Here is a 44,622-nt window from a genome sequence, read left to right as displayed (position 1 = left end):
AAATAAGATATTATGCTCCTTTACATGATATAGGAAAAATAATGATACCAAAAGAAATATTATTGAAAAAAGGTCCTTTAACAGAAGAAGAATGGAAAGTTATGGAAAAACATACAATATATGGTGGCGTTTTAATTGGAGATTCTCCAAAATTCAAAATAGCAAAGAACATTGCAATATATCACCATGAAAAATATAACGGTGAAGGGTATCCATATGGACTAAAAGGTGATGAAATTCCAATATGTGCAGCAATAGTTTCTGTTGTAGATGTTTATGATGCTCTACGTTCAGAAAGACCATATAAACGTGCATTTTCTCATGAAGAAGCTATAAATATAATATTAAATGGAGATAATAGAACTAACCCTCAGCACTTTAACCCTGAAGTTTTAAATATACTGAAAAAATACGAAAATGATATTAAAGATTTATGGGATATTATTAATAAAAGATCTTCTAAGTTATTGATTTTGATTAAAAATATTGAAAAACAGAAAAAAAATAGGACATAATCAATAACTATTCTTAAAATAAAAAAGGAAAATTTAAATCTTGTATACCAATATTGCGAAATTGAATTAGTAGAATGTCATAATAAATAATTCCCCGTTACGGGGAATTATTTATTATTTAAAAACTACTCATCTAATAATCTTTTTGCAATTTGATTTGCTTTTTGAGGATTTGCCTTTCCCTTTGTTTCTTTCATAATTTGACCAACAAAAAATCCTAAAAGTTTTGTTTTTCCATTTTTATATTGCTGATATTGTTTAGGATTATTTTCTATTACTCTTTTTACTATTTCTTCAATTATATTATCATCATCAATTTGTTCTAATCCCTTTTCATTCACAATTTCTGAAGGCATTTTTCCAGTTTTAAACATTTCTATAAATATTTCTTTTGCTATTTTAGTTGATATTTTTCCGCTATCCAATAATTTTTCAAGTTCTTCGTAATGTTCAGCTTTTATTCTTACATCCTTTAACTCAAAATTATTTTTATTCATTTCTCTCATTAAATCTGTAATTATCAGATTACTTACAAATTGTGGATTTTTAACATTTTTTACAGCATTTTCAAAGTACTCAGCCAATTCTCTATCTCCGGCAAGAATATCCGCATCATACTTTTTTATTTTGTATTGCTTTACAAATCTTTCAGATTTTTCATCTATCATTTCTGGCATCATATTTTTAATTTCATCTATTTTTTCTTTTGTGATTATAATAGGTGGAATATCAGGTTCTGGAAAATATCTATAATCCGCTTCTTCTTCTTTTGAACGCATGGAAAATGTTGATCTTGTTGAAAAATTCCAGCCTCTTGTCTCTTGAGGTATTCTTTCACCTTTTTCCATTAATTCTATAATTCTTTTTCTTTCATATTCAAGTGCTTTTTCAACAAATTTAAAAGAGTTTATATTTTTTATTTCAACTCTATTACTGTGTATATTTTTCTCTGTATCAGTTATTGATATATTTGCATCACATCTTAAAGCACCTTTTTCCATATCTCCAGAAGAAATTTCAGCATATCTCAGTATATTTCTCAATTTTTCCATGAATTTTCGTGCCTCTTCAGGAGATTCAATATCAGGTTCTGTAACTATTTCTATTAAAGGTATACCGCTTCTATTATAATCAATATAGCTATAAGACGCATTTTCCAGATTCTCTCCTTCATGAAACATTTTCCCAGAATCTTCTTCGAGATGCATACGTCTAATACGTATTTTTTTCCCATCTACTTCTATATACCCATTATTTGCAAGTGGATAAAAGTATTGGGTAATTTGATATCCTTTTGGAAGGTCTGGATAAAAATAATTTTTTCTATCAAATCGTGAAAATTTATTTATTTTTGCATTTAATGCTAATGCAGCCTTTATTCCAAGATTTAAAGCTTCTTCATTAAATATTGGCAATGCGCCAGGTTGCCCGGTACAAACAGGACAAATATTGGTATTAGGTGAGCTTTCAAAGGCATTAGCAGAACACAAACAAAATGCTTTTGTTTTAGTTAATAATTGAGTATGTATTTCAAGTCCTATTGTTGTTTTGTATTTCATTTAAAGCACCTCCGGTAAATCAAGTATACCAAAAATATTTTCAAGCTGTTTTGCCGCTCTTAGTAATTTAGCATCTTCAATAGGTTTTGATATAAGATGAATTCCAAAGGGTAAATTGTCTATTTTTCCTGAAGGGATGCTAATAGCTGGTGCTCCAATCATATTTGCAGGAATTGTAAATAAATCCATTAAATAATATTGCAAAGGTGATTTTAATTCTCCGAATTTTGGAGGTAGTATTGGTGATGTAGGAGTTAATACAGCATCATAGTTTTCAAATATCTTTTCAAAGTCATTATTCAATAAATTTCTTATTTTAGCTGCTTTTGCATAATAGGCATCATAATATGCTGAACTTAGTGTAAAAGCTCCCATGAATATTCTTCTTTTTACTTCCATTCCAAACCCATTATCCCTTGTTTTCATATATGTGGTTTTAATGGTTTTTTCTTCCTTTCTTAATCCAAATCTTATTCCATCATACCTTGAAAGGTTAGAACTTGCTTCTGATGGAGCAATAATGTAATATATAGAAACAGTATACTTTAAATGAGGAATAGATACTTCTTCCACTATTATTCCAGCATTTTTTAAAGATTTTATATTATCTTTAAACATATCTAATACTTTTTTATCTATTCCCTCTAATTCAAATATTTCTTTTGGTATTGCAAGTTTTAATCCTTCAATTTCTTTATTCAGATTAGAGGTTAAATCCCATTTTATATCCAATGTAGTTGAATCATTTTCATCCCTTCCGCTCATAATTTCTGCTACAATAGCAGCATTTTCTACATTTCTTGACAATACACCTATCTGATCCAGTGATGATGCAAATGCTGATAATCCATATCTTGAAATAACTCCATATGTAGGTTTAAATCCAACTATACCACAAAATGAAGCTGGTTGCCTGACAGAACCACCTGTATCAGATCCTAAAGCAAAAGGAACTATTTTTGCTGCTACTGCCGCAGCTGAACCACCGCTGGATCCTCCGGGAATTCTTTTTAAATCCCATGGATTTTTTACTGCACCAAATGCTGATGTTTCATTTGACCCTCCCATTGCAAATTCGTCTAAATTTGTCTTTCCCATAACTGTAAATCCAGCATTTAATAATCTTTCAACAGCCGTTGCTGTATAAGTTGAATTATAGTTTTCAAGTATTTTTGATGCACAGGTGTTTTTGGTTCCTTTTACCTGTATGTTATCTTTTACCAAAAATGGTGTAGAATAATATTTCCCGTCTTTATTCCCGTCTATTTTGGTAAATTCTATAATAGCATTTATTTTATTATTTATCTTTTTCGCTTTTTCTAAATCAAAGTCAAAGTTTTTCATAAAACGCCTCCTTATTACCATCTTGTTGTTATATTAATTCCACCTACTTTAGGAATTAAATCCAACCTTTTTAGAATTTCACGTTTATCTTCTGTCAAATATATTCTGGATATCTGAATTAAATTACTCTCCATGAATTTATAAGCAGGATATCTTTCAAATACTTCATCAAAACCTAAAATATCCCCATTGTAATCAAGAATTGAAACATCTGTTGATAAAAATTCTTTTGGATGCATTAATGCAAGTTTATATGGGGTGTCTATTACAAATAAATTTTCAAAATTATCCATAATATAGGAAAGTTCTAATTTATCTTCTTTATCTATATTGGAATTAATTGCAGCTTCTATATTATTTTTTAATTGTTTTAAAACATTTTCTGCTACACTTACACTAATTACTGAAGGATCTAAACCAGTAGTTGAAAATGGTATCTCTATTAATAATTTCCACAGATCTCTTGATTTTAACCTCTTTACAAGATTATATGCTTTTGCGATTTTATCAGCTTTCTGCATCAATTCGGGATTAATTAAATTGTTTTTGCCTTTTTCATATACCTGTTCATATATAATTTCTATTTCATTAATTATTCTTTGATCAGTTAATGATGTAAATTTATCTAAATCTTTAACCCTTGATTTTAAGTCTAAAATATCATCTGCAAGACGTAATATCTCCTGAATCATTTGGTCAGCTGCTCTGGATGTTTTATGAAAATAAACATTTTTATACATCATGAATCTTGCAAACAAAACAGTATATATATTATCTATAATCTTTATGTTATAACATAATTTCTCTTTGTTTTTTTCTTTTTTTATAAATGCATTTCGTATTATTCTATCAAGATCACCTGTTCCAAAATCTCTTGTACCAGCGTAGTATGAGTCTCTTAAAACAAAATCCAATCTATCTGCTCCAAGAGGCCCCTGAACTATGTTGAATTCCGGGCTTCCGCCAGTATTTTCGGCTTCAAATAATTCATTTATCATGTTCATAATATGTTTCAAAGCTTCTTTTATATCAGCTTCTTCATCTTTTATTTCCTTTTTTACTGTTAATGACAAATCTTTTAAGAAATCATTTTTTGTTCTTGCATCATTTAATTTTTTATATACATTGTATGTTTGATCAATTAATTTTGTATTGAGTATTTTTTTTCTATATTCATCATGTCCATCTTTTAGTCCCATTCGTTTATAAATCACATCATCAAATTGGTGACTGTATGGTCCGTGTCCCAGATCATGTAATAATCCTGCTAACCTTAATATTCGTGTTTTTTGATGATTATTTTCAAAAAGTTTTTTTGCGTATAACCCTGCTATATGCATAACGCCCAAAGAATGTGAAAATCTTGTATGTGTAGCGCTTGGATATACGTATTCCGCACCAGCCAATTGACTTAAATATCTTAGTCTTTGCACCAGTGGAGTGTCAGCTATAACTATTTCCAGAGGATATATAAAGATTTCAGAATAAATGGGATCCCTGGAAACTTTAAAATATAATTTTTCCATAATTTAACCCCCTATTATAAATTGAATATCAAAAATTAATAACCATATAAATGAAATTAATATTAATATTAAACTGATGTAAGCGGATATTTTCCACTTTTTATATGATGTATATGTATCTGAAACAGATGTGAGCCAGCCAAACGTAAATCCAGTAATTAGTCCTCCAATATGTGCAAAATTATTTATTCCAGATGAGGTAAATCCTAAAAAAAGGTTTATTATAATTACAGGTAATAACGCTGTTCCTGTCATTGGCTTCATCATAGGTGGGGTATCTTCTCTGAAACCTGCCCCAAATAGCAAACCAATTAAACCAAATATTGCACCACTTGCTCCAACAGAGAATGCGTCTGGCATAAATATCTGTGTTAGCAATGAGCCGCCAATTCCAGATGCAAGGTATATGGTTATAAATTTATAAGGTCCATATACCCTTTCAACAATATTTCCAAGATAATATAATGCATACATATTAAAGGCTATATGCAGAAAACCGCCATGAACGAACATGGACGTAATAAATCTAAAATATTGATGTGATATGGTAATTAATTTACCATATTGTGCTCCTGCAAAAATTAAGGTATATACATTTGAAAATGCACGAAATCCACCACCAAATACGAACATCATAACAAAGACCAGAATATTTATAGTAAAAATTTTTTGTGTTATGTTATCAAAATTAAAGATTTTTTTAATAAATTCCATTTCTCCACCTCGTTTTAATTATACTTTTGTGGCAATTTAATTATTATCTTGAATGGTACATTGCTGCTGCAGACGCACCTAAAATACCTGCATCTTCTACAAGAGTAGACAACATCACTTTAAAGGTATTTTTGAAAGATGGCATTAAATATAAATTAGTTTTTTCTCTTATAGGATTAAGTAAGTCTCTTCCAGCTTTGCTCATTCCCCCTCCAATTACAACCATTTCCGGATTGAATATGTGAGCATAATTTGCAATAGCTTTTGCAAGAGCATCAGTAATTTTATCAACAACCATTTTGGCTACAGGATCATTTTCTTTTAAAGCCATAAAAACATGTTTTGATTCTATTTTTTCAATATCGCCAGCCAATTCTACGATTTTATTATTTGGTATTTTTATAGAAAATTCTTTTGCCCATCTTGCAGTATTTTTAGCTGATGCAATCGCCTCAATACAACCTCTTGAGCCACAACCACATAATGGCCCATCTGGATCGATTATAACATGTCCTAATTCAGCCCCGATTCCATCTTTTCCTGTAATCAAAAATCCATGCGAAATAACGCCTCCTCCTATGCCAGTGCCTAAAGTTAATGCGACGAAATGTTTTAATCCCTGTGCAGAACCAAAATACCACTCGCCAAGTGTAAATGCATTTGCGTCATTTTCAACAAATGCAGGTATTTTAAAAGTATCAGATACTACTTTTGCTAGTTTGAAATTATGAAATGGTAAATTAGGAGAATATCTGACAATTCCCGCATCTCTGTCGATAGAACCCGGAGACCCTATTCCTATTCCTTCTATTTTATTTATGTTATCTCCTGCAACAATTTCTATACTCTTTAATATATTTTCTACAACTTTTTCAATACCTTTATTTGTTTCAGTTGGAATAGTAACTTTATTTATGATACCTTTAGCTTTTGAAACAAGTCCAGTTTTTATTTCAGTTCCTCCTAAATCAATCCCTATTAAATACATATTTTCTCTCCTTTCTTAATCTATTAATTATAATTTTAACATAAATTTATAGTATAATAAAATAAAATATACAAATTGAGGTGATTTTATGAATATTGGTATTATTGTTGCTGCAGGGAAAGGTAAAAGGACAAACCTTTCTTATCCTAAACAATTTTACCAGATTTTAGATAAAAGTTTGTTAAGAATTACATTAGAAAAATATGAAGATTCTAATTTAATAGATAAAATTGTTGTTGTTGCTAATGAAAAATATATGGAAGAGACGAAAAAGGAATGTTATAATATTAACAAATTGTGTGGTATAATAGAGGGGGGGGAGTCGAGACAGAATTCTGTATACAATGCTTTAAATTTTCTATATAATAAATTTGGATTTAAGGTTTCTATAGTTTCAATTCACGATGCTGCAAGACCTTTTATTTCTATAAATAAGATTGATGAGAGTATAAAGGTAGCCAAAAAGTATGGGTCTGCTGTATTGGCATTATCTGAAAAAAATTCTTTATCTCGTGTTGTTGATAATGTAATTGACAAAATATTGGATAGAAATGAGGTATATTTACATCAAACTCCTCAATGTTTCGATTTTCAAAAGTTATATAAAGCATATACAAATTTTGAGAATGAACTTAAAGGTTTTACTGATGATGCCAGTATTTTTCATAAAGCGGGAAATTTTGTGAGAGTAATATCAGGAGAAGAATATAATATAAAAATAACAACGGAATTCGATTTAAAATTTGCAAAATGGTTAATAAAGGAAGGTAAAATAAATGTTTAAAATCGGGGCGCATATGAGTACATCTAAAGGATTTCACAATGTTCCACAGGCAACAAAAGAAATAGATGGTAATACTTTTCAAATATTTTCCCACAATCCCAGAACATGGAAAGTTAAATATCCTAAAGATGAAGATATACTGGAATTTAAAAAACAAATGAAAAAGTTTAATATATCTTTTGATGATGTGTTAGTTCATTCTGGTTATTTAATTAATCTTGCAACACCAAATGATGAAAATTGGCAAAAGTCCATAAATTTAATAAAAGAAGAATTGAAAATTACCATATCTCTTGGAATAAAACATTTCAATGTTCATCCAGGTTCGCATCTTGGAGAAGGGGAAGGATTTGGCTTTGATAGAGTTGCAAAAGCTCTGGATATAATATTAGAAGATTTGAATAATACAGACGTAATAATATTACTTGAAAATGTAGCTAAAAAAGGTGGAAATATTGGCTGGAATATGAAACAACTTGGTGAAATAATAAAAAGATGTAGTTTTCCATATAAAATAGGGATAACATATGATACTTGTCATGGTTTTGATTCAAATTATGATATTAGAGATAAAGAGGGTGTGGAAAACTTATTAAGTGAAATTGAAAATTATATAGGGTTAGAAAAATTAAAAATGATACACTTAAATGATTCGAAGTTTCCGTTGGGTGCAGGCAAAGATAGACATGAATTTATTGGTAAAGGTGAAATTGGAATAAACGGTTTTAAGACTTTCTTTTCTTTTAATGAAATAATTAAAATACCTATGCACTTAGAAACACCAGGTGATGATAAAATGCATGCAAAAGATATAAAAGTGATAAAAAAGATTTTAAATATATAGGAGGGATGGAGTATGACAGATAATTTCGAAATCTTCGATGTTGAAGAAGAAAAACCTCGAAGAAAAAAGAATTATTTAAAAAGAATTTTTTGGCTGGTTGTAGTGTTATTGATTTTGGGTTATTTTAGTACCAGTATTTATCAGGTTGGACCATCAGAAATGGGATTGGTGTTGACTTTTGGAAAATATACCTCGTCAACAGGACCAGGAATACACTGGAGATTGCCATACCCCTTTCAATCACATAGAATTGTTGATATTAAAACATTAAAGAAAATTGAAATCGGATTCAGAACAGTTAATTACAGAGGAAGAGTTGAATATCAGCCCGTTACTGAAGAATCATTGATGATTACAGGCGATGAAAACATTGTAAGTCTTGAAGCTGTAGTTCAATATAGAATTGCTGATCCAGTAAAGTTTGCATTTAGAATTTTAAATGGCTTTGATATGGTGAAATTTGCCACGGAAAGCGTATTGAGAGAAATGGTAGCGATTAATCCAATTGATAATGTTTTAACTTCTGAGAGAGATAGAATTGCGATGGAAACGGCAGCAAAAGTGCAAAAAATACTGGATGAATATGGTGCAGGGATTAAGGTAGAAAATGTTTATTTGCAGGAAGTAGCTCCACCCGATGAAGTTGTAAAGGCTTTTGATGATGTTAATAGTGCGAAGCAGGATAAGGAGAAATTTATAAATGAAGCGAATAGATATGCAAATGATGTAATACCAAAAGCACAGGGACAGGCACAGAAAATTTTAAGAGATGCAGAAGCTTATTCATATGAAAGAGTAGCAATAGCAACTGGTGAGGCAAAGAGATTTAAAGCAATGTTAAAAGAATATAAAGCAGCTAAAGATATTACAGAAAAAAGAATTATCCTGGAAGCTATTCAAGATTTGATTCAAAATTCAAAAGAAAAAATTATTGTGGATAGTCCGAATACTCTTAAATTACTTAACTTACCTGAGATAGGTGGTGGTACAAAATGAAAAAAACAACAAAATCAATCATTTTGAGTTTAATAGCAATTATTGTAATATTATTTATTTATACATCATTATTTATTGTTAATCAGGAGCAACAAGCAGTAGTACTTAGATTTGGTGAAATTAAAAAAATTGTTACGGAACCTGGTATAAGTTTTAAAACACCATTTATAGATAATGTGGTAAAATTTGAAAAAAGGCTTATGTTATATGATATAGATCCTGAAAGAATCATTACAGCTGATAAAAAAACAGTTATAGTTGATACATACACTATATGGAGAATAAATGATCCCAAGACGTTTATAGAAAGTATGAGATCGGTACAGTTGGCCTTAACAAGAATAGATGATGTTGTTTATTCAAATGTAAGGGATTTAGTAGCTAAATATACATTAAATGAAGTATTATCCAAAAAAAGGGAAGAAATGTTGACAGAAATCACAAAAAGAAGCAGTGAGAATTTAAAACAGTTTGGAATTGAGATTGTTGATGTTAGGGTTAAAAGAACAGATTTGCCTCCAGATATATCCAAATCTGTATATAATAGAATGATGGCTGAAAGATATTCAATTGCAGCTCAAATAAGAGCTGAAGGACAAAGAGAATCAGAAATTATCAAAGCAGAAGCAGATAAAAAAGTCAAAATAATATTATCAGAAGCACAAAAAAATGCTGAGATAATACGTGGTACAGCCGATGCAAGCGTTATAGCAATTTATGCAGATGCATACAACGCGAGTCCAGAATTTTTTGAATTAAAGCGAATAGCAGATATATATAAGGATTCATTTAAAGATAATATTTTATTATTATCACCTGATTCACCAATACTAAAATATTTGTATGAGGAGAAATAAATGAAAAATAGCATTTTAATTGTTGTGTTGTTATTATTGTTTTTATTAAGTTCATGTTTTTATCCACAAAAAAGAGTAGAGATAAAAATTGAAGGTGACATTGTGTCACCTTCTTTTCCCGTTAAAATAACTGCAAATATAGATAATTACAAATTAAAATTTTTTGATGATCAAGGATATGAAATAACTTTTAATAAGAAAGGAAATTTATATTATTTTACCGATTTAAAAAATGGAAAAAATACGGTGACAATAAAATTATTTGTAGATAATAAGGAAATTTATAAAAAATATATAATTTTATATTTTGATAATATTGCTCCAGATATTGTTTTTTTTAATTATTACATTAAAAGTGGGAATTTAAATATAACAGCATCTTCACCTGCTACAGATTTAAAAGAATTTATATTGGAAGGGAACAATAAAAAATATACATTTAATATAAGTTTAAAAATACCATTAGAAAAAAATAGTGGAGTACTTGAATATAAGTTATATGCAGTGGATAAATATAATAATAAGTCAAAAGATAAAATAATTAAAATAAATACAGATATTGATGAAAAACCAAAAATTTTGAATAACAATCTAAAAATATCATTATTTGGAAAAACAAATATAAAGGTTTCAGACGATTGGACACCAGATGAAGATTTGAAAATAATTCTAAAAACAGGAAAAAACATATATTCGTTAATTAATATAGATGAGGTTTTATTGGATGGTTCAAAAGAGGCAACATTAATAGTTATTGATAATGGTGGAAATTATAGTAAAAAAAGGATGAATGTTGAATTAGAAAAAAACATTCTACCTATTGCAACAGGTAATCCAAAGTTAATAGATTTTTCGGTTGATACATTTGGTTGGAATTATGAAACGAATGTTGATTCATATATTGTTGAAGTTCCATATAAGTATGGATGGAAACAGGCATTAGATACAAAAGCAGCATATGCCAGATTAACCAATGCTAATATAGCAATGATAAGAAAAAAAAGTAAATACGGAACATTGAGTTTTCCATCTCAACCAACGATAAGATTTTCTGGAACTTTTGTTCATCTTGTAAGAAATATCCTTGATTCTTCTGAAGAGAATTTATATTTGCCGCAAATAAATTCCGAGTTTTTAATAGGGGGAGAAACTACACTTGGAGAAAAAAGTGTGGTTATGGTTGAATCTGGAAGTGTCTTGAAATTTGTGTCAAATTCAAAATTAATAATAAAAGGTTTATTTTTTATTATGCCGGGAGCTGGGAAATCTCTTATTAGCGGGAATGGAGAAATTATTGTTGATGGAGGAATTTTCATAGCTTCAAAAACGATTTTTGATAATGTTAAAATAATAGGAAATAAAGCTAAATTAATCTATTTAGAAGATTCCGAATTTTTAGATGGTACAGATTTGTTATCTGTAAATGATTTCAGAATTTGTTTATATAATACATTGGGATATAAAAGTGATTTAAAATTTCACAATACAGAAGAAGTGTATATAAAAGATAGCACATTTAACATATTAACATTTGAAAATGTTAATATGTTTCAATCTGATTTATCTTATTTTAATACTTTAAATATAAATGGATTAACAAAAATTCTCTTAAATAAAACAAATACCTCTAATCTAAGACAGAGCAGATTCTCATGGTCAAAGATCATGAATTCAAACATTGAAAAAATGGAAGTTTCGGATTATTCAAGGAGTATATTATTTCAAACAAATATAGCTACACTTACTACAAATACAGGTGTGGTGATTAAATGAAAGTTGATATTGAAACCCTTTTTAAAGAATTAAGTCTTAAATCTCCAAATAAATTTCATTTACCAACACATGGAACAACATTTCTTTTAGAAATAGCAAAATTGTTGAAAACAGAAAAAGTAATATTAGAATTTGGATCAGGAATAGGAAGTATTTCGATTGCATTAGCTAAAATCTATAATAATATAAAAGTAACAGGTTTTGAGATTCAAAAAGAGCCATATATTTATTCTGTGAATAATTTAAAGAGAAATTTTTTGGAAAGTAGAGTAAATTTCATAAATGACGATATATACAATATTACGAAATATGTTAAAAGAGAGTCTGTGGATTGTATTATTACAAATCCACCCCATTACTCAGAAAAATCATTAAAAAGCCCATATAATGATAGAAAAACAGCAAGAACTTTTAATGAAAAAAATCTTGAAAAGTTTTTTTATGCAGCATATTATGCTTTGAAAAATAAAAAAAGAATGATTTTTGTATATCATCCCACATATTTTGTAACCTTTTTAAATATGGCTCAAAAATACAGGTTTTCATTACAGGAAATATATATTGCATATGGAAATAAAAATAAAACTGCGCAATTAATAGGTGGGATATTAAGAAAAAACGGGGGAGAGAATTTAAAAATAAATCCACCAGTATTTTTAAAAAATAGCAATGAATAAAGGAGGAAACTATGTTAATAACTTTTGAAGGTATAGAAAGTTCTGGAAAATCTACTTTATCTAAAAAGTTAGCAGAATATTTTAAATTGAAAAAATATAATGTTATATGGAACAGAGAACCAGGTGGAACTGAGCTTGGCGAAAAGATCAGGGAGTTGTTATTGGGAGATTATAATATATGTCATATAAGTGAGGCATTGTTATTTGCAGCGAGTAGAGCACAATTGGTGGAGGAATTAATAAAACCAAATATGGAAAAAATTATTATTTTAGATAGATTCGTAGACTCATCTATAGTATATCAGGGATATGCCCGCGAATTAGGTTGGAAAGAAGTTTTTGAAATAAATAAACATGCATTAGATGGTATTATCCCGGATTTAACAATTGTTGTTGATATATCTGTTGAAACATCTTTTAAGAGAATGAAAAATAAGAAAAAAGATAGGATCGAAAAGGAAAATAAAGCTTTTTTTGAAAAGGTTAGAAATGGATTTTTAAGGTTAAAAAATTGGTTTCCCGAAAGAGATATTGAAATAATTAATGGCGAATTGGATTTGAATGAAGAATTTGATATATTATTGAAAATAATAAAAAAATATATATAAACAAAGAAACAACCCGCGATATCTGGGTTGTTTCTTTTTATAAAGAGCTTTTTAAAAATCAATTTCTACTGGTATTAATGTTGCATATTCTGAGTCAGTATAACTGGATAATATACTATATTGCTCATATCCTTCTGGGACAATTATATCAAGAACATAAGGTCCAAAATCTCCTGCATTTTCTGGATATCCTCCAAGTGTCCATTGAGTATTTTCTGGAGTTACAGCTCTATAATGATCTGCTCCATAACCATCCTGAGAACCAACCATAAAATATGCATAAATTCTATTATCTTTTATTTCAAGGAATTTTTTCATTACAATTACAGTTATAATTTTTTCTCCAGGATCAGCTTCCACCTGAACACCTTCTGGAATTTCCTGACCATCAACTGTAGCAAGCAATTGACCATATGATGGCCATCCAGCAACCTTTATAAAATAATCCCATGGATGTTTTTTATCAAATTGGACTCTTGCGCCATCTTTATATGTTTTTGTTAATCCTCCATTTTTCGTATCAAGGTATATATTAATTAGTTGATGTGAAAAACCTTTTGGAGCTCCCCATGGATTTGTCATTTCTCCAAATTTGAATTTGAATACAATTGAATCATCTGCATCATATACTTTTACCCACTCTATATCCCATAAACCTTTAAATGGTTTAAAAGCATTGTCCTTTGGATAAATATATCCACCCGGACCATCTTCATCACCAACAGGATCCTTAAAGGTCTTTATTAATTTTCCACCAATCTCTTTTGGTATTGTTATGTGGACAGGACCTGAATTTGGAGCAAAATCAACGTCTTTAGAGTTATTTTTTTCTGTATGAGCCATAACAACTGCAAGATTGAATTCATCTCCGCTTTTAATTCCAATTAAATCAAATGGTATTTTAAATTCTACTATATTTCCATTAACTGCTATTAAATCCGGAACCTTTCCACCTATCATCCAGCGCTCTGTGCCACTTGCATTATAATAATATAGGTCTTTTCTTGCCGGGTACTTTTGTATATTAAAACTAAATCTTTTTGCAAGTGCAAAACCCAGATCAGTTATTTTTTCTCCAGATTTTGAATAGGCAGTTTTTGTATTTAGACGTTTTGCATTTGGAGTATCGGTATAAATTTCAAGTTTGTAGTATTTTCCCGCTAAATCATCGATAGATTTTTTTAATTCAATAGCTACATATATGTTTGCATTATCCCTTCCTACATAAAAGCCTGAAATCAAATCCCCTTCTTTGTACATTACGCCAGAATCATCATCTGAATAATATGCGCTTTTCGTCATTTCTTTTTCATCAATAATTCCATCTAAAGTAATTTCTACTTTTCCAATATTTCCTTTTGAAGCAGTAGATGGTTTCTTATTTGCTATGAATAAATATCCAGGAATTTTTTCTTCTGAAATACCTACTTTTCTATAAATCTGTATTAATAATTTTTTGAATTGCATATCAAATAATACTTCATTTGAACCTGCATCCTGGTCACTTCCATACCACCAAAACCAGTCACTACCTTCTGCTGCATATAATATGTCAAGAGCTTTTTTAAATTCTTTTTCTGTTAATTTATCTTTATTTTCCATTAAAACTTTTCTGGCTTGAGCTAATCTTTCCCATCCTTCATTTTCTTCTTTTTCACCATACCATGTATCTAAACTTCCTCCTACCCATGAACCTTTTGGTAATTGAGTTAATTCATCTTTAATATCATAACTTTCTATATATTCACCTGGAGTTACCAATTCTATATACGGATCATTTGATAAAGCCTGATAAAATAGTTTTCTAAAATCATTTCCATTATTAGGATAATGTTCCCAGGCATTTTCTCCATCAAGAGCAATTGTAACAACCATATCTCCCACATCATTCATCTTTTGAATTTTATGCAAGGCACTCAAAAAGTCTTTAATTGCATTTTCTTTTGACATATTTGAATATTTAAATCCAATTCTATCAGATAAGTCGGTATCTCTAAAAAATACTATAACACTTTTCCCATCCACCGTTACTTTATATGGTTTATATAATTGTTTGGGATCTCCTGTATTAATTCCTGCCTTTTGTAATATCTGTTTATCTGTTATTATCCATTTTATTCCATCGTCTGCAAACATAGGGACAAGAGGTGTGCTTACAGCCTGCTCTGAAGGCCACATACCTTCTGGTTTTTTGCCAAATATTTTTGTGAAATATTCTAAACCTCTTTTGATTTGTGCTTTTGCATCTTCAGGCCATCCCATATCAACCAATAAAGGGAGTATTGGATGATAATATGGTGTTGTAGTTATTTCTACCTTTCCTTCATCCCACAATTTTTTATATTTATCCACTATTTCAGACATAATTTCATATTGTTTTGATATTACATATTTCAAATCTTCTTTTGTATAATCTCTATCTTTTTCCATTAATGCTTTCAACTTTTCATCTGAATTTATATACTCTATATTTATCCAGTATAGATTCCATACCACTTTTAAATCCAACCAATCTTGGGAAGTAAATTTTTCATTTTTATCTCTTTTTTCTCTTAATTCTTTATATCTTGGGTGAGAATCAATAAATTGTGGATTTATATCAAAAAAATGCCATTTTACAAATTCTTTTTCTTCATCAGTTAAAGTATCTTTTAATGACAATTCTAAATATTTATCTTTAGCATTATTATTAACGTAATCCATTAACTGCATCAAAAGGACTGGTGTAATATTAAATGTAACACTTCCAGAAGTCAAATATTTGTCAACCAAATCTGCCATATATGGATAATCATTTATAGCATGTGCTCTAACCCATGGCATTTCAGCATTTAAACTTCCTGGAATTTTATATGATGGTTGATGATGATGCCATACAATAGCAACTTTTAATGGTTCTTTATTCTCATCACCTTTTGGAATTGAAGATAAAAAGTTTTCAATTGCTTCATCAGAAATGTTTTTTACTTCAGGTGTTTCTGATGAATTTGAAGTTTCTTGTGGTGGAATATCTCTCCATGAAGCAATCTTATCTATTTGCAATTGTTCAGTATCTGTTACTATTAATACTCTATTTGAAATTTCTTCGCCATTTTCATCTTTTTCAACAGTATCCCAATTTCCTCTTGTATATTTGTATTCCAATCTTTTTCCTACTTCAGTATCCAGTGTATAAACAGCTTTATTCCCTTTTCTTTCCATTTCAAGCTGTCCAGGATCCCAATTGTTAAAGTTGCCAACAATATATATAGAATCAGAGATGGGTGTATTTTGTGGAAGATTTACTTCAAATATAACTTTTGCTTTTTCACCTGGTTGAGCTTTTGTTTTTATTTCGGCTGGAACATCTGCCCAACTTCCAACAACATCTTTTATAGTTTTAGTCTCATCAGCAATAACTTTTCTATTTTCAATTTCTTCACCGTTTTCGTCTTTTTCAACAGTCCCCCAATTTCCTCTCGTGTATTTGTATTCAATTTCTGTATCCTTTTCAACATTTAAAACAACTGTCCCAATATTTCCATTTCTTTTTAAAAGATAATTATCATCTTTTGGATTCCAATCATTAAACGATCCAACAATATAAATATTTTCACCTTCTGGAGTATTCTCTGGTAAAGTTACTTCAAAGGTTAATTCAATAAGAGATTCGCTAGTTTTTTCTGCGTTCTCCACATCAGTAGCATTAATTTCAGATTTTATTTCACCTGGTGAAACTTTTTGTTCTGTTTGAGCACTACAACTAATTAAAAATATCGATAAAACTATAAATACAACTACAAAAAAAATCTTAGAGAACTTTTTACTCATAGTAAATGTAACCCCCTTTTAAAATAATATAATTTTTGTGTTTATATATTTATAACAATAACCATTTGAAATTATACACTAATATGATATAAAATTTCAAGTTTTTTATAAATATCATATATAAAAAGCTAAATGAGATTTTTACGATGTCTAAAAAATCAAATTCACTCAGGCAGCTCGATTGCTTATCCTTAAAATTATTCATTCTCAGCCGTCGCATCGATTTTTCATCCATGAAAAAGCTTCACTCAAAAAAACGTCCTGTTTTTTTGACGGCTTACATTCACGCTTAGATTTTTTAGGATAAAAAATCTAAGGGAAAAAGATTTATAATTATATAATAAAAATTATTTATCCTATAACCCACCGTAGGTGTGTTAAGGGCAATCTTCGAGCCTTCGTTTCATTTGAGACTTTTTAGACAACCTATAAGATTTTTATTTTTGAAAAAATTTCATTATGTGGTAAAATTCTTTTAGTTAGATTTTCTTAAAATGAATGGAGGGAAATTTATGGAAATAATCAATAATATAAATAAAATGAAGAACATTAGAAATGAGTTAATAAAAAAAGGTAAAACTATAGGTTTTGTTCCAACTATGGGATATTTGCATAAAGGGCATTTATCTCTTGTAGAGCAAGCAAGAAAAGATAATGATATTGTTATAGTAAGTATTTTTGTAAATCCAACACAATTTGGTCCAAATGAAGATTTTGATAGATATCCGAGAGATATGGAAAGAGATATGGAAATGCTAAAACCATTTAATGTGGATTACATTTTTCATCCATCTGTGGAAGAAATGTATCCAGAAAATTATTCAACTTATGTTGAGGAAATAAAATTGACAAAAGTTCTTTGTGGAAAATCAAGACCTGGACATTTTAAGGGTGTAACAACTATTGTTTCTAAATTGTTTAATATTGTAAGACCTACCAGAGCATATTTTGGTCAGAAGGATGCTCAGCAATTTAGAGTTTTAAGAAAGATGGTTAATGATTTAAATATGGATGTCCAGATGATTGAAATGCCTATTATCAGGGAACATGATGGATTAGCAATGAGTTCAAGAAATATCTATTTAAGTAAAGAAGAGAGAATACAGGCACTTGCGTTGAATAAATCATTAAAAAAAGCAAAAGAATTATATGAAAACGGTGAAAAAAGTGCCAAAAAAATTAAAACTGAAATGCAAAAAATTTTTAATGAATATCCTTTAGTAAAGGTTGATTATATTGAGATTGTTGATGAATATACTCTTGAAAATGTTGAAAATATTTCTGATAAAGTTCTCATTGCAGTAGCTGCTTTTGTTGGAAAAGCAAGGTTAATTGATAATATTATTTTGGGATAGGAGGATATAAATGTTTAGAATATCTATGAAGGGGCTGTTGAATTTAGTATCTATTTCTATTTTAGGGATTTTAATAATTGTTATAATTTATTTTTTTCAATTTGATCTGGGGGAAAATATTTCTAACCCTATTACAGAAAGTATAATGAATAATTTAGAAAGTAAAGGAGATTATATTTCTCTATATTTTGAAAATGAAGTAGAAAAATTAAAATTAATGCCAAAACAAATTTCTTATAATTCCACTAAAACATCCAATATACTACAATATTTAAAAAGCAAATTAAAAGAATTTCCAGAATTCGAGGAATTTTTCATAGCAAATTCTGATGGAGAAAGTATTTCAAGTTCAAATATATTTACAAATATTTCGCGATATAGATATTTTCAAGAAATATATACCAATAATAAAAAATGGGCAATTAGTGATATTTTCACTTCTAAAATATCTGGAAATACTGCTATAATAATTGCAGTTGAACACTATGAAAATGGTAAAAAATACATTTTTGGCGGTTCGCTAAACTTAAAAGAATTATTTTTAAGTACAAATGCTTTTAAATTTAAGAAAAAAGGGGAAATATTTTTTGTAGATAATCTTGGTAGTTATTTTAGTGTTAACAATGATGGAAGTATTAATTCCAGTACATTTGCCAAGAATTTTCGAGATAATATAATAAGAGATTTAAAAAATTCAGATGGTTTCATGAAAATAAGTAAAAATAAAAAAGATTATTTGCTTTTTGTAAGCAAAATCGATTATATAAACTGGAAAATGGGGTTTTATGTTGAAAAAAAACTTATATTTCCATCCTTTACAAAATATTATTTAATTGGATTAGGGTTGTTTTTATTCCTGAGCTTTTTGGAAATACTTTTTAATCATATTATATTGAAAAAAAGATTTTATAAATCAATTGATATAATGAAAACAGAATTGAAAAAAATAAATGAAATGAACTTTGATTCTACAATAAATGTAAGAGAACCCATGTTTGTTGATTTTTCGGATAACTTGCAGCTAACAATGGTAAATTTAAAAGAACAATTTAATAGTTTTTCCAGACAGATTAATAATCTGGAAAATAATATAAATAAAACAAGTGCTTTAATTCAGGAAGAAGTATCAAGGATAAATGAAGAAAACAATACTATTGAAAAGCTTTCAAAAACTTTTGAAGCAATATCACAATCTGTATATGATTCACAAAAGGTTTCCGATAATTTTAAAAGCAAATTGAATTCTTATGATAAAGAGCTCGAAAAATTGCGTCATAATCTATTAAAATCAAAGGCTAAAATTCCTTATTTCAATGAATTGATTTCTAAAATAACAGATATTTCTGAAAAAGTAAGTGAATTATCTTTTAGAGCAGAAATATTATCTTTAAATGCCGCTTTAGAAGCATCAAAAGAGAAAAATTCATTAACATTTGCAGTAATTGCATCGGATATGAGAGATATGTCTTATGTACTAAAAGAATATAATTCAAAAACACATTCTCATATTTTTCATATCATTGAAGATTTAAATGAATATAAAAATACATTAGATGAATTATTTAAAACCATAGATTTAAATATTTCTGAAATTAGAACTGTTTCTACAAGCTATAATGATATAGAAAATTTTATTAAAGAATATTCTATATCATCTGCTCAGGTAAAAAATGCACTTAATTTATTAAAGCTTATCATAAATAAAAATAAAAATATTATGGATAGTATAGTAGATAATTTTAAAGATATAGAAAAAAATTATGATGAGTTAAAGAAAATGTTTATTTCAAGAAAAACACCAAAAAACCTTGAAGATATATTTAAAAAATTAGAAGCCATAGAAAAAAAGGAAGAATCAGGAAGTGAAACTAATGAAGAAGAATCCGTTTAAAGAATTAAAAAAAGTAATACTTTTAAAAGAGAAAATTGAATATTATGTTGTTTTTAAAGCAGATGAGATAACTTATGCATTAAAAACAGATAATATAAAAGAGTTTATTCCTGCTTCTGAAAAAAAGGATTTGCCAAATACTCCAGAATTTATTGTAGGAGTGGTAACCCAAAATAATCAACCTATTACATTAATTGATTTAAATAGATTATTAAGTGAAAAATTCCAAGAATACAATAAAGATAATATTATAATAAATTTTGAATTTGAAAAGAAAAATTATGGTTTTTTTACGAATAAAATTATTGATGTAATCCCCGTAGAACAAATGGCGTTAAATGATGTTGGAGATGAAATGCAGGAATTTTATTTTGTTGAAAACACTTTTTCTTTAGAAAATGAAATTGTTTTGATAATCAATGTTGAGAAGATTTTAAAAAATAAATAAAAAAAATAAAATTCCGGCTTTTGCCGGAATTTTTATCTAAGTAATTGTGTAACCTGTTGAGGTAATTGATTAGCTTGAGAAAGCATAGCAGTACCTGATTGTAATAAAATTTGTTGTTTTGTGTATTCGGCCATTTCTTTAGCCATATCAGCATCTCTAATACGACTTTCAGCAGCCGTTAAGTTTTCCTGAGCAACTCCTAAGTTCTTAATAGTATGTTCCAACCTATTCTGAGAAGCCCCTAATTTTGCTCTAAATGCAGATACTCTATATACTGCAGCGTCGAGAGCGCTAATTGCAAATTCTGCATCACTTTGTGAACTTATCTTTACATTAGAGGAAATCCCCAAATCATCTGCCTTCATACTTTCAAAACCTAAAGTAATAATCTGACCTTCATTTGCACCAATATGGAATTTTATAGGATCGACATTTGACGTAACAATACCATATACAGCTACAGAACCACCATCAACTTTGGTTCCCGAAGCCAGAGTTCCACCATAATCATTTATTTTAGCAATTTGGTTTGAATCCCATGTAATACCAATAGTTGCTGACCCCCCACTTAATGTAACAGCTATTCTTGAACCGGATAAAGTTACATTTGCAATTGTAACCTGAGCAACTCCATTTGAATCAATTCTTGAAATTTTTATATCTAATTGTGATGTTGCGCCACCTCTAAATTGTCCAACTTCAATAATAAAGTTACCACTTGTTGTGATGTTTGATGAATATGCTCCAACTGCGAAGTGAGCGGAACCTGGAGCAACAATTTTAGCTTCAGCTGTTCTTGTTCCTTTAATTGAACCATCTAATAAGTTTTTTGTATTAAACTGTGTAGTTTTTGCAATTCTGTTAATTTCATCTCTTAATTCCTGAAATTCATTTTGTAATTGATCTCTATCTGCATCGGTATTTGTTTCTGTTGAGGATTGGACAGCTAATTCTCTCATACGTTTTAATATTGAATGCACCTCATTAAGCGCACCTTCAGCAGTTTGAATCATTGATACAGCGTCTTGAGCATTTTTAATAGCTTTATCGAGACCTTTTATCTGGTTTCTCATTTTTTCTGAAATAGCCAATCCAGCAGCATCATCAGCAGCTCTATTAATTCTTAAACCAGAAGAAAGTTTTTCTAAAGTTTTACCCATACTTCCTTTTACGTTGGATAAAGTTCGCCATGCATTTAAGGCTTCCATGTTGTGATAAATCCTCATAAGTTACACCTCCGTGTTTATGTTATTTGGTTTTAAAATTGATAGTATAAGGTATACTTTCAGCAGCATTTGCTCGAGTATTTCCGAATTCATCTTCAATTTGAGAAGGATCTATTTTTATTGTCCAAGTTTGAGAAGAATCGAGTGTTATATTTTCAAGTATTCCGCTATATTTTATAAATTTATTTTTTTGACTGGCTGAAATAGGAATATTTATTATGGTATTTGTTCCAGTTTCAGGAATATTTATGCTAACATTTAAAGATGCTTTTTGTTCTATTTCAGATTCATCATAGAATTCAATAATAATTCTTGGATTAACGATGGGATTGCTAATTTCTAAATTATAAAAATCATATGTATTTTCTTTTGAAAAAACGTCTGTACCTTCAATTGAAATCCTATATAATTTTGGAGGATTTTTCTCTTTCACCAAAACTTCAAAATCTTTGGTTACAGAATAATTACTATCTATATCTTTAACTTTAAGTTGAATATAATTATGCCCTTCTGGAAATTCATAAGAGGTATATTTAAATGTTCTCGTTTGAACAGGATTTGATTTAAACAATTCATTATTATTAATATAAATAGAATATACATAGGTTGCTGGATATGAATATTCCGATTTTATATCAAAATTCACATCAAAATCATTTAATCTGGTGGACTCTGGATCAACGATAATTTTTTCAGGTAAATAATATAAAGTAGTGCTTGCATCTGAATTTTTCTGTATTAAAGAAAAATTTAAGTTAAAATTATTAATAGATTTAGAAACTTTAAAGGTCTTATAAAATTTTTTTGAAAAACTCGTATCGGATTTTGTTATTGTTAATTCGAGTTCATAATTTCCAGAATTTAAAAGCATCTTTTCTGTTTCTAAAATAGTACTATTAGTTGTTATATCCAGTTTTTTATAATCAATACCATCTTTTTTCAATAAAAATTTATAATTTAAATCATTTGAAAAATCATAATTTTTATTAACTAACACTTTGAAAAAAATAGGATCCTTATCAGTTAATAACGATTTATCATCTATTTTTATTTCATTATCAAGATAATCTTTTTTATATATATTAAGAGTAGCAGAAAATTCTTCGATCTTTTCCACATTAAATGTATAATTATTTTCAGTTGAATCTTTTGAAATTAAATTTTTAGCGATTATATTTAAATTATTAATACCATCATTCAAATATATTGGACCATATTTGAATTGTTTTTTTTCGGTAGTAACTTGGGTTATTTCATTATCACCATTGGATATATTAAAAAGATAGGATGCTGGTAAATCATAATTTTCTTTTATATCCATCACAATATATATTGGATCAATAGTTGACAAAGTTGAATTATTTGTTATAATTGGCCCATTGAAATCATTTTTATGAATTTTTGTTATTAAATTAAAAGAAGTATCTATATTTTTAGGATTTAGTTCCACCGTTGTTCTTCCAAACCCATTATTCGTTGTGTCATATACTTCAACAGAGACAATGTGATTTTTCTTTTTTAAAAATATTGGTGTTGATTCAAAAGTTTTGTTTTTTAAAGTACCATTTTCAATTAAAGAATTATCCAAGAATATTTTGTATGAAAAATCACTGCTATATATAATTTTCGGATCAATGGATACAATTATGGAATAATTTCTATATGGATAATATTCGTTATTCTCAATAAAACTCCCATCCTCTACATTTTTGAATTTTAAAGAAGGTTCTAATTCTTTTTTATAATCATAAACATTAATATATAATTTATTTTTACTTGTATGTTCTTCTCCACCGATATTAAAAATACCAATTATTTCATATTTTCCTGGCTCTGTTAATTTATATGTGCCAGATAAAGTGTTTTGATTCAAAGGATTTAAATTAATAGTTTTGATATTCTCAGTGTTTTCAGTATTTATTATTTTTAAATAAGCCTGTCCAATATTTGCAAGGGGAGAATCTATTCTTAATATAATTTCACCTGTTGCATCATTTATATCCTTATTTATCACAGTCTTTGTTTGTGCTGAAAAGGAGATTTCTACAACTATTTTAAATTTTGATTCAACAGGTTTTAAACAGGATGAAAATATGAATAATAATATAATTATCACTATATATAGAACTTTTTTCATAGAATCCCTCCATGGAATAATCTTTCAATTTATCATTCTTTAAAGAAAGAAATTTTCCTAAATAAATATCAAAGATAGAATATTAAAAATAATTAAAAATATACAGTAAAATAAAATTATAAAATTTTAAATAAATTTTTGACATAGATTGTCATTATTTATATGTACTTGTCAATATATGTTTAAAATTGGTTTTTGATTTTTTAGTATATTATTGATATAATACTGTACACAACATTGGAGGTGATGATTATATGAGCTTAAAGGCTAAAATAATTTCTGGATTTTCGGTAATAGTAGTAATTGCAATAATAATAGGAGTTTTAGGGTTGCTGTCTACAAATAATATAAAAAACTATGTTTTAGATATTGCCAATAAAAACTTACCTAAAGTTCAAAAAATATTGTCAATACATCAGCTTCAAACATCTATAGAAAAGTCTGAAATGACTTTATTAGGTTTGACTGATGCAAAATTAAGAGAAGAAGAATACAAAAGAATGAAAGAAATATGGGATTCAATTAATCAGTTAATTAAAGAATATGAAAGTTTTAATCTGTCTGTAGAAGAATCAAAATACTGGAAAGACTATAAAAACAAATTAAGTATATGGAAAAAAGAACATACAAAATTTATGAACTTATCAAAACAATTAGATGAAACAAAAATATTGGATCCGAAATCTTTAAAACTTGATATAAAAACATATGAAAGCGAATTGTATAGACTGGCCTGGATAATTGAAAAAGCAATCCTTGAAAAAGAGCCTTTTAACGAAGAGTTGAATCCAAGAAATAGTGCTTTTGGTAAATGGTTAGATTCTTATAAAACAGAAAATGATTATTTAATTGATATGTTAAGTGATATGAAAAAATATAATGAAGGATTTTTAAAAACAGCCAAAACTATAAACAATGTTATAAAAAAGAAGAATGAAAAACAGATAGCATTAATGCAGAGAGTATATAATAATTCTCTTATACCGTATTTAGAAAATATATTCGAAACTTTTGAAACAATAAATCAAATAGCAGATGAAGCTTTACAATTAAAAGAGCAAATGGCAGATCAAAGTTTAAATATTAATCTTCCTTTGTTTGAGGAAACGGCAAATGTGTTGAAAAAAATAGTTGCTTATAATAAAACAGAAGCTCTTCATAAAGGTGAAGAAACAGTTTCAAAAGTGAAACAGGCGTTAATAGTGGTTATCTCTTCAATAGGTATAGGAGTTTTAATCTCTATTATATTTGGTTGGTTAATTATAAAGAACATAATAACCTCAATAAGAACATTGATGAAAAAAATCCAATCATTTGGAAAAGGAGATTTAACAGTAGCCTTTAAAATAAAGGGAAAAGATGAAATTGCTCAAATGGCCAGCGCATTGGACAAAATGGCATGTGATTTACGAGATTCAATGAAACAAATATACAATGCATCTGATAAACTGGCGTTATCCTCTAATACACTAGCCTCAATATCCGAAGAACAAAATGCAATTTCAGAAGATTTAGCTTCACAATCAAAAGTTATAGAATCAAATACAGAAGATGCATCTGCATCTGTTGAGGAAGTTTCGTCTGGGGTTGAAGAAATTGCAAGTTCTGCTCAAATGATATCTACAAATGCAGAAGAATTATCCTATAAAGCAAATGAAACATCAGAAGCTGCAGTGAATGGTGAGAAATCAGTAAAGAAAATAGTCGATATAGTTGAAAATGCAGTAACAGAATCACAAAACACTCAGGAAAAAGTAAATGAATTAGCCGAGAAAGTACAAAATATTGGTAATATAGTAGAAACTATAAATCAAATAACAGAGCAAACAAATCTGTTGGCTCTAAACGCAGCAATAGAAGCGGCAAGGGCTGGTGAAGCTGGAAAAGGATTTGCTGTTGTTGCTGATGAAATTAGAAAGCTTGCAGAACAGAGTAAAGCATCTACGGAAGAAATAGCAAAGATATTGATTTCAGTAAAAGATGGAGCATTAAGCGCTAACGAAGCAACAAACAAAGTAGTAAAAGTCATTAAAAATATCGATGATGAATCAGAAAATATAGTTTCGCAGTTTAAAATAATTCATGATAGAGTTGAAGAAATGGTTATGAAAGTACATGAGTTATCTTCTGCTGCAGAAGAACAAAGTGCATCTACAGAAGAAATGGCTGCTGCTATGGATAGAATATCAAAAGTGATATCCGAAATATCTGATCAGGTTAAATATATGGTAAATGCGATAGAACAACAAAATGAAAGTTCCAGACAGGTTAATGAAAATGCAGAAGAAGGAAATAAATTATCCAAATCATTGATGAATTTAATAAACAAATTCAAGATATAACATATAATAAAGGTACATTTACATGCACCTTTATTATAGTGAGTAAATAAAAAGCAAAATTACAAAAATATAAAATTAATAATAATTTCAATATAATAAAAGGGGCTAATGCCCCTTTTATTATATTGAGTGTTTTCCAGGTGTTTTGGCAAATAGTCTCGTTTTCTCCACATGGTCAAGTGAAAGTATCCATCTTGTAAATCTTTCTATTCCAATGCCGCATCCAGCAGAATGCTTTAATATGCCAGCTTTTGCTACTTTTAAATAATCTTCAAATTGTTCGGGTGGTGTATTTTTCAATTTCATTCTTTTTAATATCTGTTCATATTCATGTTCCCTTTCTCCACCTGAAACAGCTTCTTCAAAACCTTCTGGATAAATTAAATCAAAATCAAGTAAAACATCAGGTCTTTCAGGGTCCTGCTTATCATAAAATTCTCTTTCTAATAGAGGAATGTCAATCATCCAAAATGGCTCATCAGCATTTAAAGAAGCAATTTTTTCATAATCATCTTCACCATATTTCTCTTTTAGTTCTTTAACAGTATAACGTTTAAAAGGTTTAGAAGGTGTTTTTAATGATGGATGATATTTTCTAATTATTTCCGGGAATTTTTTTCTTATATTTTTGATTGTATAAATAATAGCATCTTCCATTACATCAAAAACTTCTTCTCTGCTTGCCTCCAACATTTCCATATCAATTTGAACAAAATCAAATAAATGTCTTCCAGAATCCATCTTATCTTCGGTTTCAAGTCTTACATTTGGTGAGACTATATAAATTTTCTTATGAACTAGAACAGCAACCTGTTTGTGCAATATCATAGATTTAGTAACTGAATATTTTTGACCATAATATTCAAATTCAGCTTCAAAATGCGGATGGTTTAGTGGATCTGTTATTGGAGAAACAGTAACAGGTAGCAACTCCACAAATCCTTTTTCATCCAGTGCATGTCTGATACTTTTCAAAATTTCATGTTGGATTAATGTAGCGTCTTTAAAAACAGAATTTTCTAAATATTCTTTTACCAATTCAACAGTGTCAACCTTTCTTTCCCTACTTTCAATAGTTTTTTTAGTCATAATACCCTCTCCCTTCAAAAAATTAAATTTATAAGAATCTCTCCCTCTCCGTAATATGTTTTTCAATTATTTTATATTTAAATAAAAAACCGGCGCTGGTATGAAAACATCCAGCGCCGGTGATTGTATATAAAACGAGCTACCTCGCGTTACACCAACGCTGGTTGATATTATTATTATTGAAATTATTTAATTTTATTGATAATATTATAATCATATGTTACACCACCTATAAGATTTTTTCATATTATACTATATTTTTTTGCTATTGTCAACTACGTTCAAAAAATTCATCCAATTTCTTAAAAGAAAGTTCCATTGAAATAGGTCTTCCATGAGGACAAGTTAAGATATTATATTCAATAATTTTTGAAACTAATTTTTCAAGCCCTACAGGGTCATCACCGGTTTTTACCGCTGCTCTGCATGCCATTGTGGCTATTGCATGGTCAAATACCTTGTCTAAAGATTCTATACCTTCAAGTCGTAACTCATCAAGTATTTCAATTATCGTTGCTTGAGGATCATTTATTCTTAAATTGGATGGAAATCCCATAATAAAGTATTCATCGCTATTTTTTGTTATTTCAAATCCCAATTTTCTTAATTTTTCGATATGTTCTTCCAAAATATCTTTTCTAACTGCATCAAGATTTAGTTCTATTGGTAACATTACCATCTGTGTTGTTATATTTCCATTTTCAAAAAATTCCTTTTTTAAATCTTCATATAACACCCTTTCATGCGCAGCATGAAAATCTACAAAATGAATAGAATCCTTTAACTCCAGGATTATATATCTACTGGCAACAACGCCTATTATTTTATAGTAGTCTAAGTTCGGTGTTTTTTCTTTTTTGGATTCAATCGGTTTTATATTATTTATGATATTACTATTAATAAGATTTTTTAGCGTATTTTTTTCTTTGAAATTATTAACCTTTTTTTCATTTTGAATATGTAAATTTATTCTATTATCTTTTTTCTTTTTAATTAAAAATGTATTATATTTTTCTTCTTTTTCTGATATTGTTGGAATTTGATTGTATGAGTTTCCTTTAATAAAAGAATTATTATTATTTATTTTTTTATCTAAATCTCGTTCTAAACTTATATGATCGGTAGTATTTTGCTTAATTTTACTTTTTTCAATGTCAATAGACATTTTAAATCTTGTTTCTTTTATAAGCATCTCACGTATAATTTTTTTAAATCTATTATAAATAATTCTTGACTCAGAAATTTTTACCTCAAGTTTTTGAGGATGAACGTTAACATCCACCTCTTTTGGATCGATTTCAAAAAATATAATTCCATATGGATGACGTCTTGATTCAAGCATTTCACCATAACCCGCTTCAAATACTGCAAATAATTCTCCAGAACGGATATATCTATTGTTTATAAAAAATACCTGTGCAGTTCTATTATTTCTTGTTACTCTTGGATGTGAGATATAACCTTTAATTTTAAACCATTTTTCTTCAAGGTTTATTTCAAAGAAATCTTCTTTGTTTGTTTCTGGAAATATAGTATTTATTTTCTCAATTAAAGGGATATCTTTTGATACAGAATATACTACTCTATTATCTTTTATATAATCAATACCAACTTTAGATGCCAGTATGAATTTTTCAATAATTTCAGTAACCATCCTGCTTTCTACAGCAGGAGATTTTAAAAATTTCCTTCTTGCAGGTAAATTGAAAAATAAATCTCTCACTTCTATTGTTGTGCCATTGGAAGCTGCTATTTTTTTAGAGTTGATAGGTTCCCCGCCCACAAATTCAACACTTGTAGCTATATCATCAGTTTTTCTCTTAGATGTTATTTTCATTCTTGAAACTCTTGAAATAGCAGCTAAAGCTTCGCCTCTAAATCCGTATGTATGAATGTTATATAAATCATTAACGTCTTTTATTTTACTTGTAGTATGTGGTTGAACAGCCAGTAATATTTCCTCTTCAGACATTCCTACACCATTATCTGTAATTCTAATATATGTTTTTCCACCATCTTTTATTTCAACAGTAATTTTATCAGCATAGGCATCAATGGCGTTTTCAAATAGTTCTTTTACAACAGCAAAAGTTCCGGTAACTACTTCACCAGCAGCGATTTTCATTATTACCGATTCGGGTAATTTAACAATAGCCATAAAAATCACCTGCTTTTCTGTCTGAAAATTTCAAATAATATAATACCTGCACTAACAGATACATTTAATGAATCAACATTGTTTGCCATTGGAATAGAAATTAAAGCATCACATTTTGATTTAATCTTTTCTCTAATACCACTTCCTTCATTTCCCATAACAATAGCAACATTTCCAGTTAAATTTGTTTCATAGTATATATTATGACTCATGTCAGCACCATATACCCAAAACCCGTGTTTTTTAATAGTCTCAATAAATCTTGAAATATTAGTTACTTTTAAAATAGGAATTCTAAAAGCCAACCCTACTGAAACTTTAATAACAGTTGAGGTTACTTCAACGGAGTTATCCTTAGGAATAACTATTAAATCAGCATCAGCAGCGAGAGAAGATCTAATAATGGCGCCGAAATTATGAGGATCCTGAATTTGATCCAAGATTACAATTGTAGCGTTTTCTCTTAAATTATTCAGAATAGTTTCATCAACATATTTAAATTCTTTTCCAATATCTATTACAACACCTTGATGTTTTGAAACATTAACCATTTTTTGTAGAACATTATCAGGTGCAAAAGAGAATGAATATTTATGTTTTTTGGTCAATTCAATTAATTCTTTAAATGTTTTATCTGTTTTTTTACTATCGGTAAAATAAATATTTTTTACAGGATAATGCGCATTTATAATTTCTTTTAATACATTTCTGCCATATACATACATTATTTTCTCTCCCCTAATACGTTTTTAGAACTTTCTAAAATTTCATTTAATCTTGTATAATCTTTTTTTAAAAACAGATATCCAACAACAGTTTCAAATGCAGTTGCTTTTCTATATTCTAAATCATTTCCACGCTTTTTAGCGCCTTTTGAATTAAGTCCTCTTTTATATATATTTTTTTCTTCTTCGTTGAAAGAATTTAAAATATTATCAACTATTTTAGCTTGTGCTTTTGCACTAACATAATTTTTACTTTCATTATGTAACTTACCTGCTTTTTTTCTACCAGTATCTATAATATAATTTATAAAATATAAATTAATTACAGCATCTCCAATATATGCAAAGGTGTCTACAGGCACCTCTCTTAAATCTTTAATCTTACTTTCGAATAACTTACCTAAATTATTAAATTCACTCATTTTGTGCTCCCTTCAACTATTTTTCAATTTCTACAATTCCACCATGATTTCTAATTTTTATTATAATATCATTTAATGATTTCTCTATTTTTCCTACGCTTTCATCTTCATCAAAATAGCTAAATACAATTTTTAAAGGTTTAATTATTAATAATCCATCTACAACTTTATTAATTTTTTCTATGGTTTTGCCATTTAATGGTTTTTTTATATAAATTGTTAGAGTACTATTAAAATTTTTTACGTCCAAAATATTTTCTTCTTCTCTTTTATACAATCTCCTAATTTTAGAAATTTTGCTTTGAGATATTTGAATTTTCTCGAAAGCTTTCTTTAATTTTTCTTTATCTACTGGTTTAATTATAAAATAATCAGCTCCATAATTCAATGCTTTAAATATTTCTGTTTTTTTATTAGAAACGCTTATAACAATTATTTTTAAATTAGGGTATGTTTTTTTTAAAAGTTTTATAGCGTTTATTCCATCGGTATTTTTTAAGTACAAATCTAGGGTTATAATATCTGGTTTTAGTTTTTGGCATTTGTTGACAATACCGAATATATCATCAAATTCTCCAACAATTTCATGTCCTAATTCTTTTAAATACTTTTTTAAAACATTTCTAATATTTATATTATCTTCAATAATCAATATTTTTGACATAGTTACCTCCTGGGAATTGCGATGTTAAAAGTTGTACCTTTATTTGGTTCGGAATAAACGGAAATTTTACCTTTTAAAATTTCAACTTCATTTTTTACGGAATATAACCCAATTCCTTTACCAGCGTATATATTTGATTCATATTTTGATGTATAGCCATATTCGAATATTTTATCTATATTTTTAATTCCTTTTCCATCATCTGATATTATAATATGAATAATATTTTCTTTCTCATATACTTTACATTTAATATTACCACCTGGTGTTTTATTTAAAATAAGTCTTTCCTCTGGTCTTTCTATGCCATGTATGACAATATTTCTAAATATATGAATTAATGACTTTATAAAGTCATAATAATTTTCAATATCTATAAACAAGTTAGAATCGATTTCAAACGAATTAATCTTTTTTTCAAATTTCTCTGCTAATTCAAAGGTATACTTTTTATATACATCTAACACATCTTTTATATCTTTGAAATAAAGTTTTTTTATTTCTACCAATATTAATTGAGAATATTTTTCTGGTAAAATATTTTCAATATATTTTTCCAAATTTATTATTTTATTTTTATCTATCCAGATCATTTCGTTTTTTAGAAAATCTTTTCCTAAAACACTATTGATAAAATTCAATTCTTCATTTAGAAAAGTTTTTAGCTTTCTGTCTTTTATAAAGGTTATTACTTTATTTTTATCTTCTATGTTTGATTTTTTTAATAAATCTAATTCGTTTTCAAGTTTATCTAATTTTTTTCCGGTTTTTATAAAGTGCCATTGCAGAAACAACCCTTTATAAGTATGTATATTTTTATAAAAATTCATAATAAAATCTTGAATTGAATATACAGATATATCATTATATACCTGTTTTGTAACATATCTAATATAATCCTCTATATTCTTTTTTATAATATCTCTATTCATTACAACATTTAATAACATTTTCGTATTATTTTTTTCATTTTCTATTTTTTCTTCTAATTCTTTTTTTTCCGTAATGTCTTGTATTATGCACATAACCCTTTTTACAGAGTCTAAATAAATAATCTTATATTTTACTTTTAATATTTTATTATTTATCTTAACTTCACTTGGCAATAATTCTAAATATACATCATCCTTTTCATCATTTTCAAAAATATGTGATAATATTTTTTTTTCAATTTCATAATCTGTATTATATAATAATTCTAAAATATTTCTTTTTGAAATATCTTCTGTTTCAAAAATATTTAAACATTCCTTGCTATATTCATTATGAATCAAGAAATCTTTTCCAAACATTAAAAATCCTTCATCCGAATTATCCAATAATAATCTTAATCTTTTTTTCATTTCTATTAAAATCATATGATTAATATCGCTTATCTTAGAAATCTTTTTTGTTTGACTCAATAAGTGCTCATAATCTTTGATCAAACATTCATATTTATCAATTAAATTCTCCACAGAAAAACTATTATTTTTTAAAAAATTTTTATGATTTTCTAATTTCTTATATTCATTTGAAAAGATGCTGTCCATTAAAACACCTCTTTGGGAGAATAATCTCACTATTTTTTTATTAGTGTAAAGGGTATGGTTAAATCTTCCATGAAATTTTCCGCTATTTCATAAGAAAATTCATTATCTTCATCATAATACCAATTAATTTTCACATTTTTATTCTTGTTATAAGCTTCTTCTAAAATATCTAATATAAACATAATTGATTTTGTGCTACTGGTATTTAAATAACTAATATCAAAATTAAAAATAACTTCTGTTTCAGTATCTAAATTATTTATATAATTTTCTAACCATTCAAATATAGGATTATAAAAATCAAAGGAATTTTCTGGATATGATTCACCTTTAATAGATAAGATGTTTTTTTCAGGATCAAATATTATTTCTGGTGTAGATTTAGTTGGTTTAATAATTAATTTTTCCATTTTAATACCTCCTATTTAAACCGTTATTATTAGAATAAAATAATAATAATTATTATCTAGTTTAATAAAATCATATTCAAATTTATTTGAAGCCCTTTTAGCCATTTCAAGAAATCCCAAGCCAGCGCCGCCGGTTTTGCTTTTAAAATTTTCTCTTAATCGTTTTTTATATAATAACTTAATTTCATCTTTACTTAAAGAATTTATCTCATCTATACGCTCTTTAAGATTTTGTATATCCTCTTTTTTTACTATATTTCCAGAACTGATAAAATAGTTTTGTTCGTTTTTTCCAATTAATATTATTGATTCTAAAAATACATGATTGATTTCTTTTTTAGATAAAATTCGTTCATAGTTTTTAATGTTTTGACTTTGTTCAATAAATACAGAAAAAATATTGTTAGAAGATGTGTTATGATTTTTATCATTTTTTATATATTCCCTCAATGCTCTTCCAATTTCTTCTATTATACCTTGAGAAAATGGCCCTATAAAACTCATAATAATATTATTTTTTCGAATTTGATCTTTAATTTCAAGAATGTTTTTCGGATTCAAAAAACTCCCCCCTTTGATAGAAAAATATTTTATTTCTTCCAGAATTTTTTGAATTATATAATGCAGTATCAGCTATATTTATTGTTTCGTCGATGTTTTCTCCATTATAAACAGTTAATCCAATACTTGCGGTTATGTTTTTTAAATTTTTATCTAATAAAATAATTTTTTTTAGTTTATGAGCCACTTTTATAGCAGATTTTAAGTTAGTATTAGGCAAGATTATTAAAAATTCGTCTCCTCCCCATCTGAAAACAAAGTCGATTTTTCTCAAATTTTTTCTTAATATGTTTGAAAATTCCATTAAAATTTTATCACCTATATTATGACCAAAAGTATCATTAATTTCTTTAAAATTATCTAAATCCATCATAATTAAAGAAAATTTTCTTCCTTCTCTTTTATACAAATCAATTTGATAGTTAATAATTTCATCAAATTTTAATCTGTTATACAATCCAGTTAATTTATCCTTTTCAGATAAATTTTTTAAATAAATATTTTTTCTTTCCAACTTCTTCTTTAACTCAAAAAGATAGTTATCTTGAATATCTGCAATACTAATTAATTTATAATATTCATCAAGAATCTTTTTATATTCTTCTAACAAAAATTTATAAGCCATTTTTAAAGAATCATAAGAAGGATTTTTCTTTAAAGTATTCTCAGCCTTTTTTATAATTTCAAATTCTTTTTTTAAATAAATAATATCACCACCTATAATTTGAAACCTATAACAGTAATGTCATCTCTTTGTTCTTCATTTTTCATATAATTTTTCAGAAATTTTTCAATTTCTTCTTTCTGTTTATCCATCGGCTCTTTATAAATGTTATTTAATAAATTAACAAAATTTTTTCTGCCTAACCTTTTTCCTTCGGGATTATTTTGATCTTCATATCCATCAGAAGTTATATAAAAATTCGTGTTACTTTCAATTTCAATAATATGTTCACTAAAGATATAATCAGTTTTAGACCTTTTATATCCAATACCCTTATTATCTCCTTTTACTCTTATGGTTTTATTATCTTTTGTATAATACAAAGATATACCAGCACCACTATATGTTAATTTGTTATTCGAAATATAACAAAGTCCTATTTCCATTCCATCATCATATCTATAATCATTATTATAAGAGTTAATAGCATTTTTAAATAAAATATTTAATTTTTGAAGTATATCTGAAGGACTAACTAAATTTGTATCGTCTATAATTCTGTTTAATATAGAATTTGCAGTCATTGTCATCAAAGCTCCAGGCACCCCATGACCAGTACAATCAACTACTGCAATATAGAATGAACCATCATTTCTTTCTTTATACCAATAAAAATCGCCACCTACAATATTTGAAGGTTTCCATAGTATAAAAAAATCTTTGAATTTGTTTTTTAGAATTTTTTCAGATGGTAATATAGAATTTTGAATATTTTTAGCATATAAAATGCTGTCCATAATTCTTTTGTTTTTTTGTTCTAATTCTTTTGTTCTTTCTTCAACCAACTTTTTTAACCTGAAATTAGATATTAATATACTTTGTAATATAACAAAAGATAAAAGTAAAGAAATAGATATAATTGAATAAGAAATTACGCCTTTATATATAGGTGACATGACTTCAGCTTTCTCTACCATAGTAACAATATACCATCCAGAGGAATTTAATTTAGTATAAGCTATGTAATAGCTCTTATTATTAATATTATCTTTTATAATTCCTTTTGATCCGACGAAATGAATATATTCAAATTTTTTGTTTATATTTTCTATATTTTTGTGTAGAATTATAGTTCCTTTGTCATTAATAACAAAAGTTTGTCCTGTTTTGTAACTTAATTCGGAGTTTATTAAGTTTACAAAATCACTAAGAGAGCAATCTATAGATAAGACACCAACTACTTCATTTTTCTCGTTAATTAAAGCTTTTCCTGTAGAGATTAACCATATTTTTGTTTTATATTCTTTATAAGGTGTTCCGATATATACACTTTTAGGATTTTTAATACCTTCAATATACCATGGTCTAATTGTTGGATCATATTCTTCAGGTACTTCCCAATCGTTAATAACTAATTTTTTGTTTTTATAACCAGTATAAATGTAAGCGATATTTTTATTTGAATTCTTGTAATTTTTCAATATTTCTAAAACTTTCTCCTCGCTTTTTTTAGAAAATCCAGCATTGATAAAATCTTTATCTTTTGCAAATGTTTCTGCAAAATGAATTAATTCTGTAAAATAATCATCGATGAATGTAGCAACAACAGAATTCTCACTTTTAATATAGTCTTGCGCTTTGCTTAAATTTATATTATAATAGTTAATAGAAAAAAACAATCCCATCCCTATTATCAATAACATAGATATAAATAATAATGGGAAAATGATTTTATGCCTGTTTGTCATAATATTAACCCCCATATCTCATATATTTATTTTAATATTATATATTTATTATATCAGAAAAAAGTATAAATACTTAAATATTTTTTTAATTACTATAAATTATAAATACTTAAAATCAGGAGGAATATCATGAATAGAAAAAGAGATGTATATTATTGGCAGGAAAGAAGTATATTAAAATATTTAAAGAAAGAATGGATAGAACATGCGGTTTTCAAAATAAATTCAAGTGGAATAATTGGTATAGGTGCTGGAACGCCAAATTCTGATTTTGGTGAAACATACAAAACAACAATGGCTATAATTGAGAAGATGAGAAAATTAACCGAAGAATGGGAAGATTTGAACAATTATGCAGACTTTGAAAAAGTAATGAGTAATATAGTTAAATTTGATATGTCATCAAAAACAGCCGTTGAAATTGCTATTGCTGATTATATCCTAAATTCTAAAAATTTAGATTTGTCAAAAATACTTTTTTCAAAAAAAGATTTAAACGAAGAGATGAAAAAATTATATGTTTATAATGATATGGGATATGCCATTTATGATGAATTAATAGATGCATTAATAATTAAAATTGAATTCATTGAAAAAATATCTTTAGAAGAATTAGAGATATTAAAAGCAAATATTGATAAATACAAAATATGGATAGATTTTAAAGGTATGTTTAACCACTACGAAGTAAAAAAAATACTTGATGTATTTAAAGGCCTTGACGTAGTAGCAATAGAACAACCATTACCTGTCGGGAGTGAATTTGCAGTAAAAGACTTTTTGGCGAAATACTCCGTTTTTTGGGATGAATCCTTTAAAACACTTCAAGATATAATAAGATTAAAAAATATTTCTACAGGATTAGTATTTGAAATTACAAAATTTGGTGGATTATTAAAAACTTCTGAGTATTTGAAAGTTGCTGAAAGTTTAGGTTTGGAAACGATGATTTCGTCAAGAATAGAACATCCTATTACATTAAATTGGGCGAATAAAATTAAAAAATCTTTCAATTATATAGACCTTGATTTTAATCATTATATAGAAAAAACTTCTAAGTAAGGGATCCAAAGGATTCCTTATTTTTTTTAAGAATTTTGCTGTTAATATTAAATAATTATAAATAATATAATAAAATTATATATAATAACTTTTTTTCGCATTTCTTGCTTAAAAGTAAAGTTGTATAATATAGTTGCAATATAAATATAACAGAAAATTCTAAAAAGCAGGAGGGGGAAGTTATGAAAAAGATTTTTATTTTTTTTAGCATTGTTGTATTATTATCTTTATTTTTAGTAGGATGTTTCCCAAAACCGGAAGAACCAACGAAATTAGAAGATGGTTATTATCTTTATTTTTCTAATAGTGAAGATGGATTTAAATTTGATTTAATTCCTGACTGGAAATTTTCACAGCAAAACGATGGAACATATAAATTAGAAATTGCTGGATCAGATTTAATAGATAATGTTCCAGCACCAACTAATAATGAAAAAGTATGGTGGTGGAAAGTTGTTCAAATAACTGGGGATAGTTCAATTGCATATGGTGGATTTGGAGAGTTTGATCCGAGTGTTCCAATAGATCCAAATGTTGTTAAAAATATGGATAAGGTAATATTCTATTTTGATCCATCGGCAGACACAACAACTGATCATAAAACAATAGCAGGAGTAATGGGAGATAATACAAAAGATGCTTCTCCAATATATTTTGTTGGAATTCCAACAGGGTGGAACTTTGTTGAAATGACAGATGGAAGTTATACAACAGAAAAATCTACAAAAACAATTTTTGGACCTGGAAATCCGCTTGAATTCAAAATTGGTGTAGGAGTTAATAATTGGGACAATGGACCATTTATATTTAGTGAAAATCATTACTATGGAACGGGTGGAAATACTTTAGCATTTACCTCTGGAAATTATACAATGGGAGCGAGAATAAAATTTGATCCACATTTTTCAAAATTAATTGTTGAACCTTTAGACGAAATTAAATCAATCTCCGAAGTTGTTAATGATATAGATGTAAATGGAACACATGATGCTTCCTCTATTGGTATTGTGAACTATAAATATAGCACATATGTATTTATTCAAGATGAGACAAAAGGAATTGAAATATACAAGCCTGCTAATATTGCTAATTTGAATATAGGTGATTTAGTATATGTTGAAGGATCGGTAAGTCATTTCATAAATTCAATTAATAATGTATATAAATATAATTTAAACGATACAGCTTCTGTAACTGTTTTGAAATCAAATGTAGAAATAATCCCCGTAGACATAAGCGGGGTTGAAATAGCTGACAATTGGGATTATTATGGAAAATTAGTAAAATTTGAAGGTGTATGTAAAAATATAGATGATGGATATAATAATGCTACTTTTGAATCAAATGGTGCAACAATTGTTGTAAAAAATTATACGACAACAGAATTCAGTACTGATATAACTTATAATATTACTGGAGTTGTAATGTATAATTATGATCAATTAAAAGTTGTTCCGAGAGATGAAAATGATATAGCAGCACCTGGACAAATAATTATAGATGGGGATTTATCAGATTGGACAGATTATGCAACAAAGACAGTTCTTGATGAGGCTACAGATGATAGCAAATGGGGATCAGACAATGACGTAAATTGGATAGGTGTTGCAAATGATGATAAATACTTATATATAGGAGCAAAATATAAAGCTTCAAGCAATGGTTTTATTATATATTTTTCTGTAGATGGTGCTACTGGTGGAGCAACAGACATGAATTTCGGAAGTTGGCCACGAGCAATTCAAACTCAAGATGGAACACCAATTCATGGTTTTGTAGCCGCTTGGGAACATGGAGATCCGCAACTGTGGATTGTCGAAGGGACAGAAACAAAAACAGATATATCTGGAAAAATAGATCAAAAAATTAATGCTGATCCGGTTATGGAAGTTAAAATTAAATTATCTGATTTTGGTTTGACTAAAGGAGACAAATTTAAATTTGTTGGAACAATAGTAGGAGGAGATGGTTCTTCGTCACCAGATACAATTCCAAATAATCCTTATCCTGAAAATTGGGATTGGAATGTACCTTTAACAATTATTAATATGGTAGAATATACAATACAATAGAATATTTCATGATTAATATCCCCACCTCAAATTTGGGGTGGGTTTTTTTAAAGTAAATGGAGGTGATGTTTTTGAAAAAAGTATTGATACTGTTATTTTTTTCTGTTTTTTTATTTTCAGGTTGTTTAATGAAAGTTCTTGATTTATCTGTTCCTGAAGGTATATATGTAGGATACGACGGGAATAATTGGTTACAAACAGATGATAAAACATTGATAGAAAATAGTAAATTTACATACGATGAAAATTTGAAATTATATAAAGCAACTATCGATGCATCAAATATAATATTTAATGAAATTGATAATAATGGAAATAAGTTTAATATTGGATATTATAAGGTATATTATGTAAAAAGTGACGGTAATATTGTTTCAGATTCTATTCCAATATTAAAATCAGCAGTAACTCAAAATCAGATTACAGTATATCTAAATCTGGATAAATTAGAAGCGGGAAAAGCCGTAGGAGTAGGAGATGATACAAAATTAAATATGAACTGGTACGCAGCAGGTACTTTTAACAATTGGACTCCAAAACAAATGAATAATATGGGTGATTACTTTGAAATAACTATTAATTCTTCATATAACAAAGGAGATAATATAGAATATAAAATTCCTGTTTCGACAACTTGGATGCCATGGCAAATGATATATAATGGTGAAGTATATTCTGATTCATCTCAAAATCAAAAATATACTTTTAAAAATAATGTGACAGGATTTAAGATTAAATTTTATTCTCTAATTAGTTATGTGGAAATTGAAGAAATTAAGGTTGGTGATTCTCAATGAAAAAAATAATAGTATTAATTTTTTTACTATTAGCAATAATGGGACTATCAAATACACAAATCAATGGAAATTTTGAAACTTCATGGACATACACCATGGAATCATCTCCCGCACAGTTTTATGAAAATGGGTTAAAATTAGATTTGTATATTAAACCGGACGGTTCGGATTTTTCCGGTAGTTTAAATTTGAATAAAGGTGATGATGATAAATATTATATTACAGATGGTGAATTTGATTTTAAATTCGGGAGTAACTTATTTAAAACGTTATGGAAGAAAAAAAGTGTTAATACAACTGATTGGATAAATGCGTTTAATAATGAAAAAATAGGGGCGGTCGATGGATTAGTATTAAAATATGATCTTCCAATAGGAAACACAGAAAATTTTTTATTTAAAAAAGATGGAGGATCATCATCATTTTTTATTTCACATATTAGAGGAATTCCTTTAGGAAACTTTTATTATAGCTTTATTTACTCGAAAGAATATTACACAAAATATAATTATATAAACTGGAGGTTTTATGATTACAATTTAAATTTAGGTAAAACACAATTTTTTGGTGAATTTGGTTATTCATATGATAAAGATAAGTTTTATTTAGAAGATAATTATCTTCTTTTTTGGGGTAATAGAGTAAATTTAGGTAGAATTAGTAATGCAATATTTCTAAAATATTTAGCACCGGCTTTTAATAAAACATATCTGCCGGATAGTTTTTATAATAATATTAGAAATGAGTTAACCTTAAACAAAGTAGGGATTAATTTTGATTTTGATTATTATTTTAAAAATAACAAGATTTCTGTTGAAAATTTTTCTCTAAGTCAATTAAAAGGTTATTTTAATTATAATAACTATAATTATCTTTACATAGGAATACCTGTTGTGAATGATAAATATAATTTAAACGATCTGGAATGGACAATAAACTTACCATTTGATTTACCACTATTTGGTAAGTTGAATTTATCTGTATATAAAAAAGGAATAGAAGATGATTGGACTAATATCAAGAAATATGGTGATTTCTCATTTTCTTCAAATTTAAAAGGGAATTTATTAGGTTATTATTATGATATATCCTATATTTTTGGGAATAGAGATGTAAATATAGAAAATTCAACAGTATACGGTGGAGGTTTTTCCGAGGTGTTATATGGGACATTATCAAAATCATTTGGGAATTTAAATCTATTTGGAAAAGGCATGTATATATATGGAGTAATAGAGAGATATAAAACTATGTATTTAGAAGCAAAATATACAGGCTTTTCTAATATGGAATTATTATTAGGGATTGGTGATGGAAATTTCGGTGCGTCAAAAGAGTTTAAAAAACAATTATCTTTAACAGTTAAAACAGGCTTTTAGGAGGTGTGTTTAATGAAAAAAGTATTATTAACAGCATTTTTAATTATATTATCAATAGTGTCTTTTTCTAAGGTATATGTGTATAAAGGTGTTGTAGTTTTTGAGTATAAGGATTTAACAGCTTCTTCTGTATATTTAGCTGGTAGTTTCAATAATTGGGATTCTACAGCATTGCAAATGAAAAAAATAAAAGGTGGTATATGGAGGATAACATTGAAACTTTCACCAGGTGACTATCAATATAAATTTGTAATAAATGGAACTGATTGGAAAGAAGATCCAGAAGCTCCAGACTATGCACCAGATGGGTTTGGTGGGAAAAATGGTGCATTTTCATTAGTTTTAGAAAATGGCGAGTTAAAAATAAAAAAAGCAACTAAACAAGAATCTGGTATTATAAGTGGATCATATGTCTTCGATTTAAAATCAAAGATAGATACCGACACATATTCATTGAAAACGCCAACTTTAAGTCATGTTTTTAATTTAAAAATAAATCCTGAAAAATCAGGTATGAAATTTGAAACTAATTTGATCGCAGATAACAGTTCGTGGCAATTTAGATTAGAGTCATTAAAAGTAAGATGGGAGAATAATAGATTTGTTTTTGGATTATTCAATAATTCATCAGCTAATACTTTATGGAAATTTTATGAAACCAATATTGAATATAATAAAACAGGATTTTATGGTGGTATTAAATTAAGAGTAGCTGATGTTGTTGTTGATATTTATTCTGAAAATAATGAATTAAAGTATTTCACTACTGCAAAGGTAGGTTTTGAAAATACATATATTTATTTAGGATATTTACCTGCAACTGATGAAACTACAATGAATTTATATATAAGAGCGGAAACTTTGAATGTTGGTATTGAAGGTAAATATTCAGATTCTTTGGAATATTTAAAAGCAGATTTTATTAATGATAATTTATATATCGAAGGTATTTATACTCTTGTAAATAAGAATATAGAGTTTTATTCAAAGATAACATCACTTTTAGAAATAAGCGGAAATTATAATATATCTGAAAATACATATTTTTTAATAGGTGGCCTAAATTTACCAATTTTAGAAAATATAAATATTTTAACAGATATGTATTATGATAATTCAAATAATTTAGGTTATAAAATTGGAGTCGAATTTATTAATAGTAATGTTCTTGCAGAACTTAAAATAGGGCATGATTTTGATATGGATTTTGAAAATTATTATTTATTCATATCTGCAAAAGCAGAATTTTAATTAATATAATAATAATAAAATGAGGCGAAAGCCTCATTTTATTTATGGTATAATAATCATAACATATAATTGATTAGAAAAATTTTTTTTGAACACAAACGGAGGAGAATTTATGAATAGAAAAAGAGACGTATATTATTGGCAGGAAAGAAGTATATTAAAATATTTAAAGAAAGAATGGATAGAACATGCCGTTTTTAAAATTGATTCAAATACCTGTCGGGAGTGAATTTGCAGTAAAAGACCTTTTGACGAAATATCCTGTTTTTTGGGATGAATCCTTTAAAACACTTCAGGATATAATAAGATTAAAAGATATTTCTACAGGATTGGTATTTGAAATTACAAAATTTGGGGGATTATTAAAAACTTCTGAGTATTTAAAAGTTGCTGAAAGTTTGGGTTTGGAAACAATGATATCATCAAGAATAGAACATCCAATAACATTAGATTGGGCGAAAAAGATAAAAAAATCATTTAATTATATAGATCTTAATTATGAACATTATATAGAAAAAACTTCTAAATAAATATAATTTTATATAAAAATAAACATATATTTTATAAAAACAGATTTTGAAAGTCCATCAAAGGTAAAATAATAAAAATGCTGGAAATTCCGGCATTTTTATCAATATTGATGCATGTTAATAAATTCAACGAGTATTTCTTTCTCCTGAAATATTTCTTGGAGATATTTTTATTAATCTTTTTTCATGACAGGTAATTTTTCAAAATATACAAAAATAGAAACTACATTCATAACCATAACTTCGGGTATTGGTTTAAATAATTTTGATTTTATAAAAATTTTTTGAGCTATTGCTCTGATACGCTGGGCTATTTGTTTAAATTTTTGTTTTCTATAAAATATTAGCATGTCTAAAAAGTCTAAAATGAAATGAAGGCTCGAAGATTGCCCTTACACGCTACCGCGGGTATAGGATAAAAGATTTTTATTATATAATTATAAATCTTTTCCCCTTAGATTTTTTATCCAAAAAAATCTAAGGGTGAATGGAAGCCGTCAAAATTACATGGATGTAATGCCGCGAAACAATACACGATGTATTGTTTGAGCGACTTTACTTTTTGGACATCGTAAATTTTATGATATCACTTTCTTATTTTTTGTCCAAATTTTGTAAGGGGTGAATACGCATATGATTTCTTGTATTTTTCTATTTGTTCTTTTGCCTGTTTTATTTTCATTTTTAATTTTTCTTCTGTGTATTCTTTTTGTTTTATGTATTTTACTTCTATTATCGCTTCATATGGCACTTCTTCATATCTTTTGAACATTGCTATGTCTATATACCCATTTTCTACTGGATATTCCATTTTTACCATTGCATATGGCGTTAATACTAAATAACTATACATTATTGCTTTTATGTATTTTTCATCTAATCCCATGAATATTCTGTTGTCCATTTTGTTCAGTAGGCTTTCTATTTCTTTTGCAAATGGTTCTATTTCTCCGTCTTCTAATATCGTTATTATTGCATTTTCTATTTCATCTGTGTCTATATATTCTGTTAGCCTTTCTTCTATGTATTCTGTGAAATATTCTGAGAATATTTTTTTCATTGAATAATTTGGTATTTTTAAATATGTCCTTAATCCTTCTTTTTCAAATGTCATAAACCCAAGATAGAATAATAATGATTTTATATCTTTTATTTCTATCCTAC

Annotated in this window: 37 protein-coding genes; 17 read left to right on the top strand and 20 right to left on the bottom strand. The window is 27.5% G+C overall.

The genetic code is table 11. The annotated features are described in order from the left end of the window. Positions 1–515, top strand: a 515-nt coding sequence (locus tag XO12_RS08590; protein WP_175420128.1) for an HD-GYP domain-containing protein, incomplete at its 5' end; no start/stop codon positions are given. Between the two features lie 125 nt (positions 516–640). Here XO12_RS08590 and gatB read toward each other — a convergent pair. Genes gatB through XO12_RS08565 form a run of 5 tightly spaced genes read right to left on the bottom strand, consistent with a single transcriptional unit; the run spans position 641 to position 6,646 of the window. Beyond that, positions 641–2,074 carry an Asp-tRNA(Asn)/Glu-tRNA(Gln) amidotransferase subunit GatB gene (gene gatB / locus XO12_RS08585; RefSeq protein ID WP_047265865.1) on the bottom strand — a complete coding sequence of 478 codons (1,434 nt, stop codon included), beginning with the start codon at positions 2,072–2,074 and terminating at the stop codon, positions 641–643. Further along, on the bottom strand, positions 2,075–3,418 hold the full coding sequence (gene gatA, locus XO12_RS08580) for an Asp-tRNA(Asn)/Glu-tRNA(Gln) amidotransferase subunit GatA (protein WP_175420127.1): 1,344 nt from the start codon (positions 3,416–3,418) through the stop codon (positions 2,075–2,077). It lies immediately after the preceding gene. A gap of 14 nt (positions 3,419–3,432) precedes the next feature. Beyond that, positions 3,433–4,944, bottom strand: coding sequence for an HD domain-containing protein (locus XO12_RS08575; protein ID WP_047267544.1), 1,512 nt, complete (start codon positions 4,942–4,944; stop codon positions 3,433–3,435). Positions 4,945–4,947: 3 nt separating this feature from the next. Further along, entirely contained in the window at positions 4,948–5,658 is a 711-nt protein-coding gene (locus XO12_RS08570; RefSeq protein ID WP_175420126.1) for a rhomboid family intramembrane serine protease, read from the bottom strand. 43 nt (positions 5,659–5,701) lie between these two features. After that, on the bottom strand, positions 5,702–6,646 hold the full coding sequence (locus XO12_RS08565; RefSeq protein ID WP_175420125.1) for an ROK family protein: 945 nt from the start codon (positions 6,644–6,646) through the stop codon (positions 5,702–5,704). An 88-nt stretch (positions 6,647–6,734) separates the two neighbouring features. Here XO12_RS08565 and ispD point away from each other — a divergent pair, with 88 nt between their 5' ends. The 7 genes from ispD to tmk are packed head-to-tail and all read left to right on the top strand — an operon-like array spanning position 6,735 to position 13,185. Continuing rightward, on the top strand, positions 6,735–7,430 hold the full coding sequence (ispD, locus tag XO12_RS08560; RefSeq protein WP_175420124.1) for a 2-C-methyl-D-erythritol 4-phosphate cytidylyltransferase: 696 nt from the start codon (positions 6,735–6,737) through the stop codon (positions 7,428–7,430). Continuing rightward, complete coding sequence (locus XO12_RS08555; RefSeq protein ID WP_175420123.1) at positions 7,423–8,274, top strand: deoxyribonuclease IV; 852 nt, start codon at positions 7,423–7,425, stop codon at positions 8,272–8,274. Before ispD ends, XO12_RS08555 begins: the two co-directional genes overlap by 8 nt. 12 nt (positions 8,275–8,286) lie before the next feature. Then, positions 8,287–9,270 carry an FtsH protease activity modulator HflK gene (hflK, locus tag XO12_RS08550; RefSeq protein ID WP_084822651.1) on the top strand — a complete coding sequence of 328 codons (984 nt, stop codon included), beginning with the start codon at positions 8,287–8,289 and terminating at the stop codon, positions 9,268–9,270. After that, a complete protein-coding gene (gene hflC, locus XO12_RS08545; protein WP_047265871.1) occupies positions 9,267–10,127 on the top strand; it encodes a protease modulator HflC in 861 nt (286 codons plus the stop codon). The genes hflK and hflC overlap by 4 nt, the downstream gene beginning before the upstream one ends. After that, a complete protein-coding gene (locus XO12_RS08540) occupies positions 10,128–11,900 on the top strand; it encodes a hypothetical protein (protein ID WP_047265872.1) in 1,773 nt (590 codons plus the stop codon). Further along, positions 11,897–12,577 carry a tRNA1(Val) (adenine(37)-N6)-methyltransferase gene (locus XO12_RS08535; RefSeq protein WP_047265873.1) on the top strand — a complete coding sequence of 227 codons (681 nt, stop codon included), beginning with the start codon at positions 11,897–11,899 and terminating at the stop codon, positions 12,575–12,577. The genes XO12_RS08540 and XO12_RS08535 overlap by 4 nt, the downstream gene beginning before the upstream one ends. Before the next feature lie 11 nt (positions 12,578–12,588). Continuing rightward, positions 12,589–13,185: a dTMP kinase gene (tmk, locus tag XO12_RS08530; RefSeq protein WP_047265874.1), complete on the top strand. Its 597-nt coding sequence runs from the start codon at positions 12,589–12,591 to the stop codon at positions 13,183–13,185. Positions 13,186–13,236: 51 nt separating this feature from the next. Here tmk and XO12_RS08525 read toward each other — a convergent pair whose 3' ends face one another. Beyond that, the gene (locus tag XO12_RS08525) at positions 13,237–16,995 is read right to left on the bottom strand and encodes a glucodextranase DOMON-like domain-containing protein (protein ID WP_175420122.1); all 3,759 of its coding nucleotides are present in this window, start codon (positions 16,993–16,995) and stop codon (positions 13,237–13,239) included. Between the two features lie 512 nt (positions 16,996–17,507). On the opposite strand from XO12_RS08525, the gene panC reads away from it, so the two are divergent. From panC to XO12_RS08510, 3 genes are read left to right on the top strand one after another with little or no spacing between them, the layout of a single operon-like run. Continuing rightward, positions 17,508–18,350: a pantoate--beta-alanine ligase gene (gene panC / locus XO12_RS08520; RefSeq protein WP_047267552.1), complete on the top strand. Its 843-nt coding sequence runs from the start codon at positions 17,508–17,510 to the stop codon at positions 18,348–18,350. 10 nt (positions 18,351–18,360) lie between these two features. Then, a complete protein-coding gene (locus XO12_RS08515; RefSeq protein WP_047265876.1) occupies positions 18,361–20,241 on the top strand; it encodes a methyl-accepting chemotaxis protein in 1,881 nt (626 codons plus the stop codon). After that, positions 20,222–20,689, top strand: coding sequence for a chemotaxis protein CheW (locus tag XO12_RS08510; RefSeq protein WP_047265877.1), 468 nt, complete (start codon positions 20,222–20,224; stop codon positions 20,687–20,689). Before XO12_RS08515 ends, XO12_RS08510 begins: the two co-directional genes overlap by 20 nt. 32 nt (positions 20,690–20,721) lie before the next feature. Here the strand turns inward: XO12_RS08510 and XO12_RS08505 are convergent, their stop codons facing one another. Continuing rightward, a complete protein-coding gene (locus XO12_RS08505) occupies positions 20,722–21,915 on the bottom strand; it encodes a flagellin (protein ID WP_047265878.1) in 1,194 nt (397 codons plus the stop codon). 22 nt (positions 21,916–21,937) lie between these two features. Further along, positions 21,938–24,052: a hypothetical protein gene (locus XO12_RS08500; RefSeq protein WP_047265879.1), complete on the bottom strand. Its 2,115-nt coding sequence runs from the start codon at positions 24,050–24,052 to the stop codon at positions 21,938–21,940. A 254-nt stretch (positions 24,053–24,306) separates the two neighbouring features. Here XO12_RS08500 and XO12_RS08495 point away from each other — a divergent pair, with 254 nt between their 5' ends. After that, positions 24,307–26,394 (top strand): methyl-accepting chemotaxis protein, encoded by a 2,088-nt coding sequence (locus XO12_RS08495; RefSeq protein ID WP_052913198.1) that lies wholly within the window; start codon positions 24,307–24,309, stop codon positions 26,392–26,394. A gap of 120 nt (positions 26,395–26,514) precedes the next feature. On the opposite strand, the gene XO12_RS08490 is transcribed toward XO12_RS08495, so the two are convergent. The 10 genes from XO12_RS08490 to XO12_RS08445 all read right to left on the bottom strand — a co-directional run bounded on the left by XO12_RS08490 (position 26,515) and on the right by XO12_RS08445 (position 36,367). Continuing rightward, positions 26,515–27,483 (bottom strand): asparagine synthetase A, encoded by a 969-nt coding sequence (locus XO12_RS08490; protein WP_047265880.1) that lies wholly within the window; start codon positions 27,481–27,483, stop codon positions 26,515–26,517. A gap of 271 nt (positions 27,484–27,754) precedes the next feature. Continuing rightward, complete coding sequence (mutL, locus tag XO12_RS08485) at positions 27,755–29,641, bottom strand: DNA mismatch repair endonuclease MutL (protein WP_047265881.1); 1,887 nt, start codon at positions 29,639–29,641, stop codon at positions 27,755–27,757. A 5-nt stretch (positions 29,642–29,646) separates the two neighbouring features. Then, positions 29,647–30,366, bottom strand: coding sequence for a 23S rRNA (guanosine(2251)-2'-O)-methyltransferase RlmB (rlmB, locus tag XO12_RS08480; protein ID WP_047265882.1), 720 nt, complete (start codon positions 30,364–30,366; stop codon positions 29,647–29,649). Beyond that, complete coding sequence (locus XO12_RS08475) at positions 30,366–30,788, bottom strand: Mini-ribonuclease 3 (protein WP_047265883.1); 423 nt, start codon at positions 30,786–30,788, stop codon at positions 30,366–30,368. The genes rlmB and XO12_RS08475 overlap by 1 nt, the downstream gene beginning before the upstream one ends. A gap of 16 nt (positions 30,789–30,804) precedes the next feature. Beyond that, positions 30,805–31,452: a response regulator transcription factor gene (locus XO12_RS08470; protein ID WP_175420121.1), complete on the bottom strand. Its 648-nt coding sequence runs from the start codon at positions 31,450–31,452 to the stop codon at positions 30,805–30,807. Between the two features lie 2 nt (positions 31,453–31,454). Beyond that, positions 31,455–32,984, bottom strand: coding sequence for an ATP-binding protein (locus tag XO12_RS08465; protein ID WP_175420120.1), 1,530 nt, complete (start codon positions 32,982–32,984; stop codon positions 31,455–31,457). Positions 32,985–33,013: 29 nt separating this feature from the next. After that, positions 33,014–33,394, bottom strand: a complete 381-nt coding sequence (locus XO12_RS08460; RefSeq protein ID WP_047265885.1) for a DUF1987 domain-containing protein — start codon at positions 33,392–33,394, stop codon at positions 33,014–33,016. A gap of 15 nt (positions 33,395–33,409) precedes the next feature. After that, the gene (locus XO12_RS08455) at positions 33,410–33,955 is read right to left on the bottom strand and encodes a SiaB family protein kinase (RefSeq protein ID WP_047265886.1); all 546 of its coding nucleotides are present in this window, start codon (positions 33,953–33,955) and stop codon (positions 33,410–33,412) included. Then, on the bottom strand, positions 33,933–34,580 hold the full coding sequence (locus XO12_RS08450; protein WP_175420119.1) for a GGDEF domain-containing protein: 648 nt from the start codon (positions 34,578–34,580) through the stop codon (positions 33,933–33,935). The genes XO12_RS08455 and XO12_RS08450 overlap by 23 nt, the downstream gene beginning before the upstream one ends. Positions 34,581–34,672: 92 nt before the next feature. Beyond that, positions 34,673–36,367: a cache domain-containing protein gene (locus tag XO12_RS08445; RefSeq protein ID WP_047265888.1), complete on the bottom strand. Its 1,695-nt coding sequence runs from the start codon at positions 36,365–36,367 to the stop codon at positions 34,673–34,675. A gap of 129 nt (positions 36,368–36,496) precedes the next feature. Here XO12_RS08445 and XO12_RS08440 point away from each other — a divergent pair, with 129 nt between their 5' ends. From XO12_RS08440 to XO12_RS08415, 5 genes are all read left to right on the top strand, one after another. Next, positions 36,497–37,429 carry an enolase C-terminal domain-like protein gene (locus tag XO12_RS08440; protein ID WP_175420118.1) on the top strand — a complete coding sequence of 311 codons (933 nt, stop codon included), beginning with the start codon at positions 36,497–36,499 and terminating at the stop codon, positions 37,427–37,429. Positions 37,430–39,572: 2,143 nt separating this feature from the next. Beyond that, entirely contained in the window at positions 39,573–40,298 is a 726-nt protein-coding gene (locus XO12_RS08430) for a hypothetical protein (protein ID WP_175420116.1), read from the top strand. Next, complete coding sequence (locus XO12_RS08425) at positions 40,295–41,677, top strand: hypothetical protein (protein ID WP_175420115.1); 1,383 nt, start codon at positions 40,295–40,297, stop codon at positions 41,675–41,677. The genes XO12_RS08430 and XO12_RS08425 overlap by 4 nt, the downstream gene beginning before the upstream one ends. Positions 41,678–41,689: 12 nt before the next feature. Beyond that, entirely contained in the window at positions 41,690–42,928 is a 1,239-nt protein-coding gene (locus XO12_RS08420; protein ID WP_175420114.1) for an isoamylase early set domain-containing protein, read from the top strand. Positions 42,929–43,176: 248 nt separating this feature from the next. Further along, a complete protein-coding gene (locus tag XO12_RS08415; protein WP_175420113.1) occupies positions 43,177–43,458 on the top strand; it encodes a hypothetical protein in 282 nt (93 codons plus the stop codon). A gap of 173 nt (positions 43,459–43,631) precedes the next feature. On the opposite strand, the gene XO12_RS08410 is transcribed toward XO12_RS08415, so the two are convergent. Both XO12_RS08410 and XO12_RS08405 read right to left on the bottom strand, forming a co-directional pair. Further along, positions 43,632–43,808: a hypothetical protein gene (locus XO12_RS08410; RefSeq protein ID WP_156166148.1), complete on the bottom strand. Its 177-nt coding sequence runs from the start codon at positions 43,806–43,808 to the stop codon at positions 43,632–43,634. Between the two features lie 236 nt (positions 43,809–44,044). Beyond that, positions 44,045–44,622, bottom strand: a 578-nt coding sequence (locus tag XO12_RS08405; RefSeq protein ID WP_175420112.1) for a PD-(D/E)XK nuclease domain-containing protein, incomplete at its 5' end; no start/stop codon positions are given.

The sequence above is a fragment of the Marinitoga sp. 1154 genome (assembly GCF_013363285.1).
GTDB lineage: Bacteria > Thermotogota > Thermotogae > Petrotogales > Petrotogaceae > Marinitoga.
This window is presented reverse-complemented; position numbering and strand designations above follow the sequence as displayed.

Excerpts from the sequence above, each read along its gene's own strand:
- gatB (WP_047265865.1), bottom strand. The coding sequence starts at position 2,074 with ATGAAATACAAAACAACAATAGGACTTGAAATACATACTCAATTATTA.
- gatA (WP_175420127.1), bottom strand. The coding sequence starts at position 3,418 with ATGAAAAACTTTGACTTTGATTTAGAAAAAGCGAAAAAGATAAATAAT.
- XO12_RS08575 (WP_047267544.1), bottom strand. The coding sequence starts at position 4,944 with ATGGAAAAATTATATTTTAAAGTTTCCAGGGATCCCATTTATTCTGAA.
- XO12_RS08570 (WP_175420126.1), bottom strand. The coding sequence starts at position 5,658 with ATGGAATTTATTAAAAAAATCTTTAATTTTGATAACATAACACAAAAA.
- XO12_RS08565 (WP_175420125.1), bottom strand. The coding sequence starts at position 6,646 with ATGTATTTAATAGGGATTGATTTAGGAGGAACTGAAATAAAAACTGGA.
- ispD (WP_175420124.1), top strand. The coding sequence starts at position 6,735 with ATGAATATTGGTATTATTGTTGCTGCAGGGAAAGGTAAAAGGACAAAC.
- XO12_RS08555 (WP_175420123.1), top strand. The coding sequence starts at position 7,423 with ATGTTTAAAATCGGGGCGCATATGAGTACATCTAAAGGATTTCACAAT.
- hflK (WP_084822651.1), top strand. The coding sequence starts at position 8,287 with ATGACAGATAATTTCGAAATCTTCGATGTTGAAGAAGAAAAACCTCGA.
- hflC (WP_047265871.1), top strand. The coding sequence starts at position 9,267 with ATGAAAAAAACAACAAAATCAATCATTTTGAGTTTAATAGCAATTATT.
- XO12_RS08540 (WP_047265872.1), top strand. The coding sequence starts at position 10,128 with ATGAAAAATAGCATTTTAATTGTTGTGTTGTTATTATTGTTTTTATTA.
- XO12_RS08535 (WP_047265873.1), top strand. The coding sequence starts at position 11,897 with ATGAAAGTTGATATTGAAACCCTTTTTAAAGAATTAAGTCTTAAATCT.
- tmk (WP_047265874.1), top strand. The coding sequence starts at position 12,589 with ATGTTAATAACTTTTGAAGGTATAGAAAGTTCTGGAAAATCTACTTTA.
- XO12_RS08525 (WP_175420122.1), bottom strand. The coding sequence starts at position 16,995 with ATGAGTAAAAAGTTCTCTAAGATTTTTTTTGTAGTTGTATTTATAGTT.
- panC (WP_047267552.1), top strand. The coding sequence starts at position 17,508 with ATGGAAATAATCAATAATATAAATAAAATGAAGAACATTAGAAATGAG.
- XO12_RS08515 (WP_047265876.1), top strand. The coding sequence starts at position 18,361 with ATGTTTAGAATATCTATGAAGGGGCTGTTGAATTTAGTATCTATTTCT.
- XO12_RS08510 (WP_047265877.1), top strand. The coding sequence starts at position 20,222 with ATGAAGAAGAATCCGTTTAAAGAATTAAAAAAAGTAATACTTTTAAAA.
- XO12_RS08505 (WP_047265878.1), bottom strand. The coding sequence starts at position 21,915 with ATGAGGATTTATCACAACATGGAAGCCTTAAATGCATGGCGAACTTTA.
- XO12_RS08500 (WP_047265879.1), bottom strand. The coding sequence starts at position 24,052 with ATGAAAAAAGTTCTATATATAGTGATAATTATATTATTATTCATATTT.
- XO12_RS08495 (WP_052913198.1), top strand. The coding sequence starts at position 24,307 with ATGAGCTTAAAGGCTAAAATAATTTCTGGATTTTCGGTAATAGTAGTA.
- XO12_RS08490 (WP_047265880.1), bottom strand. The coding sequence starts at position 27,483 with ATGACTAAAAAAACTATTGAAAGTAGGGAAAGAAAGGTTGACACTGTT.
- mutL (WP_047265881.1), bottom strand. The coding sequence starts at position 29,641 with ATGGCTATTGTTAAATTACCCGAATCGGTAATAATGAAAATCGCTGCT.
- rlmB (WP_047265882.1), bottom strand. The coding sequence starts at position 30,366 with ATGTATGTATATGGCAGAAATGTATTAAAAGAAATTATAAATGCGCAT.
- XO12_RS08475 (WP_047265883.1), bottom strand. The coding sequence starts at position 30,788 with ATGAGTGAATTTAATAATTTAGGTAAGTTATTCGAAAGTAAGATTAAA.
- XO12_RS08470 (WP_175420121.1), bottom strand. The coding sequence starts at position 31,452 with ATGTCAAAAATATTGATTATTGAAGATAATATAAATATTAGAAATGTT.
- XO12_RS08465 (WP_175420120.1), bottom strand. The coding sequence starts at position 32,984 with ATGGACAGCATCTTTTCAAATGAATATAAGAAATTAGAAAATCATAAA.
- XO12_RS08460 (WP_047265885.1), bottom strand. The coding sequence starts at position 33,394 with ATGGAAAAATTAATTATTAAACCAACTAAATCTACACCAGAAATAATA.
- XO12_RS08450 (WP_175420119.1), bottom strand. The coding sequence starts at position 34,580 with ATGGCTTATAAATTTTTGTTAGAAGAATATAAAAAGATTCTTGATGAA.
- XO12_RS08445 (WP_047265888.1), bottom strand. The coding sequence starts at position 36,367 with ATGACAAACAGGCATAAAATCATTTTCCCATTATTATTTATATCTATG.
- XO12_RS08440 (WP_175420118.1), top strand. The coding sequence starts at position 36,497 with ATGAATAGAAAAAGAGATGTATATTATTGGCAGGAAAGAAGTATATTA.
- XO12_RS08425 (WP_175420115.1), top strand. The coding sequence starts at position 40,295 with ATGAAAAAAATAATAGTATTAATTTTTTTACTATTAGCAATAATGGGA.
- XO12_RS08420 (WP_175420114.1), top strand. The coding sequence starts at position 41,690 with ATGAAAAAAGTATTATTAACAGCATTTTTAATTATATTATCAATAGTG.
- XO12_RS08410 (WP_156166148.1), bottom strand. The coding sequence starts at position 43,808 with ATGCTAATATTTTATAGAAAACAAAAATTTAAACAAATAGCCCAGCGT.